At 37.3% G+C, this 57,671-nt stretch carries 59 protein-coding genes and 1 pseudogene (1 of these 60 running past the window's edge); 30 read left to right on the top strand and 30 right to left on the bottom strand.

The genetic code is table 11. The features are described 5' to 3' along the window. Positions 1–1,318, bottom strand: partial view of a glutamine synthetase III gene (locus tag CFPU101_RS17575; RefSeq protein WP_206816652.1) — the 5' portion only. It extends 800 nt beyond the left edge of the window; the window shows 1,318 of its 2,118 coding nt (coding positions 1–1,318); the start codon lies at positions 1,316–1,318; its stop codon lies off the left edge, out of view. A gap of 578 nt (positions 1,319–1,896) precedes the next feature. Between CFPU101_RS17575 and CFPU101_RS17570 the strand changes: the two genes are divergently transcribed. Continuing rightward, entirely contained in the window at positions 1,897–3,696 is a 1,800-nt protein-coding gene (locus tag CFPU101_RS17570) for a hypothetical protein (RefSeq protein WP_206816636.1), read from the top strand. Between the two features lie 153 nt (positions 3,697–3,849). On the opposite strand, the gene CFPU101_RS17565 is transcribed toward CFPU101_RS17570, so the two are convergent. Next, entirely contained in the window at positions 3,850–4,371 is a 522-nt protein-coding gene (locus CFPU101_RS17565; RefSeq protein ID WP_206816635.1) for a hypothetical protein, read from the bottom strand. Positions 4,372–4,414: 43 nt separating this feature from the next. After that, entirely contained in the window at positions 4,415–5,695 is a 1,281-nt protein-coding gene (gene hisS, locus CFPU101_RS17560) for a histidine--tRNA ligase (protein WP_206816634.1), read from the bottom strand. A 40-nt stretch (positions 5,696–5,735) separates the two neighbouring features. Here hisS and CFPU101_RS17555 point away from each other — a divergent pair, with 40 nt between their 5' ends. After that, the gene (locus CFPU101_RS17555; RefSeq protein WP_206816633.1) at positions 5,736–6,578 is read left to right on the top strand and encodes a prephenate/arogenate dehydrogenase; all 843 of its coding nucleotides are present in this window, start codon (positions 5,736–5,738) and stop codon (positions 6,576–6,578) included. A gap of 1 nt (position 6,579) precedes the next feature. On the opposite strand, the gene CFPU101_RS17550 is transcribed toward CFPU101_RS17555, so the two are convergent. Then, positions 6,580–7,545 carry a glycosyltransferase family 2 protein gene (locus CFPU101_RS17550; RefSeq protein ID WP_206816632.1) on the bottom strand — a complete coding sequence of 322 codons (966 nt, stop codon included), beginning with the start codon at positions 7,543–7,545 and terminating at the stop codon, positions 6,580–6,582. 149 nt (positions 7,546–7,694) lie between these two features. Between CFPU101_RS17550 and CFPU101_RS17545 the strand changes: the two genes are divergently transcribed. Then, on the top strand, positions 7,695–9,323 hold the full coding sequence (locus tag CFPU101_RS17545; protein WP_206816631.1) for a cyclic peptide export ABC transporter: 1,629 nt from the start codon (positions 7,695–7,697) through the stop codon (positions 9,321–9,323). Here CFPU101_RS17545 and CFPU101_RS17540 read toward each other — a convergent pair. Genes CFPU101_RS17540 through CFPU101_RS17530 form a run of 3 tightly spaced genes read right to left on the bottom strand, consistent with a single transcriptional unit; the run spans position 9,308 to position 12,988 of the window. Continuing rightward, the gene (locus CFPU101_RS17540) at positions 9,308–10,720 is read right to left on the bottom strand and encodes an O-antigen ligase domain-containing protein (protein WP_206816630.1); all 1,413 of its coding nucleotides are present in this window, start codon (positions 10,718–10,720) and stop codon (positions 9,308–9,310) included. The two genes, CFPU101_RS17545 and CFPU101_RS17540, sit on opposite strands and share 16 nt — an antisense overlap. A 28-nt stretch (positions 10,721–10,748) precedes the next feature. After that, entirely contained in the window at positions 10,749–11,588 is an 840-nt protein-coding gene (locus CFPU101_RS17535; RefSeq protein WP_242578058.1) for a 2OG-Fe(II) oxygenase, read from the bottom strand. Between the two features lie 50 nt (positions 11,589–11,638). After that, entirely contained in the window at positions 11,639–12,988 is a 1,350-nt protein-coding gene (locus CFPU101_RS17530) for an oligosaccharide flippase family protein (protein ID WP_206816629.1), read from the bottom strand. Between the two features lie 293 nt (positions 12,989–13,281). Between CFPU101_RS17530 and CFPU101_RS17525 the strand changes: the two genes are divergently transcribed. Both CFPU101_RS17525 and CFPU101_RS17520 read left to right on the top strand, forming a co-directional pair. Further along, positions 13,282–14,070, top strand: a complete 789-nt coding sequence (locus CFPU101_RS17525) for a WecB/TagA/CpsF family glycosyltransferase (RefSeq protein WP_206816628.1) — start codon at positions 13,282–13,284, stop codon at positions 14,068–14,070. A gap of 82 nt (positions 14,071–14,152) precedes the next feature. After that, the gene (locus CFPU101_RS17520) at positions 14,153–16,561 is read left to right on the top strand and encodes a polysaccharide biosynthesis tyrosine autokinase (protein WP_206816627.1); all 2,409 of its coding nucleotides are present in this window, start codon (positions 14,153–14,155) and stop codon (positions 16,559–16,561) included. Here the strand turns inward: CFPU101_RS17520 and CFPU101_RS17515 are convergent. Then, positions 16,542–17,426 (bottom strand): ABC transporter permease, encoded by an 885-nt coding sequence (locus tag CFPU101_RS17515; RefSeq protein ID WP_206816626.1) that lies wholly within the window; start codon positions 17,424–17,426, stop codon positions 16,542–16,544. The genes CFPU101_RS17520 and CFPU101_RS17515 overlap by 20 nt on opposite strands. 2 nt (positions 17,427–17,428) lie before the next feature. Then, positions 17,429–18,307 (bottom strand): ABC transporter permease, encoded by an 879-nt coding sequence (locus CFPU101_RS17510; protein ID WP_206816625.1) that lies wholly within the window; start codon positions 18,305–18,307, stop codon positions 17,429–17,431. Positions 18,308–18,429: 122 nt separating this feature from the next. Here CFPU101_RS17510 and CFPU101_RS17505 point away from each other — a divergent pair, with 122 nt between their 5' ends. Then, the gene (locus CFPU101_RS17505; protein ID WP_206816624.1) at positions 18,430–19,065 is read left to right on the top strand and encodes a Tfp pilus assembly protein FimT/FimU; all 636 of its coding nucleotides are present in this window, start codon (positions 18,430–18,432) and stop codon (positions 19,063–19,065) included. Between the two features lie 3 nt (positions 19,066–19,068). On the opposite strand, the gene CFPU101_RS17500 is transcribed toward CFPU101_RS17505, so the two are convergent. Together CFPU101_RS17500 and CFPU101_RS17495 are read right to left on the bottom strand one after the other, a co-directional pair. Further along, the gene (locus tag CFPU101_RS17500; protein ID WP_206816623.1) at positions 19,069–19,230 is read right to left on the bottom strand and encodes a hypothetical protein; all 162 of its coding nucleotides are present in this window, start codon (positions 19,228–19,230) and stop codon (positions 19,069–19,071) included. A 384-nt stretch (positions 19,231–19,614) separates the two neighbouring features. Beyond that, a complete protein-coding gene (locus tag CFPU101_RS17495; RefSeq protein ID WP_374191972.1) occupies positions 19,615–20,400 on the bottom strand; it encodes an S-adenosyl-l-methionine hydroxide adenosyltransferase family protein in 786 nt (261 codons plus the stop codon). Between the two features lie 129 nt (positions 20,401–20,529). On the opposite strand from CFPU101_RS17495, the gene CFPU101_RS17490 reads away from it, so the two are divergent. After that, positions 20,530–20,691, top strand: a complete 162-nt coding sequence (locus CFPU101_RS17490) for a hypothetical protein (RefSeq protein WP_206816621.1) — start codon at positions 20,530–20,532, stop codon at positions 20,689–20,691. Positions 20,692–20,766: 75 nt separating this feature from the next. Here CFPU101_RS17490 and CFPU101_RS17485 read toward each other — a convergent pair whose 3' ends face one another. Then, the gene (locus CFPU101_RS17485) at positions 20,767–22,245 is read right to left on the bottom strand and encodes an alpha-amylase (RefSeq protein ID WP_206816620.1); all 1,479 of its coding nucleotides are present in this window, start codon (positions 22,243–22,245) and stop codon (positions 20,767–20,769) included. A 255-nt stretch (positions 22,246–22,500) separates the two neighbouring features. Here CFPU101_RS17485 and CFPU101_RS17480 point away from each other — a divergent pair, with 255 nt between their 5' ends. Continuing rightward, complete coding sequence (locus CFPU101_RS17480) at positions 22,501–22,908, top strand: YidH family protein (protein WP_206816619.1); 408 nt, start codon at positions 22,501–22,503, stop codon at positions 22,906–22,908. On the opposite strand, the gene CFPU101_RS17475 is transcribed toward CFPU101_RS17480, so the two are convergent. Beyond that, positions 22,898–23,296: a YidH family protein gene (locus tag CFPU101_RS17475; RefSeq protein WP_206816618.1), complete on the bottom strand. Its 399-nt coding sequence runs from the start codon at positions 23,294–23,296 to the stop codon at positions 22,898–22,900. The two genes, CFPU101_RS17480 and CFPU101_RS17475, sit on opposite strands and share 11 nt — an antisense overlap. 7 nt (positions 23,297–23,303) lie before the next feature. Further along, on the bottom strand, positions 23,304–23,684 hold the full coding sequence (locus CFPU101_RS17470; RefSeq protein WP_206816617.1) for a DUF1622 domain-containing protein: 381 nt from the start codon (positions 23,682–23,684) through the stop codon (positions 23,304–23,306). Between the two features lie 581 nt (positions 23,685–24,265). Here CFPU101_RS17470 and CFPU101_RS17465 point away from each other — a divergent pair. Together CFPU101_RS17465 and CFPU101_RS17460 are read left to right on the top strand one after the other, a co-directional pair. Then, the gene (locus CFPU101_RS17465) at positions 24,266–24,577 is read left to right on the top strand and encodes a hypothetical protein (RefSeq protein ID WP_206816616.1); all 312 of its coding nucleotides are present in this window, start codon (positions 24,266–24,268) and stop codon (positions 24,575–24,577) included. Positions 24,578–24,790: 213 nt separating this feature from the next. Beyond that, positions 24,791–24,985 (top strand): hypothetical protein, encoded by a 195-nt coding sequence (locus CFPU101_RS17460; protein WP_206816615.1) that lies wholly within the window; start codon positions 24,791–24,793, stop codon positions 24,983–24,985. 128 nt (positions 24,986–25,113) lie between these two features. Here the strand turns inward: CFPU101_RS17460 and CFPU101_RS17455 are convergent, their stop codons facing one another. From CFPU101_RS17455 to sufB, 6 genes are all read right to left on the bottom strand, one after another. Beyond that, positions 25,114–25,416: a DUF4926 domain-containing protein gene (locus tag CFPU101_RS17455; protein WP_206816614.1), complete on the bottom strand. Its 303-nt coding sequence runs from the start codon at positions 25,414–25,416 to the stop codon at positions 25,114–25,116. A gap of 13 nt (positions 25,417–25,429) precedes the next feature. Next, a complete protein-coding gene (locus CFPU101_RS26315; RefSeq protein ID WP_374191971.1) occupies positions 25,430–25,630 on the bottom strand; it encodes a DUF6883 domain-containing protein in 201 nt (66 codons plus the stop codon). Between the two features lie 183 nt (positions 25,631–25,813). Then, positions 25,814–27,076: a SufS family cysteine desulfurase gene (locus CFPU101_RS17450; protein ID WP_206816613.1), complete on the bottom strand. Its 1,263-nt coding sequence runs from the start codon at positions 27,074–27,076 to the stop codon at positions 25,814–25,816. 69 nt (positions 27,077–27,145) lie between these two features. Further along, positions 27,146–28,486: a Fe-S cluster assembly protein SufD gene (sufD, locus tag CFPU101_RS17445; protein WP_206816612.1), complete on the bottom strand. Its 1,341-nt coding sequence runs from the start codon at positions 28,484–28,486 to the stop codon at positions 27,146–27,148. 3 nt (positions 28,487–28,489) lie between these two features. Continuing rightward, the gene (gene sufC, locus CFPU101_RS17440; RefSeq protein ID WP_206816611.1) at positions 28,490–29,260 is read right to left on the bottom strand and encodes a Fe-S cluster assembly ATPase SufC; all 771 of its coding nucleotides are present in this window, start codon (positions 29,258–29,260) and stop codon (positions 28,490–28,492) included. A gap of 67 nt (positions 29,261–29,327) precedes the next feature. Further along, entirely contained in the window at positions 29,328–30,770 is a 1,443-nt protein-coding gene (gene sufB / locus CFPU101_RS17435; RefSeq protein WP_206816610.1) for a Fe-S cluster assembly protein SufB, read from the bottom strand. Between the two features lie 157 nt (positions 30,771–30,927). Here sufB and sufR point away from each other — a divergent pair, with 157 nt between their 5' ends. The 6 genes from sufR (at position 30,928) to CFPU101_RS17410 (ending at position 32,934) form a co-directional block, all read left to right on the top strand. Further along, positions 30,928–31,569, top strand: a complete 642-nt coding sequence (gene sufR / locus CFPU101_RS17430; protein WP_206816609.1) for an iron-sulfur cluster biosynthesis transcriptional regulator SufR — start codon at positions 30,928–30,930, stop codon at positions 31,567–31,569. A 43-nt stretch (positions 31,570–31,612) separates the two neighbouring features. Beyond that, positions 31,613–31,807, top strand: a complete 195-nt coding sequence (locus CFPU101_RS17425; protein WP_206816608.1) for a hypothetical protein — start codon at positions 31,613–31,615, stop codon at positions 31,805–31,807. After that, the gene (locus tag CFPU101_RS17420) at positions 31,800–32,060 is read left to right on the top strand and encodes a type II toxin-antitoxin system RelE/ParE family toxin (protein ID WP_206816607.1); all 261 of its coding nucleotides are present in this window, start codon (positions 31,800–31,802) and stop codon (positions 32,058–32,060) included. The genes CFPU101_RS17425 and CFPU101_RS17420 overlap by 8 nt, the downstream gene beginning before the upstream one ends. A gap of 13 nt (positions 32,061–32,073) precedes the next feature. Then, positions 32,074–32,319 (top strand): hypothetical protein, encoded by a 246-nt coding sequence (locus CFPU101_RS17415; protein WP_206816606.1) that lies wholly within the window; start codon positions 32,074–32,076, stop codon positions 32,317–32,319. A 233-nt stretch (positions 32,320–32,552) separates the two neighbouring features. Next, the gene (locus tag CFPU101_RS26310; protein ID WP_374191970.1) at positions 32,553–32,762 is read left to right on the top strand and encodes a hypothetical protein; all 210 of its coding nucleotides are present in this window, start codon (positions 32,553–32,555) and stop codon (positions 32,760–32,762) included. Continuing rightward, the gene (locus CFPU101_RS17410; RefSeq protein ID WP_206816605.1) at positions 32,725–32,934 is read left to right on the top strand and encodes a hypothetical protein; all 210 of its coding nucleotides are present in this window, start codon (positions 32,725–32,727) and stop codon (positions 32,932–32,934) included. Before CFPU101_RS26310 ends, CFPU101_RS17410 begins: the two co-directional genes overlap by 38 nt. A gap of 121 nt (positions 32,935–33,055) precedes the next feature. Here CFPU101_RS17410 and CFPU101_RS17405 read toward each other — a convergent pair whose 3' ends face one another. From CFPU101_RS17405 to CFPU101_RS17395, 3 genes are read right to left on the bottom strand one after another with little or no spacing between them, the layout of a single operon-like run. After that, positions 33,056–33,406, bottom strand: a complete 351-nt coding sequence (locus tag CFPU101_RS17405) for a hypothetical protein (RefSeq protein WP_206816604.1) — start codon at positions 33,404–33,406, stop codon at positions 33,056–33,058. Continuing rightward, complete coding sequence (locus CFPU101_RS17400) at positions 33,406–33,819, bottom strand: hypothetical protein (RefSeq protein ID WP_206816603.1); 414 nt, start codon at positions 33,817–33,819, stop codon at positions 33,406–33,408. Before CFPU101_RS17400 ends, CFPU101_RS17405 begins: the two co-directional genes overlap by 1 nt. Before the next feature lie 5 nt (positions 33,820–33,824). After that, positions 33,825–34,301 carry a GNAT family N-acetyltransferase gene (locus CFPU101_RS17395; protein WP_206816602.1) on the bottom strand — a complete coding sequence of 159 codons (477 nt, stop codon included), beginning with the start codon at positions 34,299–34,301 and terminating at the stop codon, positions 33,825–33,827. 47 nt (positions 34,302–34,348) lie between these two features. On the opposite strand from CFPU101_RS17395, the gene CFPU101_RS17390 reads away from it, so the two are divergent. Further along, the gene (locus tag CFPU101_RS17390) at positions 34,349–34,885 is read left to right on the top strand and encodes an NUDIX hydrolase (RefSeq protein WP_206816601.1); all 537 of its coding nucleotides are present in this window, start codon (positions 34,349–34,351) and stop codon (positions 34,883–34,885) included. Here CFPU101_RS17390 and CFPU101_RS17385 read toward each other — a convergent pair. After that, positions 34,882–35,754 (bottom strand): tetratricopeptide repeat protein, encoded by an 873-nt coding sequence (locus CFPU101_RS17385; RefSeq protein ID WP_206816600.1) that lies wholly within the window; start codon positions 35,752–35,754, stop codon positions 34,882–34,884. The two genes, CFPU101_RS17390 and CFPU101_RS17385, sit on opposite strands and share 4 nt — an antisense overlap. Before the next feature lie 85 nt (positions 35,755–35,839). On the opposite strand from CFPU101_RS17385, the gene CFPU101_RS17380 reads away from it, so the two are divergent. Further along, complete coding sequence (locus CFPU101_RS17380) at positions 35,840–37,057, top strand: DUF790 family protein (protein WP_206816599.1); 1,218 nt, start codon at positions 35,840–35,842, stop codon at positions 37,055–37,057. On the opposite strand, the gene CFPU101_RS17375 is transcribed toward CFPU101_RS17380, so the two are convergent. Beyond that, positions 37,054–37,734 carry a Uma2 family endonuclease gene (locus CFPU101_RS17375; protein WP_206816598.1) on the bottom strand — a complete coding sequence of 227 codons (681 nt, stop codon included), beginning with the start codon at positions 37,732–37,734 and terminating at the stop codon, positions 37,054–37,056. The genes CFPU101_RS17380 and CFPU101_RS17375 overlap by 4 nt on opposite strands. Positions 37,735–38,004: 270 nt before the next feature. On the opposite strand from CFPU101_RS17375, the gene metH reads away from it, so the two are divergent. The 7 genes from metH (at position 38,005) to CFPU101_RS17340 (ending at position 49,027) form a co-directional block, all read left to right on the top strand. Continuing rightward, complete coding sequence (metH, locus tag CFPU101_RS17370; protein ID WP_206816597.1) at positions 38,005–41,577, top strand: methionine synthase; 3,573 nt, start codon at positions 38,005–38,007, stop codon at positions 41,575–41,577. Between the two features lie 3 nt (positions 41,578–41,580). Further along, positions 41,581–42,117, top strand: a complete 537-nt coding sequence (locus tag CFPU101_RS17365; protein WP_206816596.1) for a Uma2 family endonuclease — start codon at positions 41,581–41,583, stop codon at positions 42,115–42,117. A gap of 58 nt (positions 42,118–42,175) precedes the next feature. After that, entirely contained in the window at positions 42,176–42,967 is a 792-nt protein-coding gene (locus CFPU101_RS17360) for an HAD family hydrolase (protein ID WP_206816595.1), read from the top strand. A gap of 15 nt (positions 42,968–42,982) precedes the next feature. Then, entirely contained in the window at positions 42,983–44,179 is a 1,197-nt protein-coding gene (locus CFPU101_RS17355) for a DNA double-strand break repair nuclease NurA (protein WP_206816594.1), read from the top strand. 119 nt (positions 44,180–44,298) lie between these two features. Further along, positions 44,299–45,747: a sensor histidine kinase KdpD gene (locus CFPU101_RS17350; protein ID WP_206816593.1), complete on the top strand. Its 1,449-nt coding sequence runs from the start codon at positions 44,299–44,301 to the stop codon at positions 45,745–45,747. A gap of 587 nt (positions 45,748–46,334) precedes the next feature. After that, a complete protein-coding gene (locus tag CFPU101_RS17345; protein WP_206816592.1) occupies positions 46,335–46,553 on the top strand; it encodes a hypothetical protein in 219 nt (72 codons plus the stop codon). Positions 46,554–46,702: 149 nt separating this feature from the next. Continuing rightward, positions 46,703–49,027, top strand: coding sequence for a filamentous hemagglutinin N-terminal domain-containing protein (locus CFPU101_RS17340; protein ID WP_206816591.1), 2,325 nt, complete (start codon positions 46,703–46,705; stop codon positions 49,025–49,027). On the opposite strand, the gene hemH is transcribed toward CFPU101_RS17340, so the two are convergent. Continuing rightward, positions 48,994–50,157, bottom strand: coding sequence for a ferrochelatase (gene hemH / locus CFPU101_RS17335; protein WP_206816590.1), 1,164 nt, complete (start codon positions 50,155–50,157; stop codon positions 48,994–48,996). The two genes, CFPU101_RS17340 and hemH, sit on opposite strands and share 34 nt — an antisense overlap. Positions 50,158–50,267: 110 nt before the next feature. On the opposite strand from hemH, the gene CFPU101_RS17330 reads away from it, so the two are divergent. The 4 genes from CFPU101_RS17330 (at position 50,268) to CFPU101_RS17315 (ending at position 53,105) form a co-directional block, all read left to right on the top strand. Further along, positions 50,268–50,891, top strand: coding sequence for a class I SAM-dependent methyltransferase (locus CFPU101_RS17330; RefSeq protein ID WP_206816589.1), 624 nt, complete (start codon positions 50,268–50,270; stop codon positions 50,889–50,891). 58 nt (positions 50,892–50,949) lie between these two features. Continuing rightward, positions 50,950–51,507, top strand: a complete 558-nt coding sequence (locus CFPU101_RS17325) for a YqeG family HAD IIIA-type phosphatase (protein WP_206816588.1) — start codon at positions 50,950–50,952, stop codon at positions 51,505–51,507. A 311-nt stretch (positions 51,508–51,818) separates the two neighbouring features. Then, positions 51,819–52,457 carry a histidine phosphatase family protein gene (locus tag CFPU101_RS17320; protein ID WP_206816587.1) on the top strand — a complete coding sequence of 213 codons (639 nt, stop codon included), beginning with the start codon at positions 51,819–51,821 and terminating at the stop codon, positions 52,455–52,457. 3 nt (positions 52,458–52,460) lie between these two features. Next, positions 52,461–53,105, top strand: a complete 645-nt coding sequence (locus CFPU101_RS17315) for a histidine phosphatase family protein (protein WP_206816586.1) — start codon at positions 52,461–52,463, stop codon at positions 53,103–53,105. 2 nt (positions 53,106–53,107) lie between these two features. Here the strand turns inward: CFPU101_RS17315 and miaB are convergent, their stop codons facing one another. Beyond that, positions 53,108–54,478 (bottom strand): tRNA (N6-isopentenyl adenosine(37)-C2)-methylthiotransferase MiaB, encoded by a 1,371-nt coding sequence (gene miaB, locus CFPU101_RS17310; RefSeq protein ID WP_374191969.1) that lies wholly within the window; start codon positions 54,476–54,478, stop codon positions 53,108–53,110. A 401-nt stretch (positions 54,479–54,879) separates the two neighbouring features. Beyond that, entirely contained in the window at positions 54,880–55,596 is a 717-nt protein-coding gene (locus tag CFPU101_RS17305) for a phosphatase PAP2 family protein (RefSeq protein WP_206816585.1), read from the bottom strand. A 287-nt stretch (positions 55,597–55,883) separates the two neighbouring features. Between CFPU101_RS17305 and CFPU101_RS17300 the strand changes: the two are divergent. Further along, positions 55,884–56,261 (top strand): annotated as a pseudogene (locus tag CFPU101_RS17300) (heavy metal translocating P-type ATPase); the annotation flags it as partial. A gap of 332 nt (positions 56,262–56,593) precedes the next feature. Here the strand turns inward: CFPU101_RS17300 and CFPU101_RS17295 are convergent. Continuing rightward, a complete protein-coding gene (locus tag CFPU101_RS17295) occupies positions 56,594–57,091 on the bottom strand; it encodes a hypothetical protein (protein ID WP_206816583.1) in 498 nt (165 codons plus the stop codon). Positions 57,092–57,151: 60 nt separating this feature from the next. Beyond that, entirely contained in the window at positions 57,152–57,508 is a 357-nt protein-coding gene (locus CFPU101_RS17290) for a hypothetical protein (protein ID WP_206816582.1), read from the bottom strand. Positions 57,509–57,671: the final 163 nt, after the last annotated feature.

The following is a 57,671-nucleotide window of genomic DNA, read 5'->3' as shown; positions in this document are numbered from 1 at the left end:
CAGGGTCTTTAGCAAATACGGGTAAAGTATCGACACCGATATTCATCACCCCTTTAGTCTTACAACCCGTAACCTCTCCTTGGCGAATTTGCTCAAATACATCTTCTAATTGCGAACCCAAATAGACCGATATAATAGCGGGTGGAGCTTCATTTGCACCCAAACGGTGGTCATTACTTGCCGTCGCAACAACTGCCCGTAACAAAGGGCCATATTTATGTACACCACGAATAACCGCACCACAGAAGACTAAGAATTGTGCATTAGAGTGAGGAGTATCACCTGGATCTAATAGATTTCCCTGAGTAGGATTACCTACCGACCAGTTAACGTGTTTCCCAGAACCATTAATACCTGCGAACGGCTTTTCATGAAGTAGACACACTAAACCATGTTTTTTGGCGGTGTTGCGTAGGATAGTCATCAGTAATTGTTGATGATCGGTTGCCACGTTGGCCGCCTCAAAAAATGGGGCGATTTCAAACTGTCCTGGGGCAACTTCGTTATGTCGGGTTTTCGCTGGAATGCCCAACCGATACAAACGTTCTTCTACATCCTGCATATAGACTTGAACTCGTTCGGGAATGGCACCAAAATAATGGTCATCAAATTGTTGACCTTTGGCCGAAGGTTTCCCAAATAGGGTACGACCTGCTAGTAATAAGTCTGGACGGCTATTCGCAAAGTTAGCATCGACTAAAAAGTATTCTTGTTCTGCACCACAACTCGAATTAACAGGTGCAACGTTTTGGTTTCCAAGCAGTTTCAACACTTTAGTAGCGGCTTTGTTCATCGCTGCATTAGAACGCAAGAGAGGTGTTTTTTTATCTAATGCTTCACCTGTCCATGAGACGAAAACCGTAGGAATACAAAGGGTTGAACCGTTATCAGTTTCCATGATAAACGCAGGGCTAGTGACATCCCAAGCGGTATAGCCTCGCGCTTCAAAGGTAGAACGAATACCACCATTAGGGAAAGAGGAACCATCGGGTTCGCCCTGTACTAATAATTTTCCTGTAAATTCAGAGATAACTGAGCCATCACTTTGTACTGAAACAAAACCATCATGCTTTTCTGCGGTGGCATTGGTCAAAGGATAAAAGACGTGAGCATAATATAACGCACCTTTAGAAATCGCCCAATCTTTCATCGCAACGGCGACTACATCGGCAACTGAGCTATCAAGCTGTTCCCCAGATTGAATGGTGTTTTTTAGAGATTTAAAAATGCTTTTAGGGAGACATTCTTGCATTTTACTCAGTGTAAAAACATCTGTAGCCCACAATTCCTCTAATTTTTTGGGAGCTTTTGGGGGCATCGGCTCACGATTGGTAATCTGATAAATTGCTTGAACTCGTGACTCATTTCCACTCACGGCTATTACCTCTACTGATGTTTTTTAGTCAATCAATCATACTGGAGACAGATTTCCAAAATAGGTAAAAAAGATACCAACTTAAAGTGACAAAGATGTATTTAACTCGTTTTTTGGGGGTGGCTAATAGGTGTATATCTTTACTAAAACTCAGGATTGAGCGTCGTCAAGTCCGATCAAATCAACATCATCCGTTATTTAGTTAAGTTCTGATTTATACCGAAACTTAAATCCTAAAAAAAGATTAAGATTTAGAAAATAACTCCCCAATGTCTCATTACTTTAACAAAAGGGAGTTAAATGATAGCAAAAACTTTATGGATTATAATGGTTTTCTCTTCTTTGTCAAAATTTAATTTAATGATTTTTCAGTATTGAATGAAATGTCTAGTAACCATAACATTTATCCTAGAATGATTATCAAAAAAGCTCACCTGAAGAAAGGCCGTTTTGTTAGGAGACAAGTACAGATGACTTGTGTCGAGTTAAGATAGAGCAGGTAGTATCCTTTGTGCAGTGCGATGTCTTCATCTTCTGACCGTCCCTATAAAAGTCGCTTTTTTAACTTTCTGAATCGTTATTCGATCCGAATCAAAGATCAAGCGGGAGTCGCTTGGCGTAATGCGGCTCAAACTTCTGTAGAATGGGGTTTACAAATCTTATTGTATCCCGTCTATTTGGTGGTACAAGCGGGACGGTTTGCCCAACGTCAGCTAAAACAAAGTGTCAGAAAGGTTCCTCGTTTAATTGCCAGCCGTCTGAAGAAACAACAACCTGCAGAATTACTTTCGCCCACAGAACGGGTTTTAGAGTCAATTCATCTCACAGTACCAGAGGACGAAACATCAATCGCTGATTTTTTATCTCGTTTCAAAATTTATTCACAAGACCCTTTTTTAGATCTCCAAAACCCCTCAGCTTTAACGGTTTTTGAAACCCCAGTTTCTACTCTAGTCCCTGAAACATTTAAAATACAGGGAATTGTCTCTTTATTAGAAGATCATCGGTTAGCCCTTGTTACTAATGGAAATCTAATTTTAGATGTTTTCACAGACGAGCAACAAAAAACTTTAGAAGATCGGATATGTTTAGAAATAGCGAACTATTGGTACGAAGTTAGACTACGTTTTAACGCACAACGCAATACACCAGGACTCATGCCGAGTTTTAGAAAAACTTGGCCGAATGTCCTTCCCCCTGTACGATGGTTTTGGCGGATTATGCGATGGGAACAAACCAGTGATATCGCCAAAGAAATTAACTTATTTGGTGAATCTTCTCTCGTTCCGCTAGAACCCTCATCATCTGAGTTATTGCCTCCTCTACTGACACGTCTTGATGAAAAACTAGCTGTTATTGAAGAACAAGACTTAATTTCCCTAACCCAATGGGTACAACGCACCCTAACCCAAACCTCTACTGATCTTTCTAATTCACCTACTTGGAAAATTCAAGTTTTAATAAGGGCTGCGGTTGCTTATTTCTTTGGTTCAACACTGCAAGAACTCTCGACATCCGATGGTAAATCTTTTATTATACCAGGTGCAGAAAAAGGACAAAAACTTTTAGAAGCAGCTAAAGAAAAAGGATCTGACTGGTTATATACTGTAGGCGATCGTATTAATGATCATATCCCTGAATCCACCGATCCAGAATCCGATCCGTTTAAGATTCAGGTTCTAATTAAATCCGCCCTTTCATATTACCTTGCCAAAGAAGAAACCACACCCCAAGCATTACCCACCCAATCAGAACCCCCAGTACAAGATCCTTGGCTCACATGGAATGACATCTTTACACCCACTACCGACATTAAACAATCTTCTGTCTTGGAAAATTGCTCTACTTGGGAGCCACCCCTTTGCGGGGGTTCCCCCCGTTGTGGGGAGTGGCGTGGAGACCCCAAGACTGCATTTTCCGCTTTAGAACCGCAACTTGTCACCGCTTTACCTCCTGCACCCCAAGCATTACCGCAACCTACCCAACAACCTCAAATCAAACGACCTTCCCCTATCCCCCCTCGAAAAGTTGCGCCTAAACCCCAGTCTATTGCCCCTGTAGCCCCTTTAACGGCATCTGTTGAGCAAAAAAAACCTGAGATTGTCCATCAGCCTTTTCCGACCTCCTACGATAGCCACCCCGACCAAAATTGGCCAGATTGGGTCGAAATCAAATCCACACCGACGGGATATGAAAAACACTTTCTAGAACGAATTCTAGACGGGTTTGATAAAGTGATGTTTTGGATCGAAGAATTGTTTATTAAACTTTGGCAGTGGTTTCAAGGAAAAAAACAAAATCGCAAACGAAATCAACGATAAATTAAAATTTCAGTAGGCTAGTTTAAATATAAAGATAATTTTGAGTCACGCTGCTATAGTGAACTATTTTGAGGAAAGCTTTGCTACATAAATTGTATTAAAATTTCCCTCGCCTTGGGGAAAGGGGTTAGGGGTGAGGGACTTCAACTACCTTTATTTAGGAAAATGGGGTAACTGGGGAGATTTTCGTGTAGGTTTAGCAGATGGGGGATTAAGTTTTGGGGGTAAGATCTTTTGAGAAGACATGAGTAACGTTGGAGACACTTCAGCCAAGGGTAAACTAGATTCTGTCTCTATAGAACAAGAGTCAGGTAAACTTAAATAACTTGCTTTCGGCAGACTGACAACTTTTTGTGAGACGCGCCAAGTTTCCCCCAACAATTCTGACATCACATCACAACAACAACTAAACTCCCATAAACCCGCATCAAAATAAGTAAAGGGCAAAATAACAATCAGTCCCTGAGAATTGGTACGACGGAAATGGGTTTGATGACATTCAAGAGAAGCTAACCTATTTAATGGTTGAACATTAACCCGAACCTCAACACAAAGATTTGTTACATTTGTTTGACCAATGACACGATATCTGGATTCATTTACTTCTAGGGTTGAGGTTTGGATGGGTTGCCATATTTTACCGCCCTCTCTTTGAATCAAAAATAGCCAATTCATGCGTCATCTATGCTCAGAATTTAGCTTTCGTGACGGCAAAAGATTAGGGTTTGTGCCGTGTCAGTTGTTGTTTTAATTCATCTAAATCACTCAATAACTCGGATTGCGCTAAACTGGTTTGTTCTTGGGTTGCCATCCATTTCAGTTGTACTGTTTGGTTATCTGCTTCAGCATCTCCTAAGATCAGACAAGCGATCGCACCACTTCGATCCGCCCGTTTAAACTGTTTCCCGAAGGCACTTCCACTTAAATCTAACTCCACTTTTAAACCTGCTTGGCGTAATTTTTGGGCTAAAACGAATCCTTGTGCTTCGGCTTTTTCTCCCCGCGAAACAATATAAAAATCTGGAACCAAAACAGGTGTAGATTGTAGTTTTTGCAGAAGTAAGACTAAGCGTTCCATACCGATAGCCCAACCAATGGAGGGGGTATCACTTCCACCAAGCTGACTAATTAATCCATCATATCGCCCACCACCACAGACTGTCGCTTGCGCCCCTAAATCAGCCGATTGAATTTCAAAAGCCGTATGAGTATAGTAATCCAAACCCCTGACCAAAGAAGGATTTAACTGATAAGCAACCCCTAAATCATTTAATAACTGCTGAACTTGATCAAAATGTTTTTGGGAATCTTCCCCCAAATACTCTAATATACTCGGTGCATTTTGACAGATTTCTTGGGTTTTGGCATCCTTACTATCCAAAATTCGCAAGGGATTACGATTTAAACGATCTTGCGAGTCGGTATCGAGTTGATCTTTGTATGGCGTTAGATAGCTAACTAAAGCATCTCGATAACGCTGTCTGTCTTCTCCATTTCCCACCGAATTAAGACTTAAACTGAGATTTTTTAAGCCCAATGTCAATAGAATATCCGTAGCCAAAGCGATCACCTCAACATCTGCCCTTGGATCTCGACTCCCTAATAACTCTAACCCAATTTGATGAAACTGACGCTGACGACCCGCTTGCGGACGTTCATAGCGAAACATCGGCCCCTTGTACCAGAGTCTTTGTACCCCTCCAGTAGCAGCTAAATTATGTTGGATCAACGATCGCACAACTCCCGCCGTTCCTTCAGGGCGTAGGGTTAATGAGCGATCACCTCGATCTGTAAAAGTATACATTTCTTTACCAACAACATCCGTCGCCTCTCCAATACCTCTTTCAAATAGGGATGTTTCTTCAAAAATCGGTGTGCGAATTTCTTGATAGAGTGCGTTACTCAAAATCGTTGTTGCAACGGTTTCGATGTGCTGCCAGTAACCCACTTCTTCGGGTAAAATATCTCTTGTTCCTCGGATTGCTTGAATCGTAGCCATTTCAACTTATAATCAACACGACACAGATCACCATTAAAACATGAAAATTGGGATTATAGGACTTGGCTTAATTGGAGGATCATTAGGGTTAGACTTGCGCTCGATAGGACATACAGTTTTAGGAGTCTCTCAAAAAGAAAGCACTTGTCAAACTGCTAAAAATATCGGGGCGGTGACTCATGCGACAACCGATTTGAAATTAGTCGCTCAAACCGATCTCATTTTTATCTGTACACCCATTCACTATATTTTCCCTACCCTGCAACAACTAAGCGAATATCTCCAGCCTACTACGATTGTTACTGATGTGGGTTCAGTCAAAACGCCAATTGTGCAACAATGTACTACACTATGGTCGAATTTTGTCGGGGGTCATCCGATGGCAGGAACCGCCGAGCAGGGCATCAATGCAGCACAAAATAATTTATTTGTCAATAGACCCTATGTGATAACTCCAACTTTGGACACGCCTCCCCATTCCGTCCAAATTCTCGCAGATTTAGTGAGTTCTATCGGTGCAGAGGTTTATACTCAATATTCCCCAGAAGTGCATGATCAAGCAGTGGCTTGGATCTCCCATCTTCCTGTAATGATTAGTGCCAGTTTAATCGATGCTTGCATGAGTGAACCCAACACACAAATCTTAGAAGCCGCACAAAAGTTAGCGAGTTCGGGTTTTGCAAGTACCAGTCGCGTTGGTGGTGGTAATCCAGAATTAGGCGTGATGATGGCAAGATATAATCAAGAAGCCATATTACGATCGCTACAACAATATCGCCAAACCTTAGATCATTTAACTCATCTGATTAAAACCGAAAATTGGTCGAGTTTACAAGAAACCCTCGAAACTACCCAACAAGCAAGACCCCATTTTATTGATTAGCTCATTTCGTAAGATTGGTGTACAAACGCAGCAAATAGTTAGGATTGATCAGGGTAATTAGATATCCCATCAAAATCAGCATTAAAGCCGCGATGACAATGGGGATCGCTAAGGGTAAATTGAGGAGATGACGAGGGTTGCTTTGAATGGCTTTAACTCGTTCGGAAAAGGCTTGTAATTTTCCAGATGTACCAAAAACTGTATTATCTATATTTTGTTTAAATTTATCATTGGAGAGTACCCGCTTCTGCCAGTAATAATCATAACCAATGAGCAGAAATCGCCAGAAAAAATGAGAAAGGTTTTCAGGGGGTGCATGAGTCGCTTTTGCTTGGGGTTGTTTCCAGATGCTATAACCCGACAAACGTAATGAATGAGCATGAATCACACAGTTACCGCGATAGAGTTCAATTTCTGTAGGTATTGAGTTATCTAACAAGACTTCACGCCGAAACGCTACGTTATTGAGGAAATATTGCGATGTTTTGCTTAATTGGGTTTGATTGGAGAAGGGAGGAAAGATATAAATTAACGTCATTGCAGTACCATAGGGATCATCGCCTCTGGTTTTCGTTTCACCTGCAACAATTTGTATATCCGAATTTTCGCTAAAAGGAGTCAAAATATTTTTGAGCCAATTAGCTTCATAAATACAATCTGAGTCAAAATAGACAATAATCTCACCTGTCGCCAGTTTCGCCCCTAACATTTTAGCTTCATAGTAAGTAATTTCTAATGGTGCGGGATAGGTTTGAATCCAAGGAAATCGATTTAACAGTTGTTCCAGTAAGTCGGGGGGTAAATCACCACTTTCGATTAACCAAACCTCATTAGCTTGTTTTGGCGAAATGTCTTGATGTTCCAGAGAAGCTAGAGATCGTATAATTCCTTCAAGATCAGCCGTTTCAAGGTTTTCTGTCTCTAATACCATTGAAAAATTAAGAATTTTTGGTGCTGATGCTGTCATTTCTCTAACTTATTCTGTCGTTACAGTTGTTTGTTTTATTTATCTTACAAATTTAGATTCTTGGCAAGATGTACAATCAAAAAGACTTTTTTAAATTTGTGAATGGATCTTAATTAGTATAATTTTTATTTATAAATTAACCTAACTAGATGAATTTAATTAAATTTCTATTTCGTTCTTCTCGCCGATTAATGTTGACTGCGCTAGTCATTGGGATTTTAAGCGGTAGCAGTAGCGCGGGTTTAATTGCTTTAATTAGTTATGCGATAGCTAATTTTTCGGTTACGCCAGCCCTCTATCTTATTGTAGGCTTTATGGGTTTGGCTTTGACGGCATTATTCACGAGTTGGTTAGTGCGAGTTATTTTGATTCGACTTTCAACTGAAGCAGTATTTCAATTACAGATGAGTCTGAGTCGTCAGATTTTAGCATCAGAACTAACTTATCTTGAGCAAACAGGTTCATCTCAATTACTAGCTGCTTTAACCGATGATATTCAAGCGATCGCAGATGCAGTTTACATTTTACCCTTTTTAGGGATTAATTTAGCCATTATTACGGGATGTTTTGTTTATATTGCTTGGCTTTCTTGGCAAGTTTTTTTAATTGTTTCTAGTTTATCTTTTTTGACTGTATTTGCTTTTCGATTTCTCCTCAAACGCGGTCGAAAGCTGCTCAGATATGCTAGAGAGGATCGAGATTTGCTCTTTGAAGATTTTCGGACACTCACCCAGGGAATTAAAGAATTAAAATTACATCAGCAAAAACGTCTGGACTTTTTACAAGAAGATTTACAAAATAGTGCTTCTCGCTTTCGCAGTCATAGTATTGGAGGTTTAAGTTTATTAGCTTTTACGGATAGTGTTGGTAAATTTGTCTTTTTCTGGGCCATTGGTTTAGTTCTATTTATTATTCCTTATTTTCTTGTCCTTTCACCTGTAACTTTATCGAGTTATGTCTTAACTTATACTTATCTATTAGGGCCTTTTGAAAATATTGTTAATAAACTACCGATTATTACTAAAGCCGATGTCGCTTTACAAAAACTCCAGATATTGGGCTTATCTTTAAGCAATCATACTGAAGAGATTATCTTCAACCAACAGAACTTTAATCTAGATTGGCAACATTTAAAATTGAAAGAAATATCACATATTTATTCGGGTGAGATAGAAGATACGCATTTTACTTTAGGGCCAATCAATTTAGAATTTCAAGCGGGAGAAATAGTCTTTATCATTGGAGGAAATGGAAGCGGAAAATCAACTTTAGCTAAAATCATTACTGGACTATATACACCAGATAGCGGTGAAATCTGGTTAGACCAAGAGATGATTAATACAACTAATCGTGAATGGTATCGCCAACATTTTGCAGTGATTTTCTCAGATTTCTATTTATTTAATCGTCTGTTAGGAATTGATGTAGAAAATATCAATGAGAAAATTCAATATTATCTTAAATTATTTAACTTAGAACACAAAGTTAAAGTTAATGATGGGCGTTTTTCGACAACGGCTCTTTCTCAAGGACAACGGAAAAGATTAGCTTTATTAGCCGTTTATTTAGAAGAACGATCAATTTATTTATTTGATGAGTGGGCAGCCGATCAAGATCCAACTTTTAAAAAGATTTTTTATACAGAATTTTTACCTCAACTCAAAAAAAAAGGCAAGCTGGTTTTAGCAATTACTCATGATGATCACTATTTCTCAGTTGCCGATCGTATTATTAAATTAAATTCAGGTCAAATCGAATATGATCAAGAAGGAGTCTGATTTTTAGTTTGGGGTATTAAAGAAGTTGTTTTCAATTTAGAGCGAATGGTTTTCAAAGATTTGATCTGTTCTGGTTTTTTCATCACTAAACCAGTGATACCACCACTAATTAAAGGAAAAGTTGGATTGTAGGTTACATTTAATAAAGAATCAAGCATAAATAAAGCTAATGATACAGCAAGCACAGCCGCAGGAGCAACATGAGGATTAAACCAAGTTTTTGCGGGATATCGCCAAAAAGCAAAACAAACAACAGGCAGCAACAAACAAGATACAAAACTAATTAAACCGACTAATCCATTAATGCCATAAATAATAATCCAATAACTATCTGTAACTGAAGTATCTTGTAATTCACCATCCCAATTGACTTGGTAAATACGATTACGTCCCCAGCCGCCCCAACCAAAAATAGGATTCTGATGAGCTTTTTCTTTGAGTTTAACTTCATTATCTAATCGGAATTCTAAAGATTGCGCTCTCTCTTGATTAAAATTTTGCGAAGCCCAATTAACTAAGCCAGTACCATCAAAATTATTAGTTAGATTAATCAATAAATAGTAATTTATACTAAAAATTAAAACCAGCAAAATCAGACTATTACGCAACCATTTGCTTGAAAAAATAATGATTACTCCAATAATAAAATAAATATAAGCTCCAACCGATTTAATTAATAACAAAGTGACCATCAAAGTAGTCACTAACCATTTAATTTTGATTCCCCAAATGTTAGATATTGTTTTCGACTGCCACAACCAAAGTGCAATTAGGGCTGCTACCATCATCCACATCGCCAATACTAAACCATGACTCATAAAAACGCTTGGTCGCCAAGAGCCTCCTCTAATAGCCTGTGTAACTCCTGAAGAGTGAGCATAATAACCATAGATATAATAATGTAATTGAGGACTCATCCGTATTTCAAACAAACACAAAGGTACATAGATGATTCCGCCTTTAACAATCGTCAGGGCTAATTCTTTAAGTCCAGCCAAATTATTAAGATATAAACGTCCTAGAATATAAGGTAAACCCCAACTTGTTGTCTGAGTTAGACTTGCATTAAGACCATCATAAGCTCCTAATTCATTAGTCATTGAAGAAAAGAAAGGACAGATACACCAAATTAACATGGGCAAATCTAGCCAACCTGGCTTAAATCTAGTAAAACTCCCAAAATCAAAAAAAAGAATTCCTAATAAAATGCCATAACAAGTGGCTACCATTCCAGCATAATCTGGAATTAAAGGTAGCGCAATCCCTGTTCTTTGAGGTAGAAAAAGAAGACCAGCTATGAAACTAACAATAATCGCTTTTCGCGGCGGAAAATAAACAAATAAAGCAAAAGTTAGTGGTAACCAGGCAATGAGAACAAATAAAGCTTGAGGAGTCATAGAAATTTATTTTCTGCACAATAAATCTTTACCGATTAGCTTTTTTATCTAAAAATTGTTTAAGTTCAAGAAAAATCGGCGGAATGAGTTTTTTAAGTAAAATTTTTCCTTGAGATAATCCTGAGAATTTTTCTGTTAGATCTTCATTTGGTCTAGCTTGAAAAAGGGTTGAGTGAATTTCTGAGACTTCTTCAGGCGGTCTACCATTACTATAATAATAAAGAGCTAATGACTTACGAGTTCGATCTTCAGGACAGGTCAACGGTTCGGGATGTCCATGATAAGAAAAATCAGTTGTACTAAAAATAACACATCGATTAAAAATCGGTAAAACTTGTTTTTGACAACTTTTCATATCTTGATCCCATAATTCAAAATAACCGCCATACTCTTCTTTCCAATCTTTGTTTAAATAAATTAATAAATTTAATCGTCGATCTAGATTAAGCTTTTGATGTTTATTAAAATCAGCGTGAATTTTTAAATATCCTCCTCTTTCAATTTGATGAAGTCCACCACCTACAAAATGTGGATCACTTATAAGACCATCAATACCTGTTAGTTTTTCTAAAAATTGGATAAAAGTCGATGAATTGAGTTGATATAACAATAAGCGTGTCCATGGCCCCATCTGCAACTCAGAATTAGAAGCTAGTTTTTTCTCTGCAACGTTATTGAATGATTTCCAATCAATTGATCTTGGCTGTGGAAATTCTTCTAAAACTCGATTCAAAATAGTTTCAGGCAAAAAATCATCAATAATAATATGTGGAAAAGGTTTAGCTTGAGCATAAGCTTGAGCATCTTTTGAGTATAGTTGCTCTAAATAGTCTGGGTTTAAATAATAGTCTAATTCTGTAATATTCATAAACACTTCCTTGTCAAAATTATTAATCTGTTAGATTTTAGTATAAAAGATCAGTGAGTTGAAACAAACATTAAATCAATTGGTAAACCAAAACCTGATAATTCTCTAACCATTAATGTTAAAGCGATCGCTGCTATAAACAAAGTAGTAATAATTATATCTTGTCGAAAACAACTCAGTTTTTCACGCCATAAACCATAGGAGATAACCGTATAAAGTTCAAGATCATTGAGAGCGACCATGATAATAAAACCAGGTAAACCAAAAAAATGAAATCCGACCAACAATCCCAAACACATATGAATACTCTTAAGAATTTGGCCATAAGCTTGATAGTTGAGTTTACCTAAAGCCACAAGTGCTTGACGATTAGTTTCTACTAGAACATTAGGCCAAATGCCCAATGCTAAAATAGGTAACATCCAAGCTGCTTGTTGATATCTTGCATCATAAATCAAACAAATAAACCAATCTCCAAAACAAACTAATGGTAGGATTAAACAACTCACGCATAATAACAACCAGCGTCTACTATTTAAAAGTTTTATCCTAAAAATATCACGAGGTAATTCTGTAAGTTTTGAGAAGACAGGTAGAAAAACTCGCCCTGAAAGCGCTCCTATTGTTGACTGAGGTAAAAGAGCCAAAGAGTAAGCTATTGTATAAATTCCAACAATTTTAAAAGATAATAATTTAGCGAGAATTAAACGATCGGTTTGAGTTGCTAAAAATGTGAATGCTGTTGAAATAAAAATCCATTTGCCAAAAGATAAAATATCATGTATGGCTTCAGGTTCCCATGTTAGACGATTAAAATAGTTTGGAATGAGACGATAACTCAAAATCATTTTTAAGACCGCTGCTGCTAAATTTCCTCCCACCAATGCCCAAAGGGTAGGACTAAACCAAGCCCAAGCTATCATTAGGGCTAAAGAAAAAACTTGTACCTTTAATTCAATAATAGTAAGCTCTCTAAGAGCAATCTGACGACTAAGTGTAAGTAAACTGGTTGAGTTAAATCCATTAAACAAACTGATTAGACTTAAAATCGGAATTAACCATAGTAAACGAGCATCGTTATAGAATTGAGCAATTGGCCAAGTAATTAATAAGCAACCTAACCAGATCACTACTCCCCGAATTATTTGAACTGTCCAAATCGTGTTGAGGAAAATTGGATCATCTCCCCGTTGATGCTGTATAACACTTGGTGCTAAACCCACATCAGACAACAAGTTTAAAGCGATAATAAAAGTCATTACTGTCGCCATTAATCCAAACAATTCTGGAGCCAATAAACGCGTTAAAATAACGTTTCCTCCAAAACGGATTAGCTGACTAGCACCATAACCAATCAGCGTCCAGAGTGTTCCTCTAAGAGCAAGTTTTTTTAAGGACATATTAGAGAGCGTGGCTTAAGTGCATTTAAACTACTTTTAGGAATTTGTGTGACTTTTCTTTACTTAGTATGCCCTAAACAACAAAAAAAAGATGTTTCGGATGCCATCTCATTTTGACGCATCTAATCACAATGTATGCTCTTTTGTATAGAAAACCTGAAGTTATACACAAGTTATACGCGAAACAGACATAAAGTTATACATATCCCCCCCTAAAGTAAACATGATGGTTTACAGGCGTTTCGGATAATGGGAATAGAACAAAAATCGTTGCTCTCAAGCCCATAATCTTCATGAAAGTTGTTAAGCTTCTAAACGCCTCAATACACAATCTGTCTCAGAAAGAACTTTTAGATAGGCTAACTGAGTTTGGTGGTTTCTTGATTACTCCTAATGTTGATCATTTAGTGAAACTACAACATGATGCTGAGTTTTTAGAAGTTTACAATCAGGCGACTTATCGAGTTTGTGATAGCAAGATATTACAATATGCTTCACATTTTTTAGGTAATCCAATTAAAGAAAAGATCTCTGGATCAGATTTTTTTCCTGCTTTTTATAAGTACAACAAAAATAACCACGACATTAAAATATTTCTGCTCGGAGCGCAAGAAGGAATTCCTCAAAAGGCACAAAGTAAGATTAATCAAAAAGTCGGGCGAAAAATAGTGGTAGACACCTACTCACCTCCTTTGAATTTTGAACTCGATGAAGCTGAATGTCAAAGAATTATTCAAAAAATCAATCGTTCGGGTGCAACAGTTCTAGCGGCCGGTTTGGGGTCGCCTAAGCAAGAGAAATGGATTTTAAAATATAAACACCAACTGAAAAATATCAAAATTTTCTTGGCGATTGGTGCCACAATTGACTTTGAAGCAGGATACAAGCCTCGCGCCCCAAAATGGGTGAGTGAAATCGGATTAGAATGGCTTTTTCGCTTGATTTCAGAACCAAAAAGACTGTGGAAACGATATTTAGTTGATGATATGTATTTTTTCTGGCTCATCTTACAGCAAAAATTACATATTTATGAAACGCCCAGAGCCGCCAAAACTTTATCTTTTAAAACCTCTAGAAATTAAAAAATAGTAGTCATTTTCAATTGATGCTTTGTATACTGGTGGATATCGAAATGATTACTATGATAGGCTGGAGTGTTTGTCTGTGACTGAATATGCTCAAGAATCTTTAATAGAAGAGCAAGAAACGGCTGGCAGTTCATCTAATAAAGAACTCAATCTACGTCCGTTAATTAGAACGTTTAGGAGAAAAGCTTGGTTAATTGGCGGTTTAACAACTCTCACCACCATTTCTGCTTTGATTTACCTTTCTTTTAAGCCTAGCACTTACATCGGTAATTTTTATTTACTCGTTGAGCCAATCACTTCAGCTGCTAAGTTAACCGATCCGACTACTCTGACTCGTACAGGTGGCGTTCCTAAAGATGATCTATTTGCCCTAGATTATCCGACGAACTTGGCTTTTTTAAAAAGTCCAGGCATGACTTATCGTATTGCTAAAGATGTTCATGAGCAAGAGTCTGATCGAACGGTTCCCGCTATTTGGAAAGATTTACGAGATCATCTGACAGTAGAACGAATTGGAACAACTCAAGCAACAGCAACCAAGATTTTTGCAGTGTCTTATGAAGGTGAAGATGCAGAAGAAGTACAGGCAATTTTAAATACAGCCGCCCAAACTTTTCTTAAATACAGTGCAGAAGACCGAGAAACTAGCTTAAAAGCAGGTGTTTCTTTTATTGATAAACAATTACCTGATTTAATGCAACGTCTTAATAAGCTACAGTCTGAACAACAAAAAATACGTCAACAATACGATTTACTCGATCCTGTCCAGAAAGGACAAGCAAATTTAGAACAAATTCAAAATTTAGATACACAGTTAATTAGCATCAATGATCAGCTAAGTACTCAAAAAACACTTTATAAAAATTTAGAAAAATTACTTAAATTAACGCCTGATGAAGCTTTAGTGGCTGCCTCTTTGAGTCAAGATCCAATACGTGTCTCTTTATCAGCAGATCTCCAAAAAATTGATGCTCAAATCGCTATAGAGTCGGCTCGTTTTACGTCCCAAAGTCCCATCCTTCAAACCCTAAAAGAACAAAGGGCTAATATCAACAACTTACTGGAAGAAAAAAACCAACAGCTTTTAGCTCAAAGTTCTAAGTCTTTATCTCGCCCAATTACTTCTTTAGATTGGCAAAATCCAACCCGTCTAAAATTTATCGAACAATACATTACTGCGGCTAATGAAATTCAGACTTTAGAGGCGCGTCGTCAAGAGTTGGTCACGATTAAAAAGAATTTAGAACAGCAGACTCGCAACTATCCAGAAATCATCCGTAACTATCAAGATATTGATCGAAAAATTATTTTAACGACTCAACTTTTAGATCGACTACAAACTCAGCGAGAAACCCTCAGAGTTGAAGCAGCACAAGAACTTCCTTGGCAATTGATTTCTAAACCTCAAATTCCCCTTGATAAAGACGGAAAACCGATTTCTTATCCCCCATCCCGTACAAAGATCATTGTTGCAGGTCTTGGTGGCGGTTTATTGTTGGGTGGTTTACTGGCTATCTTGCTCGAAAAACGCAGAGATAAATTCTACACTTCTGAAGATATTCAAGACTTGGCATCTACATCTTTAGTTGGAACGATTCCTTGGAATGAGAGCAGCCAAATTGTACCCAGTCCTTTGTTGCCAACTGTTAATTATAGTGATGCACCTATATTAGAACCTCAAACTGTTTCGACTTTAACTGAAGTTCTTCAGTCAAATGAAGCTTCAACGGTACGTGTCAATACGGCAGTTCAAACCCAAGAACCAAGTTCAGCGTTTTTAGTCCAACCGAGTTCCGTTGGTTTTGTGCCTTCTCCTAATCAAACTCAGCAATCTTTTTTTGCTCCATCAGGATGGAATCAAGAAAAAAGTTACTATTTTTTAAGTGCATTTGATACACTTTATGCACAATTGTCTTTAATTAATAATAATCAATCTCTAAAATCGATCGTTGTTTCTTCAGTTGAGGTTGATGACGGACAAACAACTGTGGCTGTTTATTTGGCAAACGCGGCGGCGGCGACTGGTTCACGAGTACTGATCGTTGATGCTAATTGGCACAATCCCCAGTTACACCACTATTTTAATTTACTTAACTACAAAGGTCTTGATCATCTTCTCAATGATGGTCTTCATCCCTCAGATGTCGTACAAGCTATTCAGGACACACCAAATCTTTTTGTTTTAACTTCTGGCTTATCGGAAATAGGCCTCAGAAAACGGCTTTGGTCGCCCAAAATGAAAGAATTAATGGAGAGGTTAAATCAAGAGTATGATTTAGTCATCTACGATTTGCCTCATTTCTTCGATTCAACTGATATTAGCTTTATGACGACTCAAACTAATGGTCTACTGTTGGTTGTTGATGTTTTTAAAACCTCACAATCCTTAGTGAAAAAGGCAATTAGTGAAATTAATCGTCTAAAATTACCGTTCTTGGGTACTGTTGCTAATCATTCAAAAGAGCCTAGTAATACCTTGCTTTAGACTTTTGTTGCAACATAAGTGATGAGGTGACTAAAATGAGTGACACAAGCAGTATTAATGTAGAAATTGCATTAATAGCTGGACTAATGGAAAAACGAATCATTCCATAGACAAAAAGCGGTAATGTTGTTGACCCTACTCCTGTTGTAAAAAATGTAATAACAAAATCGTCTAGTGATAAAGTAAATGCTAACAATGCTGCACTAATAATACCAGGCATAATTAAGGGTAAAATAACACGTTTGAAGGTTTGCCATTCATCTGCCCCTAAATCCCATGCAGCTTCTTCAAGAGAGGAATCTAATTCAGCAATTCTTCCTCTAACAACGATCGTAACAAAAGATATGCTAAAAGCAATATGACCAATAATGACCGTTGGTATACCTAAAACTAAGCGAATTCCCGTAAGTGTATTAATCAGTTGAAAAATCAGACTAAAAAAAACTAATAAAGAAATTCCCATCGTAATCTCTGGAATAATCATCGGTAAAATAACTAATCCTTCTATAATGTTTTTACCCCGAAATTTAAACCGCTCTAAGGCTAAAGCTAACAGGGTTCCTAATAAAGTAGACAAAAAGGTTGAAGTAAACGCGACAATCAAACTATTTTGTAAGGCTGTCCACACCATCGCATTAGTAAATTGTGCATTTTCCTCGGTCACTCCAGAGAATAAACTTTTATACCAATTAAAAGTGAATCCTCGCCACACTGAATTAAAACGTGAAACATTAAAAGAATAAATAACTAAGATTAAAATGGGTAGGTAAAGAAAAACTAATCCAAAAACCGTATTAAGCCCGATTCCGATTTTTCCTAATTTACGGAGCATTAAATCAAAACGCTTTTTATTTTTGTGTAACATACTTATTCCTCATTTTCTGACATTCGTAAATAAACCAAAATGGGAATTAAAATAACAATCATCATCAAAATAGATAAGGCAGAACCAAACGGCCAATCTCGTGATTTAATAAATTGATTTTGAATCACATTACCTATCATAATTGTTTTAGCCCCTCCTAATAAATCGGGTGTAATAAATGCTCCCACTGAAGGAATAAAGACTAATAAACAACCTGATATAATTCCTCTACGGCTTAAAGGTAAAACAACTCGCCAAAAAGTATTAATATCATTAGCCCCTAAATCATGTGCTGCCTCAACTAGACTAAAATTAAACTTTTCTAAAGTAGCGTATAAGGGCAAAACCATAAAAGGCAGATAACCATAAATCAAGCCTAAGCTGACTGCAAATGGTGTAAAAAGTAGGTCTAATGGTTCTTTAATGAGATGAATGTTTTGTCCCAGTGTATTAATTACGCCTTCGGTTCTGAGTAAAACCATCCAAGCATAAGTCCTTACTAAAAAATTAGTCCAGAAAGGAATAATCACTAAGACTAATAATATATTGCGCCAAGGTTGTGAACGGGTTGCAATAAAAAAAGCCATTGGATAACCAATAATAAGACAAACGATCGTGGTTAACAAAGCTAACCAACAAGAACGCCATAAAATACCCCAGTAAACCCCTTGAGTTAGTCTTTGATAACTGCTTAGACTAACAGTCCAATTGACACCGCCATAAGTACCTCGTTCTAAAAAACTGTATAACAAAACCAGTAACAACGGAAACACAAAAAATAACACTAAAAAGATTAATGCTGGTAAAAGTAGTACAAATAAATTAGTTTTTTGTCGCGTTTCTAGGGTAGTAAATTGGTACTTTGGTGAAGATACTGCCATAGTAATTAAGTAATTTTTCTGAGGTTTAAGTTGGTAATTTTTTTTAGTATTAAGGCTCTTTAAACTAATTAAAAACAAGTTTATTGTCAATAAGTTTAAGTTTTTAATGACCTGTTTAGCCTATGAAAAACAATCAGTTCATCAAGATAGCTGTACTAGAAAAAACAACCTTTAAAGACGGCAAGGGAATTTTTAAACGTCAATCTGTCTACAGTCTTCTGATTGACAAGAATCTGAATACAGGTTTGACTTTATTAGAATTAATGATAGCGTTGGTTTTGATAGGAATTTTATTAGCGATCGCTTTTAGTGGGATGAGTTATTTGATCGCTTGGTGTCGTCTTCATATTGCGGTCTTTCAACTCTCGCAACATTGGAAGGCAACACGTTATGAGGCCACGGGACAAGGCCCGCAACCCATTTCAGTCTGTATAGCGGAAATTATCAAAGAACGAATTCAGTATACCCAAATTAAAGGGAGTGATTGCGCTATGGCAACAGAATGGCTTTTTCTACCTCATGGAGTCAGTATCGATATTAACCATTCAACCCTGCCAACCGTCAAGGGTATAGCAGGGAATGGTGGAAGTTATTATCGGGCAAGTTGGGCTGATACACAAGGTGGGCAGGGTGGATCTTGGGGTCAATTAGGACGAATTGTTCTAATTACACCTAAGATTACGGCTAAAAAGTGTTTATTTCTTTTTAAAGTAGATGGAAGCTGGAATATTAGAGAGAATGAAAAGTGTAATAAATGAACATTAAATCCACATATCATACAAATCCCACAATCCTTCTAGTCCGATCACCCCGTTTTTGCAAATGGCTTCTTCTTCGTATGATGAAAAAGTTACGGGTAAAACTTGCTTTTCTTGAGCAGTTGGTTTAAACTTTTTAAATGAATTGAGTAAATTTTTCATCATAAATTGTAACTCCAATAATTGTAATTTTTTGGATGTGGTCTTTGTCTAAGCTTTATTGACCGCATAGCGAAAATTCAAAAAACGTTTAGGAAGTATAAGATCTGACCATCTTTTACTTCTTTTTTACTATTCTCGTCTCATCAGCTTAGTTAATTTCCAACTTTTGGCAATAGCGACTTAGCCAGCTATTTAGACTGACTTGACCTCTATTGTTAAAAGTTGAAGAAATTCTGGTCGCTGCTACTGTATAAAATTCGCTGAACTTATAACTCTAGATTGTTTCTTTAGCCAAAGTTCATTACAGAAGCTTATCTAATTATCATACCTCAAAATCAATATGAATTAACAAGCGTTTCGGAAAAATATGAGAAAACATAATATTACTTAATATATTAGTTGAACGAGTTCGCCCCAAGACACTTGTAATTGGGTTTGAGCATTTCCACTCATGACCGCAATTTCTAGCCAACCATGACTACCCATAAAAGCGACTGTTTCACCCACAGGAACATCACTATAAGTTGTGCCTTGAGGAATTACACGTTCTTTAATCATGACTGTCCAGTGAGAGGATGTAATTGCAGTAGATGGAATATTTGTAATTAGATTGCCAAAAATATCGATATATTGAATAGAACCTTTAATGATGGTTGATGTTTTCTCATAGTTTGGGGGAGAAAGTCGCACTAAATGTTTAGGATCAATTGCTTCACCTAAATCTTGTAACCTTGCACCACACGCTAAATGGGCGGCGACTGAAGCAAAAATATCACGACCATGAAAGGTAGAACTCGGTGTAGCAGTACGCCAATACTGAGAGTGGGACAAACGCACCGCAGCACAAGCAGTATATTGATCTAAAATTCCACTAAATAAGCCATTATCTGGCCCGACTAAATAACCATTCTGTAATTGTATAGCGATTCCTTGGCGTTGACTGCCTACTCCTGGATCAACTACCGCTAGATGAACTGTTCCTTGGGGAAAATAGGGATAAGCATTGATTAAGGCAAAACGTCCAGCCAAAATATTTTGTGGTGGAATTTGATGAGTTAGATCGATGACTACAAGTGATGGGTTAACAGTAGCGATCGTTCCTTTAACTACACCAACATAGACATCTTTTAAACCAAAATCAGTCAGTAGGGTTATTACGCCAGCCATTGGGATATTTTATCGTGAATATTGCTATTTTATTAAGTTTTCTAATGTTCGGTAACAACTTATACACTTTTTCAACCAAAATGTTATCTTATAGATAAGGGTAAATGATTAGATCTATTAAAAAAACTGTCCACCATGAACAAGAATCGTCAACAATTGGTAACCAAAGCAGCATCCGCTCATCGGGATAGCTTGCGTAAAAATTTACAGCATCGTTTAGAAATTGCTAGAGCGCAGGGTAATGATGCCCTAGTCAGACAACTTGAAGCAGAAGCTTCTTATCTGAATTTAAACTAAATATTTTGTTAATCTTGGTTAGTTGTTAGTTACCTTGTGATCAGAGTAAAGTCTGATCACTTTGTTTTTTAGAAATTAACTTTCAATCCAGACGGACACAGAACCCCCATTACACTTAAACTCGCCCCAACCCCATTCGTTAGTGTAAACAGGCTCTTTGACGTGTTCTGTATAGTCAATAAATTTAGCATTTGGCTTACCGACTTCCATCCATTTCGTGCCGCCTAACTGATCACTGAGTAGAACAGCCATCGCCTTTGGATTTTGTTGATTACCTAGACGAGTCCAACCTACACGGTCAGGATGATCAAAATAATCATACTGCTCACCGTGAGCGTAATGTTTGCGAACATACAAAAACTTATCAATCAACCAACGATGAGACGGCATAATTATTTTATATTTTTGTCCATCTCTTCCATAATCTTCATATTCTGCACCATAATAATCGGGGTAGAAAATACAAGGATAACCTTCTCTTCGTAACAAAATAATGGCGTAAGCGAGAGGTGTAAACCAAGGTTCTACAACGGATTCTAGGGCTTGTAAGGCTTGGGAATCATGATTTGCGACAAAGGAAACCGCATTCTGTGAGCGATATTGTAAGATGGTTCCTTCCAAGATACGGCGCATATCATAGTTACCATTTCCTTTACTCGCATAATGGAAATTGTAGTGGAGTGCGACCGCAAAAACCGACATCATGCCACCTGTCCAATCAATATACCAGTCTAAATCATTAACATTCGGTGACCAATATTCACCAACCACAAATAATTTTTTACCGACATACTCCTCCAAACTTTTTAACCACTTTGGAAAGAAACTTGCAGAAATATGTTTAAGCGCATCTAGACGAAAACCATCAACACCCGTTGTATCTAAATACCATTTGCCCCATCTGAGAAGCTCATCTTGTACTTCTTTGCTTTGAAAATCTATGTCACAACCCATCAGATAAGCAAAATTACCTTTTTCTAGGGCTACATAGTCATCAAAGCTTTTATTTTCCAATAAATAAACAGTGCTGCGATCGTCTTTATTGTATTCGTTATAGTCTACGCCGTCAAAATGGTACCAATGCCATTCAAAATCCGAGTATTTTTTCTGACGGTTTGGGAAATGGAAGTGCGTGTAGGTCTTGATTTCTTGTAAACCCCCTTTAGGATTAATGCGATCATCAATAGGATAGGGAGTCGCTTTAACCACTTCTGCACTATCAGCACCCATTTTATGATTTAGAACCGCATCTGCATAGACTTGTATGCCATGAGACTGAAGAGATTTAATTGCGGCGATATATTCTTCTTTTGTGCCATATTTAGTACGGACGGAATTTTTTTGGTCAAATTCACCTAAATCGTAGTAATCATAAACACCATAACCGACATCACTTTTACCTCCAATTCCTTTATAGGCAGGAGGTAACCATAGTGCTGTAATTCCTGCATCGGCTAATTCTTTAGCATTTTTGTTCGCTTCATTCCAAAGAGAACCATCATCGGGTATATACCAATGAAAATATTGCATCATTACGCCATTGACTTCAGCCATATTTACTCCAGTTTGTTATGGATCAGTGTGATTAACTGTTGCTGTATCTTAAAAAAGAGCAGTTTAAATAACTGTCGTTTAGTCTACAGCTAAAATCGTGAGGTAATGTCAAAGCTTAATCAGAAAAAAAGATTTTTAGTCTTGTTTCGCTATTTTGGATTTTGATACACTGAATATCTGATTTAAACAGCAGGTATATGATTTAACAATTAGTAGCTTAAATCATCGATGAAGTCGATTATCTAATAAAAATTGATGAATTTTCCTGAACCACCAAAAAAGCCATCACAGACAATCACAGAATTAGCAAAACAACGTAATTGTCAAGCGGCTCAAAGAACCTTAACTGCATGGATTCAAAATAGCATTAAGCTAATGGGATTGGGAATTGCACTTGATCGAATTTCATTAAATCTTTTAAAAGCTTTTCCAAAAACAAGTTTAGAAGAATCACACAAATTCGCTCATATCTTTGGATTAAGCTTAATTGCTTTTGCGATCGTTATCTTAATTATTGCACTCTGGCAATATCGTTTAGAAATTCAAGCTCTCGAACGCAATGATTATTTATTTTTATCAGAGCGTCCCTTAATTATTGTCACAACCCTTGCTGTTGTCTTTTTTGGGTTCATTACCGCCTTAATTATAATTTTTAAAATCTAACATTAATTAAAATACTGATAAAAGCAGCAATACCGATGAAAATAAGTGCAGATGCTACGAGTAAACCCAGTGAACGACTTGAAGTATAAACATAAGGATCTCGTCGAATATGTCGTAGTTCTTGGCGATGTTCTAAAGCTGCCGCTAACATAGCAAAAATTCCTAACGCAATAAATGATAGTCCAAAAATTCTTGATAGCCTCATAGTATTGACATCATTATTAACCGTTTTACTAATTACAGCGATAATTTGATCAATACCAAATCCGAAACTAATTAAAGATAAACTGGTACGAATCCATGCCATTAAAGTTCGTTCGGCTGCTGCACGATTACGCTGTTTTGCTAATTCGAGTTGAGGATTTGTAGATTGTATGGGATCTTGCATAAAATATTTATTGATGGACTTCTCGGTGCTTTTCTTGTAGTTCTAATTGATGTTCTAGTTCTTTATTCAAAAAATAATTAAGGAACGTACGAATAACTGCAATTAAAGCCAATTGTCCTAATTCTTCAATTGTAGGAGCGATCGTTGTTGCTAAAATATCGGCTCCTAACTGAAATTCTAAGGCTAGTGCTAACCAAGAGCCAAAGGTTGTACGCAGTTGCATGAAAGGAAATTCGGTATTACGACGGCTGCGACTTAGCCTGATGGCAAGTTGGAAAGTCTGATATACACCAAATAGTACACAATAAACAGAAATTGCTTCTAAAATAAATTGACTTAAACCTACAAGCTGATGCAGCCCTATTTCAATTGTTTTCATCCATTCCATTAATTTTTGCTCCTCCGACACGGAATGTTTCGGACAACACCAAATTTATGACTGATTGTCCAATTCTGAATTTTAGCGTATTTGCATTCAGCGTTATTACTAGAATTTAATTCTCACGTAATGTAAAGTTTTGCGCTATTGTTAAATTTAGTTTTTAAATTAAAAAAATAATTTATGAGCATTGTTTAAAAATTGATTATATTCAAGATGATTTTTTACGGTATGTTCTAAAGTTTATAATTTTAGCTCTTTGATGTTTATAATTCAATATTAATACATACAACAATAAATATATTCTATACTAGCTATATTGTTTTTTAAGAAAAACTTTTAATAACAGAGCCTCAATGGTACAAAATTGGAATTCTGGAGAGCCATTACCGCGATACAGGGATGTAGAGATTGACCCTCGCAAGTTTATAGACTATTCTTTAAATCCAAATAATCCAGCTAATTAGGGAAAGTGGCTTGCCTTTGCCAATCTTGGCTATGATATATATAGTTTATCAGGTCGGCAACTAGCGGCTGAGGATATTATTAAGCAGTCTGTCTAGAAGTTTATACATAGTTAAGTTAAGAATATGAAAGCTGAAATTTATGACCCAATCAAAACTTTAGCTCCTATTTCCACCGACGGGATTAATTTTCCAGAAGGTACATTAGGTACAGTTGTAGAAGCTTATACTAATCCTGAAGGATATGCAGTTGATCTTGCTATTCCAGATAATAAATTAGTTGGTGGATTTCGATATTACAATGTTATTTTAAAGCCTGAACAATTTAGACTTATTAAAGGTCTAGATCTAGATGAAATGCAAGCATTATCTAAACAAGAAATTATTAGAAGAATTTTTACTGAATTTAAAAGAGAATACGATTTAATAAAAATTTAAAAGCTTTTAAAGAATATTTATATAAATATTGTACTAAACAAACTGATTATAAAAGTAATTTTATGAGAAACAAAATATATATTAAGGAACTTAAAAAAAATATCATGAAGATTTGCAGGAGGTAGAAGACTATTTTAAAGCTAAACAGAAAGAAGTGAAAAAAGAGCGAGTTATTTTCAAAAAGCTACACCGCTAATAGGATTTTGTATAATTGTGTTTACTTTACTTCTTTTAGGACAAGATTTTTTTACAACTTTGTTCAATGTACCTTTAATGAAAGTTTTAGGAGCATCTACCTTCTTCGCAACTACTATATTTCCACTCATTAATTTAATTTTTGAAATTGATGGCTTACCTCATAAAATATATGAAGAGTGTATAGCTATTATGGAAAAAGCTTTAAAGTAATATTAGAATGAAAATAGGTTATACTACATAAAAAATTATAGCTCAATAAATACAATCACTTTGAGCTTGCTAAACCTTGACTACATCTACTTGAAAAATATATTCTAATTCAAACAGAACTTCAAAAATTACCCAACTGGATAGTCGTCATATAATCCTTCGTCCATTGGATTGTAGCCGTTTAAAAAAGCTTTATGATCTGAATTTGGTGATTCCCAAAACTTCGATAAAGGCATTATCCAAGAAATAGGAACAGAAACGACATCTAAGGTTTCTCCATTTTTAAATACTTCTATTGTGTAACCTGCTTCTTTTTGCTTTTTTGTTGGTTGTAAATGATCTACAATAACTCCTCTATCTCCTTTTTTGACAACACTATCAGGAACATCTTGTTTTAACTCAACCCATTGAAATAACTCAGCTTGTTTCATGGTTCGATTCTCCTTATAATTTATTTGGGTACAAGGTGATAAATCTAGCTACGTCTGATTCATCATCTTGTTGCCAAATGGTAATAACTTCTATTGATTTACCGTTTATCGTTATCCACTGGCACTTAACTTTAAAGCGTATTCCCCAACTTGTTTGACTAGCCTCATCTATTTCTGTATTGGTTACGGCTTCTAGTATATCTTGCTTTAAAATTTCCCAGTTTTCTCAAGTATAACCATAATCAGCTAAAAATCTTGATTTATCATCTTTGGGCTGATACAGCAATAAATATCTAGTCAGCTTTTCATTTTGAATTGCTAACTTAGATGGCATTTTCATATAAATATTTTATCTGATCTAGAAAGTATGGCGGGGCAATTTACCCACCATATAACCTTACTCCATCATCCCACCGAAAAAATCAATCGTATCTTGCAACGCCACAATAAAGCGATCAATATCTTCACGGGTATTATAAAGATATAGACTTGCCCTCGCACTACCTGACGCATGAAGTAAACGGTGTAGGGGTTGGGTACAATGATGACCTGAACGAATAGCAATACCTTCGTGGTCTAATAAAGTAGATAGGTCACTTGCATGGATACCCTCGACGTTAAATGAGGCTAATGCAGCACGTCCTTTTCCTTCTAGGGTGGGTTTTGGCCCATATATTCTTAGTTTAGGGACATCAGCCAATTTTTTAAACAAGTATGCGGTGAGTTCTTCTTCATAAGCATGAATATTATCCATACCAAGTCCCATTAAATAGTCTACCGCAGCACCAAGCGCGATCGCTTCTCCAATGGCGGGGGTTCCTGCTTCAAATTTATGGGGTAATTCGTTAGTGGTAAAATGGTCTAGATACACATCGGCAATCATTTCGCCACCTCCGAAAAATGGGGGCATTGCGTCTAATATTTCTTTTTTACCGTATAAAAATCCGATTCCCGTTGGCGCACACATTTTATGACCACTGGCAACTAACCAATCACAGTCGATTTGTTGTACATTAATAGGAAAATGGGGAACACTCTGACAAGCATCAATTAGTACTTTTGCACCCATTTGATGAGCAAGTGTCACAATTTCTTCTACAGGATTGATACAACCGAGTGTATTAGAAATATGCACGACTGCAACGAGTTTTGTTTTCTCATTCAGTAGGGTTTTGTATTGTTCTAAGTCAAAGGTTTCTGTTTCAGTTAAACCTACATATTTAATGATTGCCCCAGTTCTTTCAGCAATAATACGCCACGGAACTAAGTTACTATGATGTTCCATGACGGTGAGAATAATTTCATCACCTGCTTTTAAATTGGTTAAACCCCAACTATAGGCAACGATATTAATTGCTTCTGTGGCATTACGAGTATAAATAATTTCTTGACGTGAGGCTGCATTAATAAATTTTGCAACTTTATCTCTTGCTGCTTCATATCCTTCTGTAGCGCGAACACTTAAAGTATGTGCGCCTCGGTGAACATTGGCGTTATCGTGTTGATAATACTGTTGCAATGTTTCGAGTACAGCTTTGGGTTTTTGAGAAGTTGCGGCACTATCTAGATAGATTAAAGGTTTATCGTGTACGGTCTGATTTAGAATTGGAAAATCAGAACGCACTTTATCGGCTAAGTTTTTTTCTTGAATGGCAGTCATATGAGTTATCAGTAATCAGTTACCAGTAATGTGTTATCGGTAAGTTGATTCCCGATAACCTAGATTTTTTTAATCGAATGTGCGACACGCGACACACTGACTTAATCTTTGTCGTAAGGATTTTAAGGGGATTTTATCTAAAATCTCAGCAGCAAAAGCATCTAATAATAAATGTTTGGCGTTTTCTTCGGTTAAACCGCGACTTCTAAGATAAAACAGTTCATCTGCTTCAAGTTGACTAACAGTAGCCCCGTGAGAACATTTGACGTTATCGGCAGTAATTTGTAATTCGGGTTTGGTATTGACTCTTGCTTTAGGAGATAGCAAAAGATTTCGGTTTAATTGGGCTGCATTCGTCATTTGTGCAGGTTTCGGGACAAATACTTTACCATTAAAGACAGCATGGGCAGCATCATCAACAATACATTTATGGAGTTGATTGGTAGTGCCATATGGATGATTGAGATAGATTGCGCTATGGGTGTCTGAGGTTTGTTCTCTACCCAGTAAGGTTAATCCATAGAGATTCGTTTCTGTCTGTTCACCTTTTTGATAAATGTCGAGTTGATGACGGGACAGTTTTCCACCAAAATTGATGTCATTACAAGTATAACGGCTATCACGAGATTGAATGATCGCACTTCTAGCAATTTGAAGCCCGTCCCCTGATTCTCTCTGGATTCGAGTATGATTAATCTCGGCATTCTCTTCTAGATAGATTTCACTGACAGCATTCGTGAAATACGGTAAATTGCGCGGTACATCAGAACAATTTTTTGCCACTGCCCCATAATTTTCAACTAAGTTCAGTTTTGAATTTCTTTCAGCAACGACTAAAATTCGAGGTTGGGTAAAAGATGCTGTTTTACTGATAATGGTCAAAAAGAGGAGATGAATCGGTGTTTCTACAACAACCTCGGGATTAGCCCAAATCACCGCAGCATCGCTTAAACCTGTTGTGTTAAGGGTTGTAAAAACATCTCCTTTTTGTTGAGCTAAATACTTGACAAATTCTGTTTTTTGTGAATGGGCGGCGAGTTCGGATAAATTGCCAACGAATACGCCATCTGGCAACGCAGAAATATCGGATAAATTGGCCGCGTAATAGCCATTGACGAACACAAGACGGCTTGCAGACGCTTCGGGTAGGATAAAAGGGTTTAAAGCTTCGGTGGAAAGTTCTACATTTTGGGCGGTTTGGAAGTTCGTTTCCAGCAGTTCCGATAAGTCTGTAAACTGCCATTCCTCATCTCTGCGATGGGGTAGTTTTAAGTTTTGTATTTCTGTAACCGCAGAGGAACGCAAATCATTTAAAAATTCTGCCGATACTTTGGCTTTATTTTGTTCGACTAAATTTTGTAGATATTGGTCGTTATTCGTTTTAGTCGGTTCTAAAATCACTGATGTCATAACTTACACCTCCGCTAAAGCTTGTTCATCGAGGAAGTCGTAACCCTTGTTCTCTAACTCGTGGGCTAATTCTTTTCCACCACTGATAACAATGCGCCCATCATACATAACATGAACAAAATCTGGTGTAATGTAGTTGAGTAAGCGTTGATAGTGAGTAATAACCAAAAAAGCATTATCAGGTGTTGCGAGTTGGTTAACTCCATTGGCTACAATTTTGAGCGCATCGATATCTAAACCTGAATCTATTTCATCTAAAATACCCAGTGTCGGTTCAAGTAACGCCATCTGTAAGATTTCATTGCGTTTTTTCTCTCCCCCCGAAAACCCTTCATTTAAACTTCTACCCAAGAAAGAGGGGTTCATCTGAACAATATCTAGCTTTTCTTCGACTATCTCTTCAAAATCAAAGGTATCTAACTCCTCTAACCCTAGATATTTGCGACGCGCATTATAAGCAACCCGCAAGAAATCTAAGTTACTAACTCCAGGAATTTCTAAAGGATACTGAAACGCCAGAAAAATACCTTTCTTAGCGCGTTCATCGGGTTCTTTCTCTAACAGATTTTCCCCTTGATAGATAATTTCGCCTCCTGTCACCTCATAGTCTGGATGTCCAGAGATGACTTTAGAAAATGTACTCTTTCCAGAACCATTCCGTCCCATGATGGCATGAACTTCACCCGCTTTGATTTCTAAATTTACGCCTTTTAGAATAGGATTTCCATCGACGTTAGCGGTTAAATTGCGTACAGATAGGATTACGTCACTCATTTTATACTCTAGTCCTTAGTTCCTTAATTGATTCTGTTGGTGTGGTGGGTTAAGACCCCACCTTTTTTTAGCCAACGGTTCCTTCTAATTTCAGACTTAATAACTTATCTGCTTCGGCAGCAAATTCCATCGGCAGTTTACTTAAGACATCTTTACAGAAACCACTCACTAACATCGAGATGGCATCTTCTTCAGAAATACCCCTTTGAGCAAAGTAAAATAATTGGTCTTCGCCTATTTTAGAAGTAGAGGCTTCGTGTTCAACTTTGGCAGTATTGTTATCGACTTGAATATAGGGAAATGTATTCGCTTCAGCATTATCGCCAATTAACATCGAATCACATTGGGAGTAATTTCTCGCCCCTGTGGCTTTTGAACCCATTTTCACTAAGCCACGATAGCTATTTTGGGAGTTTCCCGCCGAAATACCTTTAGAAATAATCGTACTGCGGGTATTCTTGCCGATATGAATCATTTTTGTTCCCGTATCGGCTTGTTGCTTGTTATTGGTTAAAGCAATTGAATAAAACTCACCAACAGAATTATCACCGACTAAAACACAACTGGGATATTTCCAAGTAATAGCGGAACCCGTTTCGACTTGAGTCCAAGAAATTTTAGAGTTAACCCCCTTACAGAGTCCTCGCTTGGTGACAAAGTTATAGATACCTCCTTTGCCATTTGCGTCACCCGCATACCAGTTTTGAACGGTAGAGTATTTAATATCAGCATTATCGAGGGCAACTAATTCGACAACTGCCGCATGAAGTTGATTACTATCGTACATCGGTGCGGTACAACCTTCTAAATAACTAACCGATGCGCCTTCTTCTGCAATAATAAGCGTCCGTTCAAATTGTCCCGTTTCACCGTTATTGATGCGGAAGTAGGTGGATAATTCCATCGGACAAGTAACGCCTTTAGGAATAAATACAAATGAACCATCACTAAAGACAGCTGAATTTAGTGCAGCAAAATAATTATCAGCAACGGGAACAACACTACCAAGATACTTCTGAATGAGTTCAGGGTGTTCTTGTAATGCTTCGGAAATGGGACAGAAAATTACACCATCTTTAGCTAACTTTTCTTTAAATGTTGTAGCGATAGAAACACTGTCAAAAATCGCATCAACGGCAACATTACCGAGGCGTTTTTGTTCAGATAAGGGGATACCCAGCTTTTCAAAAGCTTCTAGTAAAGTGGGGTCAACTTGGTCAAGACTATTTAGTTTTTCTTTTTTCTGTTTCGGTGCAGAATAATAAATGATATTCTGATAATCAATCTTTGGATAGCTAACATGAGGCCAAGTCGGTTCGGTCATCTTTTGCCATTGCCGATAGGCTTTCAAGCGAAACTCTAACATGAATTCGGGTTCATTCTTCTTGGCTGAGATTAAGCGAATGGTGTCTTCAGTTAGCCCTCTAGGTACGGTTTCGGATTCGATATCCGTGACAAAACCATATTTGTAGGGTTGGTTGACGATGTTTTTGACGGTTGTCGCACTCATGTGATGTTAGTGTTCTCTTTTACGATATCGGTTGGTATATGCTAGAAGCCTTTATGATGGCAAATGACTTAAACAACAACTATATTGTTTAAATTTATTATACAATAGATTAACAACATCAATGTTGTCAAAGTAAAAAATTGTCTTTTGACAAGTCATGACCACGACCCAACCCGCATCGACGAAACAGGATATTCTGCAACACTTATTAAAAAAGGGACAAGCGACGGCCTTAGAGTTAGCAGAAGCGTTTGAAATTAGTCCACAAGCAACGCGTCGTCATCTAAAAGATTTAGAAAACGAGGGACTGATAGAATATCGTTCGGTACAAAATGGTATGGGACGACCCCAGCATATATATTATCTTAGCCGTAGAGGGCGATCGCAATTTCCCAACAACTATGACGAATTTGCCCTATCGTTTCTGGATACTCTAGCCCAAACCGTCGGAGAAAAACAAGTTAAAGAAGTCTTACGCAAACAGTGGGAACGTAAAGCAGAAGACTATTGTAAACAAGTGGGAAATGGTTTATTAATTGAAAGAGTAACCCGTTTAGTCGAACTCCGCAGAGGTGAAGGCTATATGGCAGAACTTTTACCCATTGAAGAGAATCAAACAGAACAATATATCTTAGCGGAACATAACTGCGCTATTTCTGGAGTCGCTGAATCTTATCCGAGTGTTTGCGGTCACGAATTAGAAATGTTTTCCGTTGTTCTACCCGATTGTACGATAGAGCGAACCCACTGGATGAATCATGGCGAACATCGTTGCGGTTATTTGATTAAGGCAAAGTAAAAAACTTAAAACGATTTAAAATAAAAATAAACTTGAAAGTTATATGTCTATACAAACAAATCGAAATACAGTTGACGACCAACTTGCTCGTTTGATGGCATTGAGTGAAACAGAAGATGAGATAATTCCTTTAAATGAACTAGAAGAAAGTGAAATCGCTTGGCAAGAATATGTATCTGGTCAAGATGTCGGTGAAACACTGGATGCTATTCGACAGGAATTATTAAAGCATGAGTGACTGGCAAATTGTTATTCAACGTCTAGCCCGTCGCTATCTCGAAAAACTAACTCTTGCTAACCGAGAACGTATTATAAATGACTTAACCATTTTACAAACTAATCCAGAAAGTCTAGATTTTAAACCGCTTAAAGGTCGTTCTGATTGGCGTTTGCGAGTGGGTGATTATAGAGTTTTAGTCAGGGTGGATAGAGAGAATAAAGTATTTGTTGTCACTCGCATTGGTTCAAGAGGAGATATTTACGAAAAATAAAGTGAATTAACATATGATGGAAAATCCGCAATTTCTAACCCCAGATGAATCATATGATGTCGATGCAGCCCTATTGTCATCTACTGAGAAATTTTTAGCTCGTTTAACCATTTCTTCACAAAAACTACTGAAAATTATTGCTGAAGATGTTGGTGTTCCGATAGAAGAATTAACCCATAAGCAAATTATCGCTTGGTTTGAGAAAGACGGAAAAGTTAGACGTGAACAAGGTCTCGATGCTGCCGTCTTAAAGTGGTAAGTAGAGTTTGATAAAGTATTAAAATTCCCATTTATGGTCTAGGTCATCTAAAGCCTTTTGTACAGGAGCTAAATTAATGCTTTGCGGAGTTTTGTAGTTGAGTGAATCTTTTAAAAAAGCTATTAGGCAGTATTAATAAAACTAGAAAAAATGATATTTAAGTGAAAAAGGATATAAAATGCGATCGCTGTGCTAAATTTTAGGATAGCACCTTATGATTTTGAGAAGTACCTATTCTTCCGACTACCGAACAGATTTTAACCTCTTTTATACTGTGTCAGCGTTTGACTAGCTTATATCGTTCAATTTTTTTAGTAAGCTTAGATGAACGAACTGAAGATATATATGTTCTAGCTGGTGAAAAAACAGAAATTTTAATTGATAAACACGGGAACGGGAATTTATATGACATCTATCAATTATCACCAAATGAGCCGTACTGAATTACGCGCTTATATTTCAGAACACCGAGACGATGAACAAGCATTCCGAGCATACATGGATAAATTAGCTGATGCACCTGTTTTAGCATCAGGAACACTTACTGATTTAGATAATCCTGAAAAAATAGCTGACATTATTAAAAGAATTCAGAATAATAAGAAAGAAGAGTAACTTTTACAAAAACTCGTTTAACTTATCTTCGGTGATGCGACAAATACGCCAATCTTGTAATACGGTAGCACCAAAACGCTGATAAAATACGATCGCGTTAAGCTTACTCTCACAATACTATTCAGCTTTCAACAGTACTTCCGACAAATACAACATCAGTAGGTTTTAAAAGTTTATGCTGTTTTTCACTAAAATAATAGACTTGATAGTGAGGTGATAATTCCTGTTGAAGTTGCTGCCATAAAGCTAACCCCTCCTGTTCAAATGCTTCTTTCTCGCCTAAATTTTTAAAACCAGCCTCTTGGGGTTTATTCCAATCTATAATGCTATCGTAGCATTTAGCCCAATTATAAAGACGTTCTACTGTTACAGATGAGATAGGTAAATCGTTAGGCTCTAAATTATCTGCTTCATCTATATCCCAAAGTGGAAAATAGTTATACTCAGCCATTAATTTAATTTTTTTCTGCACTATGTTTGCTCCTCCTTTAAGCGTTTGACTAACTTTTTTGGACTTGGATTTGCACTAACAATATAACCATTAGTCCCTATATCGATAGATAGATACTGTGACTGTTCTTTAAAATATACTTCATAAATTTTTCGACTTTTTCCTTGCGTTCCTAGTAATCTATCCTCCTGCAAAGCTTGGAAAATTAAACTAACGATTTCATCTTCAGCTATACCTCGATTTTGAAAATCTTCTTGATGTCGTTCTAAAATATGTTTTAATCCAGATGTTAAATTTCCTTTCTCCAAAAAAATGATTTGACCATCACTTAATTGAACAATAGCAACAATTTCTGCTGGATTGTGTTTAATCTGCCTAACTACTAACTCTGCTTTCAGAATGTCTGTATTATCCAATTCAGACTCTAAACTCATTTTAATCAAAACTCAGCTAACTTATCCTCGGTGATGCGACAGATACGCCAGTCTGGTAATACGGTAGCACCAAAACGCTGATAAAATACGATCGCAGGTTCATTCCAATCTAAGACACTCCATTCTAATCTCCCTGCTTTTTGTTCTGCTGCAATTTTCGCCACCTGAGTTAATAAAGCTTTACCAATTCCTAAACGACGATATTCGGGTAAAACAAAAATATCTTCTAAGTAAATACCTGGTTTAGTTAGAAATGTTGAATAATTCCAGAAAAAAAGCGCGAATCCTACTATTTTTTCTTCACATTCTGCTACAATCGCCTCAATATAAGGTCGTTCACCAAAAAGATGTTCTTGTAATGCTTCTGTTGTTCCTGTCACGAGATGCGTCAGTTTTTCGTATTTTGCTAAAGCTTTAATCAGTTCAAACACTTGGGGTACATCGTCGGGTGTAGCGTTACGAATTGAAAAAGAAAGATTCATTAGAAATTAATTCGCTTATAATTCAAAATAATATTATATCTGTTGTCATGGATCTACAAAAAATTCTTTTAGAAAATGGGATTCCTATTCATGAATGGCATCATAGCAAAAAAACAAAAACCGTTGCAGAGTTAGAACAAGAGATTTTAAGTCAAGAAACAAAGCTAGAATTAATCGATAATCAGTTAATTCGTACTGTTAAAGTCGCTAATATTATTGTTAATCTCCAGTTAGGTGAAATTCTTTTTAAACTGATTGAAGATAAACAGATTTTTTTAAACTTTGGTCAAGTCAGAAAACGAAAATTAGGTTATATTGCAGAAAAAATAATAGGTGATGAAAACCCAGAAAGTGCTGCACGACGGGCATTATTAGAAGAAATTGGTTTAAATTTAGACAAAGAATTAATTTTTGAAGGTGCAGAAATTGAGCAGCAAAATTCGATAAGTTATCCAGGACTCTCATCTATTTACCATGTTTTTAAATATCGAGTTATTTTAGAAACTGCTGATTTATCTCTACTTAGATTCTCTGAAGTTCAAGATAATAAGATTACTCTTTTTACTTTAGAACCCGAAGACTAATACTCTACTTCATCATTTTGATATTTGTGCAATAATTCATCAAAACGTTGCTCTTGACGTAATTCCTCAAAAACAAGATTAGTTTGAGCTAATGATAGATAAATTTGAGGATAAAAATAAATTGCTTCTTCTAAACTATTTAAAGCTTGTTCATTTTGTCCTAAACAAGCATAACAACAGGCTTGATTATACCAAGCATAATCATCATCGATTTCTATTTCAAGAGCTTGGGCATAATATTCCACCGCTTCTTGAAAGCGTCCTAACTCCTGTAAAATAACACCTTGCTGATATAATGCCCAATAATCACTAGGCTTTAAATCTAATGCTTTCTGATAGTTATTCAAAGCTTCTTCTAAGTTTCCCGATGCTTTGAACGCATCTCCTTTTCGATACCAAGACCAATAATCACGCGGTCTAAGTTCTAATGCTTGATTATAACAGACGATCGCTTCTGCAAAATTCCCTGATAAACGTGAGGCTTCACCCTTACGATAAAATGACCAATAATCGTTATGATTAACGGCTAATGCTTGTTCAAAACAAAAAATCGCTTGACTGTACTCTTGTAGATTTTCTAAATAAACACAACCACAATCATACCAAGCCCAGTAATTATGAGGACGCATTTGTGAGGCATATCGATAACTCATGGCAGCTTCTTCGTAACGTCCTAGTTGTTCTAGGGTCATTCCTCTTTTATACCAAGCCCAATAATCGTTAGGATAGTATTCTAGAGCTTTTTCATAACTCAATAACGCTTCTTGATAATCTTCGCGCTCTTTTAAAAGATTAGCCTGTTGATACCAATCTTGGTAACTATCGGGACGGGATTCTAGAGTACGATAAGTAGTAAATAGCCGAGTCATGATAATTAGTGGGTTCCTAAGTGAATATCTAGTTTTAGAATTGTAATTAATCCTACAAGAACTTGTTCTACTTTAACTGTTACAAATGCTGCCAACAGATTTACTTATTTCTCGGCGCAATGGTGCTACATTAACCCCAAAACGGCTTATAGTGAATCAAGATGCACTCGAAGAAGCAACAGAACAAATTAATTGTTTTCAAAGTCATATCGGGCGTACTCAAGGTGAACTAAATGAAACCCTACTTGCACTAGAAGGTGACAGTCCAGATTATAAAATCAAACGAGGCTTTGCACATTTACTCAAAAGTCATTTTTCCACGTTTGAGATTATTAGTCCACTAGAACCCGAAGAACTCAGACAAAAAGTTTTTGCTTATTCAGCTAAAATCGTTCCCATTCCCCAAAACCGCGAACAAATCTTAGAATCACTTGCTCGCCAACTGAGTCAAGAATTAAATCGAGAAGTTTTTCCAATTGAGATTGAAAAAGGACTTTATGCAGACATTAATGATAATCGTATCCTAACCCAGTTCGATGCTCCAACCCCCGAAGCCTTAATTCATCGTTACAATGTGTCGCAGGTTCAAGGGATTTTTTATCGTGCCAGCCATATTATTATTAATGCTCATCGCAACGACCCAGGGGAATATAAACTGTTATTCAAATATCTAAAACTGTTTCAGTTAATGGCATATATTGAAGGAGATTCCGATACAGGTTTTACGATTACAATAGATGGCCCTACCAGTTTATTTCAAGCGAGTACCCGTTATGGGTTAGCTATTGCAAAGATGATTCCAGCGCTATTACACGTCAGTAAATGGAGTCTCAAAGCGAATTTACAATACAAAGATACTTATACAAAAGTCATTCGTCAAGAAAGTTTTAGTTTAGATGACCAATGTAATTTAGTCTCACACTATCCCCCTCAAAAACCCTACGATAGTATGTTAGAAATGTCCTTTGCGACTCGGTGGGAACAAATTAAAACGGAATGGAAACTAGAAAGAGAAGTTGATTTAGTTCCGTTACCAGGTAGTGTTATGATTCCAGATTTTCGCTTAATTCATCCCGATGGACGCGATTATTTACTAGAAATTGTGGGTTATTGGCGACCTGAATATTTACAGAAAAAATTTTCTCAGGTACGAAAGGCAGATGTTAGTAATTTAATTTTAGCCGTTTCCGATCGATTAAATTTAGAAAAAGCAGGGGTGAAAATCACCGATGTACCTGCAAAGGTGATTTGGTTTAAGGATAAATTATCGCCCCAAGCCGTATTAGAAGTTATACAATCTTAATCCTTCGATTGTTGTTCTAAAGCCTTGATTTGCGCTTTCAATCGTTCGATTTCTTGTTCTGCTGCTTCGGCTCTAGCTTGTTCTCGTTCGGCTCTAGCTTGTTCCTGCTGAACTCGTTCTGCCATTTGCTCATATGTTTCAAATGCTTGACCATCCAAACGGTATAGAATTAATTGTCCATTCCGACTAAGACGAAAACAAACCATCAAACGGGGACTAACCCATTCTTCAATTTCTTCAATTGTTTCTAAAGAGCCATTTCGACGGATAAAGCCATCTAAACTTTGACGGTCAGGATCATAGATATAATATTCTTCGACTCCATAACGATCGTAGAATTGAAACTTCCGACTCATTTCTGGGATAGTGTTCCCTGGTGAGATAACCTCAAACACGACTTGAGGACAAATGTTATCTTCTTTCCATTGCTGATAACTGCCTCGATCACCCTTGGGTCTGCCAAATACGATCATAACATCGGGTGCTTGCCGTAATTTGTTGTTGCCTTGGACAGGATACCAAAGTAAATCCCCCGCTACAAATACATTGGGAGCATTGGTGAACAATAAATCAAAACCTTTTTTCAAGTAAACGATCGCTTCAAATTGCTTGGTATTGTCTGCCATTGGCTGACCGTCAGAGTCGGGATAATTGACAGGCTGAGACGTTGTAACCATCGTTCTTAAAGGTTTTAACGCTGGATCATTACGATTCTAGCGAATTTCAGGATTATATACTTAATACTTTGAACGAAAAAGCAAGCGTCAACCAGCTTTCTCTCAATGTAGTAGTGATTCTAGCGTCATTTCAAAAGGTGGGCTTAACTCACCCTTATTGTTATTAGGCTCAAGAATTATAGCCACATCTAAAGTAATCGTATTACAATAATCATTCAAAACCATCTACATCAAACTCTCAAAAAATTTGATTCTTGAAAAGCCTCAACTATGAATAGTCCTTTTTTAAATCGTCTTCGTAGTCCTGAACGTCCCGTCCTTGTTTTTGATGGTGCGATGGGAACTTCATTACAAACGCAAAATTTGACCGCAGAGGACTTTGGCGGGGCAGAATATGAAGGATGTAATGAGTATCTGGTACACACCAAACCAGAAGCCGTAGAGAAGGTACACAGAGGCTTTTTAGAAGTGGGTGCAGATGTTATTGAAACCGATAGTTTTGGTAGTACTTCAATCGTTTTAGCTGAATACGATTTAGCCGATCAAGCCTATTATCTCAACAAACGAGCCGCCGAAATTGCGAAAAAAGTGGCTAATGAATATTCTACCCCCGAAAAACCGCGTTTTGTCGCTGGTTCTATGGGGCCTGGAACCAAATTACCGACATTAGGACATATTGACTTTGATACTTTAAAAAACGCCTATATTGAGCAAGCAGAGGGTTTATATGATGGTGGTGCAGATTTATTCATCGTTGAAACCTGTCAGGATGTCCTACAAATTAAAGCAGCATTAAACGGTATTGAAGAAGTTTTCACTCTTAAAGGGAATCGTATTCCGATTATGGTTTCGGTGACCATGGAAACAATGGGAACCATGTTAGTCGGAACTGAAATTAATGCAGTTGTCTCCATTTTAGAACCCTACAATATTGATATTTTGGGACTGAACTGTGCGACTGGCCCTGATTTAATGAAACCCCATATTAAATATTTAGCTGAACATTCTCCCTTTATTGTTTCTTGTATTCCTAATGCTGGTTTACCTGAAAACGTCGGTGGACAAGCACATTATCGACTTACTCCTATCGAATTACAAATGTCTTTGATGCACTTTATCGAAGATTTAGGAGTGCAAATTATTGGAGGATGTTGTGGTACTCGCCCTGACCATATTAAAGCATTATCCGAAATTACAAGCACATTAAAACCAAAAGAACGTCATCCTGAATACGAACCATCAGCAGCATCTATTTATTCAACTCAACCTTATATTCAAGATAATTCGTTTCTCATTGTTGGAGAAAAATTAAACGCCAGTGGTTCTAAAAAATGTCGCGAATTACTAAATACTGAAGACTGGGATAGTTTAGTATCGATGGCAAAATCGCAACTCAAAGAAGGGGCGCATATTCTCGATGTTAACGTCGATTATGTGGGACGAGATGGCGTAAAAGACATGAAAGAATTAGCCTCCCGTTTAGTTAATAATGTCACTTTACCCTTGATGCTAGACTCAACAGAATGGGAAAAAATGGAGTCTGGTTTAAAGGTTGCAGGAGGTAAATGTATCCTGAATTCGACCAACTATGAAGATGGCGAACCTCGTTTTTATAAAGTCTTAGAACTGGCTAAGAAATATGGTGCAGGAATTGTTATCGGTACCATTGATGAAGAAGGAATGGCGCGGACAGCAGATAAAAAATTTGAAATCGCTAAACGTGCTTATAATGCGGTTGTAGAGTCTGGAATACCTGCATCAGAAATCTTTTTTGATACTCTCGCTTTACCGATTTCTACAGGAATTGAAGAAGATAGAGAAAATGGCAAAGCCACAATTGAATCAATTAAACGAATTCGAGAAGAATTGCCTGATTGTCATGTTATTTTAGGCGTTTCTAATATTTCTTTTGGATTAAATCCTGCTGCTAGACAAGTCTTAAACTCAGTCTTTTTGCATGAAGCAATGGCTGTGGGAATGGATGCTGCTATTGTTAGTGCCAATAAGATATTACCGATGGCAAAAATTGAGCCAGAATATCAACAAGTTTGTCGAGATTTGATTTACGATCGTAGAGGGTTTGACGGGGATATTTGTATTTATGATCCACTAACTAAACTAACGGATATTTTTACTGGAAAAACCACGAAAAAAGATGCGTCCAAAAATGCTAGTTTACCTGTAGAAGAAAGACTCAAACAGCATATTATTGATGGTGAAAGAATTGGTTTAGAAGATAGTTTAGCAGAAGCTTTAACAAAACATCCCCCACTGGAAATTATTAATACTTTTCTACTCGATGGAATGAAAGTAGTCGGAGAGTTATTTGGTTCGGGACAAATGCAGTTACCGTTTGTTTTACAATCAGCACAAACAATGAAATCTGCGGTAGCTTATCTTGAACCTTTTATGGAAAAAGAAGACTCAGATAGTAGTGGAAAAGGAACTTTTATTATTGCTACCGTTAAGGGTGATGTTCATGATATTGGTAAGAATTTAGTCGATATTATTCTGACTAATAATGGCTATAAAGTTATTAATTTAGGGATTAAACAGCCAGTAGAAAATATTATTCAATCTTACCGAGAAAATAAGGCTGATTGTATTGCCATGAGTGGATTATTAGTGAAATCTACGGCATTTATGAAGGAGAATTTAGCAACTTTTAATGAAGAAGGGATTACCGTTCCAGTTATTTTGGGAGGTGCAGCTTTAACTCCCAAATTCGTTAATGATGACTGTCAAAAAACTTATAAAGGTAAAGTAATCTACGGAAAAGATGCCTTTACTGACCTTAATTTTATGGATAAACTCATGCCCGCAAAATCAGCAGGACAGTGGGATGATTTAAAAGGTTTCTTGGGTGACTTGAGTTTAGAAGAAAGTACAGAAGTTATTTTAGAAAATGATGTAGAACTTAATCCAGATACCACCTTTGTTGATGATAATGGGACAGTAATTAAAGAAGTTGATACTCGTCGAAGTGATGCAGTAGAAATCAATATAGAACGTCCAAAACCACCTTTCTGGGGGACTAAATTATTACAAGCAGATGAACTTTCTTTAGAGGAAATATTTAAATATCTAGATCTACAAGCTTTATTTGTTGGACAGTGGCAATATCGCAAACCCAAAGAACAGCCAAGAGAAGAATATGATCAGTTTCTACAAGAAAAAGTATATCCTATATTAGAACAGTGGAAACAAAAAGTAATTAGTGAAAAGTTACTCAATCCAACGATTCTTTATGGCTATTTTCCCTGTCAATCTGAAGGCAATTCGCTTTTAATTTATGACCCAGAATTATTCCAAAATTTAGGTGAGAAAATACCTGATAATCTAGAACCAATTACTGTATTTGAATTCCCTCGTCAAAAATCAGGTCGTCGTCTGTGTATTGCTGACTTTTTTGCGGCTAAAGAATCTGGAATTATTGATGTATTTCCGATGCAAGCAGTAACCGTAGGAGAAATTGCCACAAAATACGCTAAAAAACTCTTTGAAGCAAATCAATATACCGATTATCTCTATTATCATGGGATGGCAGTTCAAACCGCAGAAGCTATGGCAGAATGGACACACGCAAGAGTTAGAAAAGAATTAGGTTTTGCTGAATTTGAACCCGATCATATTCGAGATATTTTGCAACAACGCTATCAAGGTTCTCGTTATAGTTTTGGTTATCCCGCTTGTCCTAATATTCAAGACCAATACAAACAACTGGATTTATTAGGAAGCGATCGTATTAATATGTATATGGATGAAAGTGAACAACTTTACCCCGAACAATCAACCACCGCGATTATTGCCTATCATCCTACTGCTAAATACTTTAGTACATAAATTATGATCACTTCTATTTTAATTCCGAATCATTCCTTAGAAGATTGGTTACAAAATCCTCTACCTGGAACTGAATGGGTTGATGGAAACATTATTAAGAAAAACGGAATGACTTTAAAACATAGCAATATTCAATCAAAATTTGCTCGTTTCTGGGGAAATTATGTAGAATCAAGTGGACAAGGAGGAGAAGTTTATACTGATGTTCCCTGTCGAACCATCAAACAAGGACGTTCACCTGATGTTGCTTATTTAACCCCTGAATTAGTCGCACAATACGGAAACGAAAAAGTATTACCCCAAAGTTTTCCCTTGTGTGCAGAAATTGTTTCACCAACCGACTTAGCAGAAGAAGTAATACTGAAAGCACAAGAATATTTAATTTCAGGTAGTCAAGAAGTTTGGTTAGTCTATCCTGAGAGTTGTTGGATCATTGTTCTTACTCAAGATATCAAAACTATTTTTTCTTCGGGTGATATTGTTAGTACACAAAAGGTTTTACTCGATTTTAGTATCCCCATTGATGAGTTATTAGCTTGAATAGTGATGAAGTTTAGGAAGTTAATATACACTTAGTTTAGTTTCTTCCTTAATTCATATGTCTTTTACTATACCGACTATTTTGGCTTTAGATTTCGATGGTGTCATCTGTGATGGTTTACTTGAATATTTTCAATCCACTAAACGAACCTATAGCAAAATCTGGCATTTAGATAATATCGCATCACTTGATCAATTTGCTAATCAATTTTATCTTTTACGTCCTGTAATTGAAACAGGATGGGAGATGCCTGTACTCTTAAGAGCATTAGTATTAGAAATATCATCAGAAGAAATTAACCAAAATTGGCCTAACATTGCCGAAAAAATCGTCAAAACCGAACAACTCGACCCTAAAATTCTTTCTTATGAACTTGACGCAACACGAGATCGATGGATTGAAACAAATGTCGATGAATGGTTAGCCTTACATCGCTTTTATCCAAATGTCGTCGAAAGAATGAGCCAAATTCTAGATACTTCAACCCAACTTTATATTATTAGCACCAAAGAAGGACGATTTATCCAACAACTGTTTCAAGAAAAAGGTGTAACCATCTCCAAAGATAGCTTATTTGGCAAAGAAACCAAACAGCCTAAATATGAAATCATCCGTACCCTCTTGAAAAAGCATTCAGAACCCCCGTCGCATCTGTGGTTTGTTGAAGATTTACTGAAAACATTACAAAAAGTTAAGCAACAACCTGATTTAGACGGGATGGGATTATTCTTAGCGGATTGGGGCTATAATACTCAACACACCAGAGAATCGATCGCAGATGACCCCTCCATTCATCTGTTATCCTTAGCGCAATTTACCCAAGATTTCTCCAACTGGCCTCAATCTTGACAAAAACAAACTATTATGCTAGACATTGCAAAACTAGCGGGAAAAATCCCAGGCATTAGCCAACATTATAAAAATGAAGTTACAGCCAGTCGTCAACGGGTGGAACGGGCTGAGTTTTTATTAAAACAAACTCAAGCCAAACAACAAGAATTAATCGAAATTCATCAAAATTGGCAAAATCGTTTTATTTTCTCGGCAGCTATACCCGTAGAACCCTTAAACACTCGCGTTACTATCAATCTCGCCCCCTATTGTCATAGTGTTTTTGCCACCGATGGCTCACAAATTGCCCCATCACACCATGAAATCGCCTACTGTTATCTGATTAATATTGGTCGAATCATGCTGCATTATGGGCAAAATCTCCACCCACTACTCGATAGCATTCCCGAAGTTTATTACAAACCAGAAGACATTTATATATCCAAACAATGGGGAATTAAAGTCGAAGAATGGATGGGCTATCGTCGTACAGTCCTAGAAGCACAATTATTATCTGAGATGGCTTGTCGTTGGGTCAAACCACCAGGGCCCCATTATGAACCCAATTTAGCCTTAATTGATGGCTCATTAATTTACTGGTTTTTTGATAGCCTACCCAATGAAGCTAAAGAATTAATCCTACCCCCTATTCAAAACGCTTGGGAAGAATTACGCAAAGCCAACATCCCTTTAATGGGATACATCAGCGCGTCTCGGAGTAATGAGGCGATTAATTTTCTTCGTCTACAAGCTTGTCCCCATGATACGCCCAACTGTGTCATGAACTGTTCAGATTTAATGGATGAAAAAACGCCCTGTCATGTGGTTCACCCTTTACGAGATGCGGCCTTATGGGATTATTTATTAGAACCAGGACAACGCGGCCCGTTATGGCGTAGTTCTTTACGGATTTTGAATTTATACGAAGAAACTCAATGGATCTATTTTTGTTATGTTAATGTGGGAACCGAAATTGCTCGAATTGAAGTCCCTGCTTGGGTTGCAGAAAATAGTGAGCTTTTTTCTCAATCTTTGAGTTTAATGTTAACGCAAGTCAGTAAAGGCTATGGTTATCCCGTTGCCCTCGCTGAAGCACATAATCAAGCAGTAATTCGTGGGGGTGACAGGGCGAGATTTTTTGCCCTACTCGAACAACAAATGCTGAAAGCGGGTTTACGTAATGTTGGTACTTCCTACAAAGAAGCAAGAAAGCGGGGCAGTATTGCCTAATTTTTTGCGGTTATTGCGGTAAAGAAGTTCGGTTGTACATCTTCAGAATCAATGTAAATATAGGTACGATGAGGTAGAAGCACAGAAGAACGAATTGCGATAGATAGGATGTGATGGAAATGGTCGTGCAAAATGGGTTAACGTCGAAACTCAGTGATCTTTTCTCTTTGGTTAATTCTCCACAAGAAACTCAGGTGAATGGTCATTCTCACGATTTGAATACCAGTGAATGGGTTGTGCGTAGAACGAATAAAGCTAAAGGAGAATGGTTTGCTGCGATCGCTACATTAGAATCATTACTCGTTAAGGGTGCGGGTATGACGGAAGCATTAACCCCACAAGGATTAATTGTATCAGGCCCCTCATCAGTATTGTGTCATCCTGAGTTAGTCTCTCAGTTTGCGCTCGGAATTTTTACCCCAAAACCGCTTAAAGAATGGGATTTAGCAAGATTTCAACTTCCCGCATCTTCTAATACTCAACCTTCATTTCAGTTCGACGGTAATATTATTGAACTCCCTTTACTGCCCTATGATCCTCTTGTAACTGAACAATTTTGTCTTGTTTTTACATCTGAGTTTAGTTTAATGATGGTTTTAGGTGAAAATGCTTGGGGTTTACCTGCATTTCATTTTACCTTTGAGCCAGATCTAATTGAACAAGGATGGGATGTTTTACAATCTCGTATTCTTCCCCAACAAAGACAGCAACTCAAATCATTAAAAAATCAGTTTTCAACCAGAATACCCGACTATCGGACGGTAATGGAATTTAGTCGGCTACTGTTACAAAACTTACCCGAAATCTATCCCACAGAAGTCCGAAAAACACGGCTTGATCCTGAGAAAATCAGTCATCATGTGACAGAACCTAGCGAAAATGTCGGACAACCTTCGGAAATGGAGCTTTTACAGGCTTTAACTCATGAAATCCGTACACCTCTAACGACAATTCGGACAATGGTGCGGTTATTACAAAAACGAACTAAATCAGCCCCCGATTTATCAAAATATCTTGATGTGATCGATCAAGAATGTACAGAGCAAATTAATAGGATGGAACTTATTTTCCGTGCTGCCGAAATGGGGATGACTTCAGAAAGGGAAAAACCAATCAATTTAATTCCTCTCTCATTAGAGCAAATCTTTCAACAAGGGATACCGAACTGGCAAAAACAAGCTCAACGGCGCAATATTACTTTAGATGTGATTCTGCCGAAGAAATTGCCACAAGTTGTCAGCGATCCCAGTATGCTAGAACAAATGCTGACGGGATTAATTGAAAAATGTACTCGTACTGTCCCTTCGGGTGGTAAGATTCGAGTCCAAGTCTCAACCGCAGGACATCAGCTTAAATTACAGTTTTATACCGAATCCTGTCCGAAAAGTAATCCTTTCAAAGCAATTGGGCAATTATTGATGTTTCAGCCTGAAACGGGAAGCCTTAGCCTAAATTTAGATGTTACAAAAAATCTGTTTTATGCTTTAGGTGGTAAATTCGTCGTTCGTCAGCGTCATCATGAAGGTGAAGTTCTCACAATCTTTTTACCCCTTGGCAAAGGCAAATAGTTAAAATATACATTCTAAAGAATCTTAAATAAATCTGCAGAATAAGATTTTTAGCGTAAAATATATTAAAATAGTCCACTAGAGTGATTCTTATCCACTTGTAGAAAAGAATTAGAGGCGTGAAGCATCTATTTTCTCTCACTATTGCCAAAAAATCGATAGATTGTTTCGACTGATTATTTTTTTTGCCGTGTAACTCTCGCTTTTAAACAAGCTAGAGGTTTGTTTGTTTGTAATCAGGGACATCAATAAAGTTTACTCTTAGTCAGAGTTTAAAAAGCTTGAACATTCTAGTATGGGTTCAAACTTTGCTTTATGACTTAATAAAATATTTAGCTTTTTCAATCTGTTTTAGTAATATTAGATACTATTTAGCAAAAATTTTTTAAGTTAAATTGATTTCCTTGAAGTCCAAATATTTTATATAGTTATGTAGATCGCTCAATAGAAACGTTCCGTAAATATCATGAAAAACAAAAATTATTTTTCCAAATTTTCTAGTGATTTCAGCGATTTTATTCGATTGTTTTTTGTTTATAGTTAGATCACAAAGAAACTCAAACATATTTAACCCCCAGGAGTCTATCATGTCACGTCAACAATCCCTTACTTCAAAATCTATTCAGTCTTTAATGGTATCTGGATTAATTATGACTGGATTATGTAGTTTTAATACCTCAGCCGCCATTTCACAAGAAGTTAAAAATACACACGAAGTAACAACAACTCAAACTCAAGAAAAAACAAATAAACCTATTCAAGAGTCAACACAGCCAAATTGGTGTAGTCGTTACAGACCATGCTAGTTAATTAAGTGTGGAGTCATCACAATAGGTCTTGATAAATTTTAAAAAATTCCTTAGCTTGTTATAGATAAGCATCTATGCAAACTCAAGTACTTTCTATCACTATAATGTGATCAAGAATAATTGAGTTAGAATCTAGCAATTGATCCATGAAAAATAGTATTTATCAATGGCTACGGACAATCGGTTTTAGTTATTGTCTATTCAATGGTGTCGCAGTAGCACAGATTACATCGGATCAAACTGTTTCCACGCAAGTCGAAGCGATTAACTCACAAGGTCAAATCGTAATTACGGGTGGTACCCAAGCTGGAAAAAACTTATTTCATAGTTTTAATCAGTTTTCCATCTCCAACGGCAGTACAGCCTATTTTGATAACTCAATCACTATAGATAATATTATTAGTCGAGTTACAGGCGGTCAAATTTCGCAGATCGATGGCATCATCAAAGCGAATGGAGCCGCTAATTTATTTATTATTAACCCAATGGGTTTTATATTTGGGCCGAAGGCCAAGCTTGAGATAGGAGGTTCTTTTATCGCTTCGAGTGCCAGTAGTATCAAGTTTGCAGATGGTCAAGAGTATGGCGTTAATCATCCAGAATCCCCTGTACTCACCGTAGCCGTTCCGATTGGATTACAATTTGGTCAAAATCCTGGTTCTATTATTAACCGTTCTCAAAGTCTCCCTCTCAATGAGAATAATCCGCCGACGCAAGGTAAGCCACAAACTTTTTCTGGACTTAGATTAAAATCTGATCAAACGCTGGCTTTGATTGGAGGAAACGTTACTTTAGAAAATGGAAATATAACAGTTTTACCAGGACGAGTTGAACTCGGAAGTGTTGGCGAAAACAGCTATGTGAGCTTAACACCCATTGAGAAAGGTTGGCAAGCTGGATACCAAGGAGTCCAAAACTTTTTAGATGTCTTGGTGACTCGAGGCTCGGTTATCGATGCGAGTGGTAGTAATGGCTCAGTACAAATTCAGGGACGACAGATCACCTTTTCAGAAAGCACACAAATCGGTTTAGTTCCGAGCAAAGATACACGCACTGGAGATTTAATCATCAATGGTTCTGAATCTGTTGAATTAATCAGCCGAAAATTTTTCGAGCAACCAGAAACAAATGTACGCACAGCCTTATTTGTTCAGGGTGCTAATGTTGATGGTGGTAGGGTCATCATTAATACTAAAAAATTTTCCGTAAGAGATGGAGCGATTATTAATACTGAAACAATAGGAACGGGAAAAGGTGGCGATATCATCATTAACGCTTCAGAATCAGCAGAGATTATCGGAACAGGCTTTAATGATTCTAGTATATTGTTGACAGCTACATCAGGTTCTGGACAGGGCGGAAATATTATTATTAATACTCCATCACTAACTCTACGTGATGGGGGACAAATCGCCGCCGACACTGTGAATTATGAAGAAGAAGACATTGTAGGTGATGGAACAGGTGGCACAATCATAATCAAGGCACAGAATACGGTAGAAATTTCAGGAAAAGGAATTATTCCCGAGACTAACGAAGAAGTCATTAGTCAAATATCTGCTTCATCGGGCGATCGTGTTTTTGAGCTATCGGGTATTGGTGATGGCGGGAGTATCACTATTGAAACCGATCAACTGATTATTCATGATGGAGCTAAAATAAGCGTTGAAAGTTTTCAACAACCCAAAGATTTTGATCAACCCAGTGGAGTCGCTGGTTTAATTACAATTAAGGCGAACTCTATTCTATTAGATGATCAAGGGCAACTCAATGCTATTGCTGAAAATAATAACGGAAATGGTGGCGAAATTAATCTGACTGTTTCGGAGCGTCTAGAATTACGCAATAATAGTTCAATTACTGCTGAAGCTGAGTCTGGAAATGGTGGAAATGTTAATATTGATAGTCGTTTTGTAATTGCCGTACCAACCGAAAATAGTGACATAGTAGCAGATGCGGGCCAAGGGAATGGCGGTAATATTGATATTACTGCTTCTGGTCTTTTTGGCTTCCAAATTCAACAAGCCCCACGTATTGATTTAAGTGAAATTAACGCAAGCTCAAGAACGGGTGTATCAGGTCTGGTCACAATTAACCGTCCTGATGTTGACTCTCAAAGCAACCTTGCAACCTTGCCAACTGAGGTCATTAATACAGATAACCTAATTGTCGAAAGTTGCCGTACTGGAGTTCAAACGGCTGGAGAATTTTCAATTAAAGGAAGAGGTGGTTTACCTGTTGACCCTAATCAAACGGTAAGTCAAAATCAAGGTTTAGCAGATTTAGGCAACCCATCTAGTCAAGATCATCTTAATTCTACTCAGGTAAGGACTGAACAACAGCCAACAGAATTGATCGTTGAAGCTCAGGGGTGGATGCTCAATGAACAAGGTCAAATTATTCTAACTGCTCAGGCAACAACCGTCACACCCCAACCTCATAATAATCCCACAAAATGTAGTGGCCCTTGACCGCTAATCAGTTCAATTAAAAGACCAATAAAACCGAGCATTGCTAATCTTCCATTCCAAACCTCAGCCGCAGTCGTCATTCCCCATTCCCAGCTTTCTTGGGGATACATTTTCATATTCTTGACAGGGTGAGTGACTTGATCAAAGGTAGTGGGTTCTTCTTCTAAAGATTTAGCCACCATCTGCGCTAGAGAGTCAATGAAAATCGGATGAGTATTTAAAGCGGGAACTCGATGAAAATGAGTAATTCCTGCTTCTTCAGCAATTTCGCGGTACTCGATATCAATTTCTTGTAATGTTTCGATGTGTTCTGAAACAAAACTAATCGGCACAACGACTATTTCTTTTATTCCTTGTTCGCCTAATTCTTCTAACGCATCTTCAGTGTAGGGTTTAAGCCATTCTACAGGCCCGACTCGACTTTGATAAGCCAAAGTATAGTGATTGGGACGATTTAAGGTTTTAATAATCAAACGAGTACATTCTTCGATTTCTCGTTGATAAGGATCACCTGCTTCTTCTACATAGCTTTGAGGTACACCATGTGCGCTAAAAAAGATATGAGCTTGATCTGGATTTGTACATTGTTCTAATTCTTGAGCAATTAAATCCGCCATCGACTGTAAATAACCTGGATTATTGTACCAAGATGGAATTAAAGTATACTCAATCTGTCTTAGGGTCGGATCTTCTTGCCACATCTCCTCGATCACTCGAAAGCTTGAGCCACTGGTACTGATGGAAAATTGGGGATAAAGTGGTAAAATAACTAGCTGTCTAATGTTATCCTGTTTAATACAGGCGATCGCTTCTTCGGTAAACGGATGCCAGTAACGCATTCCGATATATACTTGTACTTGTTTACCAATCTCAGTTAAGCGATTTTCCAGAGCCTCAGCTTGTGCCTCTGTAATCTTGCGTAAAGGTGAGCCGCCGCCAATTTGTAAATAATTGTCTTGCGATTTTTTGGCTCTTAGTGTTGAGATCAACCACGCTAAAGGCTTTTGCAACACTTTGATCGGCAATCGGATGATTTCTGGGTCAGAAAACAGGTTAAATAGAAAAGGACGAACATCCTCGATCTGATCTGGCCCACCTAAATTTAGCAACAGAACCCCAACACGACCCATAGCATTATCAATGAATTGTTTTTTTAATATTCTTTACCAAGTTTAACAATATATTGGTTTTATGGTTAACACAAATTATTGAAAACGCAGAATTTAATGGAGGATTAGCAGTGGCTACAATTTTCAGAACTTTGAGCTACAAATATCAATGGCTCTATGATGGGATTTCATCTCTCGCTACCTTGAGTGTCGGTGGTGAAACCAAATTTCGTAACTTAGCATTACAAGGCTTAACAATTGATTCTAATACTAAAATTCTCGATCTTTGTTGTGGCGCAGGACAAACAACCCGCTTTTTGGTGCAGTTTTCTAAGCAGGTGACGGGTTTAGATGCTTCTCCTGTGGCACTCCAACGCGCATCTTTAGCCGTTCCACAAGCTCAATATGTTCAAGGATTAGCCGAAGCCATGCCGCTTGATACACAACAGTTTGATATTGTTCATAGTAGCGTGGCTCTTCATGAAATGGAAACCGAACAACTTAAGCAGATTTTTCAAGAAATTTACCGCGTTTTAAAACCCAATGGCGTTTTTACGGCAATTGATTTACATGAACCGACTAACCTCTTATTTTGGCCGCCTTTAGCTACTTTTATGTGGCTTTTTGAAACTGATACTGCTTGGCAACTCCTTAAAACGAATCTTGTTACATTATTGCAAGAAGTCGGGTTTAAAAATTGTCAACAAACTCTTTATGCTGGCGGAAGCTTGCAAGTGGTTCAAGCGATACGGTAGGCTGGACTGATCTATATTTAAAATTTACGAACCATTTTGCAGATATTAACGATTAACCATGACTAAATCGAAGCTTTTACAACCAGACTTATTTTTAGGAGATACAATTCTTAGCCTGACCCCCAATATCTTACAAGAGAATAACATTAAAGGTTTGATTTTAGATGTTGATGAAACACTTGTCCCCATTCGCGAAGCTTTAGTTTCTCAAGCTTTATTACAATGGGTTGAGCAAATTCGTCCGATCGCGACCATTTGGCTCGTGAGTAATAATGTTAGTGAATATCGTATCGGTAGTATCGCCCGTTCGGTTAATTTACCTTATCTATTGGGTGCGGTTAAGCCTTCACGTAAAAAACTACGTCTGGCAGTAGAAGCGATGAATTTACCCCCCTCTCAAGTCGCCATGGTGGGCGATCGTTTATTTACTGATGTACTAGCGGGTAACCGTTTGGGTTTGTTTACAATTTTAGTTGAACCGATGATCGATCCTGCGATCGCCACCCGTTCTTATCCCGTTCGTAATTTTGAAGTCTGGATCTCTAAGAGACTCGGTGTTACACTGACCTACGCGCAACAAAACTTTACAAATCCAGACAAAACCTCATCTAACTAAATATAAAGAAATAATTAAGGAATGGAGATTGAGTAAAAATATAGTGAATTCTATATATTAGGTTCAAATGAGGTCAGCTAATATAAAGACCTTAAATATAAAATAGATCAGATGCAAAAGCGTGCAGGCTAGACACACTTTTCGGAAACTAGCTTGCACCCCAAGCATTTTAAAGCATTAAAGTTTAACTCAATCGATCTACAGCAAAGATATATTGATAATGGCTATACTAGCTTTCTTCCAATGCACGAAAAAATGGTAGAGATAATGATGTAGCCTATCATGTAAATCCGTTCATTGACAATAAGATTATGAGTTTAAAGTTATACTTTTTAAGGCATGGAGAAACAACCGCCAGTCAAACTGGAGCGTACTGCGGTAGATTGGATCTAGAACTAACGCCATCGGGTCACGAAATGGCGGAAGACTTTGCTAAATTTTATCGAAATTTACCTTGGACGGCTGTTTATTGTAGTCCTCTAAAACGTACCTTAGCAACCGCTCAACCACTCTGTAAACCATTAGGATTAGAAATACACAAACGAGATGGTTTAAAAGAAATATATTATGGACAATGGGAAGGTAAAAGCCCTGAAGAAGTTAACCGAGAATTTCATGATGAATATGTACGCTGGTTAGCAGATCCGGGATGGAATGCACCGACAGAGGGCGAAAAAGGCATCGATATTTCGCGTCGTAGTTCTGAAGTTTTAGAAGAGATTGAACATACTTACCTTAGTGGTAATATTTTGATTGTGTCCCATAAAGCAACGATTCGTATTATGTTGTGTTACCTATTGGGGATCGATGTAGGACGGTTTCGTGATCGTATTGGAATGCCTGTGGCTTCGGTTAGTATCGTTGAACTAGCGACTCATGGCCCCCTCGTTCATGTTATGGGCGATCGCTCTCATCTCAGAGAAGACCTCCGTAAACGAATTGGTACATAATTTATGAGTTTAAAACTCTATTTTTTGCGTCATGGACAAACTGCCTACAGTAAGACAGGGGGATATTGCGGTACCATCGAAAACGACCCAGGATTAACCCCAGAAGGCATTAAAATGGCGATCGCTTTTGCCGATCTGTATCAGGATATCCTGTGGGATGCCGTTTACGTGAGTCCACTCAGACGCGCTCGACAGACAGCCGAACCCCTTTGTTCTAGATTAAACATCAAGATGCAAATTCGGGAAGGATTAAAAGAAATTGCCTATGGAAAATGGGAAGGAATGCACCCCAATGACGTTGATCTTGAATTTCATGATTTATATGTGCGGTGGTTAACCGATCCTGCATGGACTTCTCCCCCTGGTGGTGAGAGAGGAATTGATATCGCACGGCGTTCTTCTGATGTCATCGCAGAAATAGAACAAACTCACGCCAAAGGAAATATTCTATTAGTTTCCCATAAAGCAACAATTCGCATTATCTTATGTAGTTTAATGGGAATTGATGTAGGACGTTATCGGGATCGGTTTGTCATGCCTGTTGCGGCGGTTAGTGTTGTAGAATTATGTGAGCGCGGGCCGTTGTTTCATACGATCGCAAATCGAAGTCATTTAGATGAGTATCTACGTTCCTTACCTTGTACCTAATCTTAAGCAGTGGTATAAAGATTCATCGGTTGTTGAATTGGAATACCCGTTAAACTAAAAGCGCGAACTTCTGTTACCTTGACTTGAATGATTTGTCCTTTCAGTTGTTCAATATTTCCCTGACAAAAAGTTAAACGGTTTCCTCTGGTTCTACCCATCACCTGAGTTGGATCTTTAGGATTTACATCTTCTACTAAAACCTCTTCAACACGTCCTAAATAGCGTTGAGAACGTTCAGACGCTTTTTGAGCCACTAAATGATTAAGACGTTGTAGACGATCACTTTTAACCACTTCACTTAATTGATTATCCCACAAAGCAGCAGGAGTACCAGGACGTGGCGAATAGGCAGCCGTATTGAGTTGATCAAAACCAATCTCATCAACCAGTTTTAGTGTATTTTCAAATTGTGCTTCAGTTTCGCTAGGAAAACCAACGATCGCATCAGCACTAATCGACGCATCGGGCATATATTCGCGTATTTTATCAATAATTTGGCGATAGCGTTCATGAGTGTAACCCCGTTTCATTGCTTTTAGAACTTCATTATCACCCGACTGGAATGGAATATGAAAATGTTCGCAAACCTTGGGTAACTCATAACAAGCTTTGATTAAACGTTCAGTAAAATAGCGTGGATGACTTGTAGCAAACCGAAGACGTTCTACACCCGAAACCTCGTGTACATAATAGAGTAAATCTGTCAAGGTATGTAAATGTCTTCCCGTTTCTGTGACACCGGGTAAATCTCGCCCATAAGCATCAATATTTTGACCGAGTAATGTAACCTCTTTATAGCCTAATCTACCTAATTCTTCCATTTCAGCGCGAATTGCTTGAGGAGTGCGAGATTGTTCAACGCCTCTTACACCAGGGACTACACAGTAAGTACAGCGTTCATTGCATCCATAAATTACATTAACCCAAGCGGTAACTTTACTTTCGCGTCTGGGTTTAGTAATATCTTCTATAATGTGAACAGGTTCAGTGGCAACAACTTGATTACCATCAAATACCTGTTGCAATAAATCTTCTAAACGATTAGCGTGTTGTGGCCCCATTACTAAATCTAACTCTGGAACGCGTCGTAATAACTGTTCGCCTTCCTGCTGTGCCACACAACCAGCAACAATTAGTGTTAAAGAGGGCTGTTCGTGTTTCCGTTTTGCCTGTCTTCCTAAATATGAATATACCTTTTGTTCAGCATTATCGCGAATCGTACAAGTGTTGTAGAGTACTAAATCTGCTTCATTGGGATCTTCTGACCAATTAAAACCCATATTCTCTAATATACCCGCCATACGTTCCGAATCAGCTTTATTCATCTGACAGCCAAAAGTTGTAATGTGGTAACGGCGTTGGGATTGAGTCATGGAAATAATTTAGAGTAAAATGTCCAGCACTCTATTATAAAATTTTTAACCTTCAATTGGGGATTTTGATTTTGAGATGATTTGCGATCGCTTGATCTAAAAACAATCACTTCAGTTGAGCCATAATTGGGACATATTGCTTAAAAATCTTCTAAACTAACACCATTCCAAAATATTAGAATTTTTTATTAAATAATTGACTTCACTGCCATTCCACTCTAAAAGAGAGCAGTAAAAATCTCTTTCATAACTAGATAAAAATAATATAGCTGTTGATTAACTGTTGCTTTGCTGATTAAACTTACTGATTTTAACGACCAAAACAAGAAATTTTTATTATTAGTTCACTTGCTTTTGGATAGACTGCATATTACTATAATTTGAAAAATTTTTTAAATAATTTAGCGGTTGATTTGACCAGATTTTCGTCGTCTGACCCTTTCTAACTTTAGTAACTTCAACATCGTAATACAAAGCATCAACCACAAAAAACCAACGCCGTATCCTGCAATAACATCCGTAGGCCAATGAACCCCTAAATAAAGCCGACTGCTCCCAATTGCAGCAATTAAAATTACCGCTAAAGTATAAATTAAAGTAGCATATTTAGGATAATGAATTGCTAACTCATAAACAATAAATCCATACAAGACTAAAGAACCTAATGCGTGACCACTCGGAAAACTAAAAGATTTTTCTGAGATTAAAGGCTCCCAAAGTTGAGGACGAACTTTAGAGAAAAATAGCTTCAATTCTGTATTTAAAATTAAAGCTCCCAAACAGGTAATAACAAAGATTATTGCTTCTTCTCGATAGCGTCGCCACAAAAGTATCCCTAATGTTACAAGAGCAACACTTACAACTGTATTAGGATTACCCAGTTTAGTCATAAATAGCATGACTGCATCAAAATGAGGATTAGCAAAAGTATGTAACCACAGCAAAAAAGAGCTATCGAAAGCAAATGCTTCTTTTTCTAAAACCTCTTCAGCTAGTTGAGCAACAACAAAAAGAATTAGTAAACAACTTGCTAATCCAATAATACTGATCGTAGCGATTAATGTCATTAAGCGCGGATGAATATGACGCAACCAAAAAGCGGAAATTGATTTAAGCATTGCAACAGAGACTAGCGGCAGTTTATTGTTAACAGAGCTATTGAAGCTTAAACTTGTTTGAAGTTTATTTTATCAGATAAATATCAAATCAATCTCAAATTATAAAATGATAATCATTATAATTTTTAAAATATTTTTGATTCATTTTAATCTTTTTTTCAGTAAACTATGAATATTTATTCATATGTCGAATAAGTTTGATGAAAGTTTCTAAAGCTAACACAAGTGGTTGTAGCTGTAGTCACGATGCTCACAAGTATAAAGAGCATGATAATCATAATCACAATCATGGCGGTGAAATTAAATCAGTTTCCCCCGAAGCTGTAGCAGTTGAAGATATTATTTTAGTAAAACTAGGTGAAAAGATTCCCCTAGACGGTAATATGATTGAGGGAAATTCTTCTATTGATACTTCTGCAATAACAGGTGAATCTGTACCACGCTCGGTTAATGTGGGAGATCTTATATTAGCAGGTACAATTAATCAATCTGGTGTTTTAACAATACGGGTAACTAAAGAATTTGCCGAATCTTCAGTCGCTAAGATTTTGGATTTAGTCGAGAATGCCAGCACTAAAAAGGCAAAAACGGAAAAATTTATTAGTCATTTTGCCCGTTATTATACCCCTGCTGTTGTTTTTATCTCCCTCGCTGTAGTACTTCTGCGCTTTATTCATCCTATTAAGAATTTTTGGTGTAGCCACGTTATGAAAAGCCGTTTTTGCTGATGTCGGCGTTCCATTGTTAGCGATATTAAATGCTTCTCGTGTCTTGCGTTAAAAATAGAAAGATTCTTAAAATTATGCAATTAAAGGTAAAAAAGTCTAACAAATTTTGGATATGCCAGGACGGAGATTTGAACTCTGGACACGAGGATTTTCAGTCATCAAACGAATCTTTTTAAAACAAGCTTTATGAAGATTTAAGCATCATCTTACACCAACTTTACACCAATTAACGAGGAAACTAAAAGGCAGGAAAAAATCAAGTTAGGGTTTTATTGTTTAAGTTTTAAATAATTCTTAAAATCTTCACCCACTTCTCTAATATCTAGATCTTGATGTTGTAACGCTCGTTTGACTAAGCGTTGAACAAGATCTTCATCGATATTGATGTATAGTTCTAAAAATCGTCTGTATTCCTCATCGGTTCCTTTCTTTAATAGCGATTCAGCTACTGTTTCAATGTGAGTAGAAAGCCAAGAAAGAGGAAGGGAGAGGATAGCCTGTCGAACTAATTCGATATCAGAATGTCCTACGCTGGCTAATCTAATTAATTCATCAAATAATGTCAGACGTTCCGATTCTGTTAAATATAGACACAGTTGAAGAGCAGTTGCTCTTTCGCTAGGGTTGTCGAGAGCAGCTTTAATAATGGAGAGTCGATTGCTAGACTGAGTTAGAAATGCTTGACGAGAGGAGAAATAGGCTTCCTCTTGCGTAAGTAATTGATGCCAAAGGTCTGTATCTTGTTCCAGCGATTGGATTTCTAACATGATTTATTCCCCTATCGAATCTCTTTTTTACCCGCATATACCCATCCACAATTGAGAAATTTATTCAATAAATTCTGTCAGAGGCATGGGGCGACTTGGATAGATTGTGTGATGAGTTAGTGAATGAGTCCCTCCTACCTCTTTCCCATCAGCAATAACTGCTAGTCCAGAAGGTAATTGAGTTCCTTTATCTAGTTTATAGTAATGTCCCGTTAAAGGAGCGTAACGGATATCGGCAAATGTAGAAGCACCTGTTGGAGGTTGTGTCGGAACAACTAAGTCGTTGATAGCGGTTAGATCTAAGTTGGGACGAGGGGGACGCGGTGATGTCCTGTTACCAAAAGCATAAAGCGTTATTGTTAGAATAACTGCTGATTCAACCTCGTTATCTAAATTTTCTTCTCCGTTGTTGCTCACTCAAGACATTATTGTTGATTTACTTAATCATCTTATGAGGGTTTTTAGCTTTTGAGTGATATCAGAGTCGAGTTGAATTTGTATGATTTCGCGTTGAGGATTTGGTAGTAGGGCAACAAGGCGATCGTATGGTAAGGTTAAAGTGGTTGGACAATTTTTTAGT

This window comes from Chroococcus sp. FPU101, assembly GCF_017312365.1.
Taxonomy (GTDB): domain Bacteria; phylum Cyanobacteriota; class Cyanobacteriia; order Cyanobacteriales; family Microcystaceae; genus Chroococcus.
This window is presented reverse-complemented; position numbering and strand designations above follow the sequence as displayed.

Excerpts from the sequence above, each read along its gene's own strand:
- CFPU101_RS17480 (WP_206816619.1), top strand. The coding sequence starts at position 22,501 with ATGAATTTTCCTGAACCACCAAAAAAGCCATCACAGACAATCACAGAA.
- CFPU101_RS17455 (WP_206816614.1), bottom strand. The coding sequence starts at position 25,416 with ATGAAACAAGCTGAGTTATTTCAATGGGTTGAGTTAAAACAAGATGTT.
- CFPU101_RS17570 (WP_206816636.1), top strand. The coding sequence starts at position 1,897 with ATGTCTTCATCTTCTGACCGTCCCTATAAAAGTCGCTTTTTTAACTTT.
- CFPU101_RS17395 (WP_206816602.1), bottom strand. The coding sequence starts at position 34,301 with ATGAATCTTTCTTTTTCAATTCGTAACGCTACACCCGACGATGTACCC.
- CFPU101_RS17555 (WP_206816633.1), top strand. The coding sequence starts at position 5,736 with ATGAAAATTGGGATTATAGGACTTGGCTTAATTGGAGGATCATTAGGG.
- CFPU101_RS17510 (WP_206816625.1), bottom strand. The coding sequence starts at position 18,307 with ATGGCAGTATCTTCACCAAAGTACCAATTTACTACCCTAGAAACGCGA.
- CFPU101_RS17470 (WP_206816617.1), bottom strand. The coding sequence starts at position 23,684 with ATGGAATGGATGAAAACAATTGAAATAGGGCTGCATCAGCTTGTAGGT.
- CFPU101_RS17535 (WP_242578058.1), bottom strand. The coding sequence starts at position 11,588 with ATGAATATTACAGAATTAGACTATTATTTAAACCCAGACTATTTAGAG.
- CFPU101_RS17550 (WP_206816632.1), bottom strand. The coding sequence starts at position 7,545 with ATGACAGCATCAGCACCAAAAATTCTTAATTTTTCAATGGTATTAGAG.
- CFPU101_RS17540 (WP_206816630.1), bottom strand. The coding sequence starts at position 10,720 with ATGACTCCTCAAGCTTTATTTGTTCTCATTGCCTGGTTACCACTAACT.
- metH (WP_206816597.1), top strand. The coding sequence starts at position 38,005 with ATGAATAGTCCTTTTTTAAATCGTCTTCGTAGTCCTGAACGTCCCGTC.
- CFPU101_RS17320 (WP_206816587.1), top strand. The coding sequence starts at position 51,819 with ATGAGTTTAAAGTTATACTTTTTAAGGCATGGAGAAACAACCGCCAGT.
- CFPU101_RS17565 (WP_206816635.1), bottom strand. The coding sequence starts at position 4,371 with ATGAATTGGCTATTTTTGATTCAAAGAGAGGGCGGTAAAATATGGCAA.
- CFPU101_RS17305 (WP_206816585.1), bottom strand. The coding sequence starts at position 55,596 with ATGCTTAAATCAATTTCCGCTTTTTGGTTGCGTCATATTCATCCGCGC.
- CFPU101_RS17360 (WP_206816595.1), top strand. The coding sequence starts at position 42,176 with ATGTCTTTTACTATACCGACTATTTTGGCTTTAGATTTCGATGGTGTC.
- CFPU101_RS17365 (WP_206816596.1), top strand. The coding sequence starts at position 41,581 with ATGATCACTTCTATTTTAATTCCGAATCATTCCTTAGAAGATTGGTTA.
- CFPU101_RS17500 (WP_206816623.1), bottom strand. The coding sequence starts at position 19,230 with ATGATGAAAAATTTACTCAATTCATTTAAAAAGTTTAAACCAACTGCT.
- CFPU101_RS17525 (WP_206816628.1), top strand. The coding sequence starts at position 13,282 with ATGAAAGTTGTTAAGCTTCTAAACGCCTCAATACACAATCTGTCTCAG.
- CFPU101_RS17420 (WP_206816607.1), top strand. The coding sequence starts at position 31,800 with ATGAGTGACTGGCAAATTGTTATTCAACGTCTAGCCCGTCGCTATCTC.
- CFPU101_RS17325 (WP_206816588.1), top strand. The coding sequence starts at position 50,950 with ATGACTAAATCGAAGCTTTTACAACCAGACTTATTTTTAGGAGATACA.
- CFPU101_RS17530 (WP_206816629.1), bottom strand. The coding sequence starts at position 12,988 with ATGTCCTTAAAAAAACTTGCTCTTAGAGGAACACTCTGGACGCTGATT.
- CFPU101_RS17315 (WP_206816586.1), top strand. The coding sequence starts at position 52,461 with ATGAGTTTAAAACTCTATTTTTTGCGTCATGGACAAACTGCCTACAGT.
- CFPU101_RS17425 (WP_206816608.1), top strand. The coding sequence starts at position 31,613 with ATGTCTATACAAACAAATCGAAATACAGTTGACGACCAACTTGCTCGT.
- CFPU101_RS17465 (WP_206816616.1), top strand. The coding sequence starts at position 24,266 with ATGAAAGCTGAAATTTATGACCCAATCAAAACTTTAGCTCCTATTTCC.
- CFPU101_RS17545 (WP_206816631.1), top strand. The coding sequence starts at position 7,695 with ATGAATTTAATTAAATTTCTATTTCGTTCTTCTCGCCGATTAATGTTG.
- CFPU101_RS17390 (WP_206816601.1), top strand. The coding sequence starts at position 34,349 with ATGGATCTACAAAAAATTCTTTTAGAAAATGGGATTCCTATTCATGAA.
- CFPU101_RS17415 (WP_206816606.1), top strand. The coding sequence starts at position 32,074 with ATGATGGAAAATCCGCAATTTCTAACCCCAGATGAATCATATGATGTC.
- sufB (WP_206816610.1), bottom strand. The coding sequence starts at position 30,770 with ATGAGTGCGACAACCGTCAAAAACATCGTCAACCAACCCTACAAATAT.
- CFPU101_RS17450 (WP_206816613.1), bottom strand. The coding sequence starts at position 27,076 with ATGACTGCCATTCAAGAAAAAAACTTAGCCGATAAAGTGCGTTCTGAT.
- CFPU101_RS17375 (WP_206816598.1), bottom strand. The coding sequence starts at position 37,734 with ATGGTTACAACGTCTCAGCCTGTCAATTATCCCGACTCTGACGGTCAG.
- hisS (WP_206816634.1), bottom strand. The coding sequence starts at position 5,695 with ATGGCTACGATTCAAGCAATCCGAGGAACAAGAGATATTTTACCCGAA.
- hemH (WP_206816590.1), bottom strand. The coding sequence starts at position 50,157 with ATGGGTCGTGTTGGGGTTCTGTTGCTAAATTTAGGTGGGCCAGATCAG.
- CFPU101_RS17380 (WP_206816599.1), top strand. The coding sequence starts at position 35,840 with ATGCTGCCAACAGATTTACTTATTTCTCGGCGCAATGGTGCTACATTA.
- CFPU101_RS17385 (WP_206816600.1), bottom strand. The coding sequence starts at position 35,754 with ATGACTCGGCTATTTACTACTTATCGTACTCTAGAATCCCGTCCCGAT.
- CFPU101_RS17295 (WP_206816583.1), bottom strand. The coding sequence starts at position 57,091 with ATGTTAGAAATCCAATCGCTGGAACAAGATACAGACCTTTGGCATCAA.
- CFPU101_RS17355 (WP_206816594.1), top strand. The coding sequence starts at position 42,983 with ATGCTAGACATTGCAAAACTAGCGGGAAAAATCCCAGGCATTAGCCAA.
- sufC (WP_206816611.1), bottom strand. The coding sequence starts at position 29,260 with ATGAGTGACGTAATCCTATCTGTACGCAATTTAACCGCTAACGTCGAT.
- CFPU101_RS17490 (WP_206816621.1), top strand. The coding sequence starts at position 20,530 with ATGAACAAGAATCGTCAACAATTGGTAACCAAAGCAGCATCCGCTCAT.
- CFPU101_RS17485 (WP_206816620.1), bottom strand. The coding sequence starts at position 22,245 with ATGGCTGAAGTCAATGGCGTAATGATGCAATATTTTCATTGGTATATA.
- CFPU101_RS17515 (WP_206816626.1), bottom strand. The coding sequence starts at position 17,426 with ATGTTACACAAAAATAAAAAGCGTTTTGATTTAATGCTCCGTAAATTA.
- CFPU101_RS17410 (WP_206816605.1), top strand. The coding sequence starts at position 32,725 with ATGACATCTATCAATTATCACCAAATGAGCCGTACTGAATTACGCGCT.
- CFPU101_RS17350 (WP_206816593.1), top strand. The coding sequence starts at position 44,299 with ATGGTCGTGCAAAATGGGTTAACGTCGAAACTCAGTGATCTTTTCTCT.
- CFPU101_RS17340 (WP_206816591.1), top strand. The coding sequence starts at position 46,703 with ATGAAAAATAGTATTTATCAATGGCTACGGACAATCGGTTTTAGTTAT.
- CFPU101_RS17345 (WP_206816592.1), top strand. The coding sequence starts at position 46,335 with ATGTCACGTCAACAATCCCTTACTTCAAAATCTATTCAGTCTTTAATG.
- sufD (WP_206816612.1), bottom strand. The coding sequence starts at position 28,486 with ATGACATCAGTGATTTTAGAACCGACTAAAACGAATAACGACCAATAT.
- CFPU101_RS17475 (WP_206816618.1), bottom strand. The coding sequence starts at position 23,296 with ATGCAAGATCCCATACAATCTACAAATCCTCAACTCGAATTAGCAAAA.
- CFPU101_RS17400 (WP_206816603.1), bottom strand. The coding sequence starts at position 33,819 with ATGAGTTTAGAGTCTGAATTGGATAATACAGACATTCTGAAAGCAGAG.
- CFPU101_RS17505 (WP_206816624.1), top strand. The coding sequence starts at position 18,430 with ATGAAAAACAATCAGTTCATCAAGATAGCTGTACTAGAAAAAACAACC.
- miaB (WP_374191969.1), bottom strand. The coding sequence starts at position 54,478 with ATGACTCAATCCCAACGCCGTTACCACATTACAACTTTTGGCTGTCAG.
- sufR (WP_206816609.1), top strand. The coding sequence starts at position 30,928 with ATGACCACGACCCAACCCGCATCGACGAAACAGGATATTCTGCAACAC.